Source organism: Micromonospora sp. NPDC050200 (genome assembly GCF_040656135.1).
In the GTDB taxonomy this organism is placed as follows: Bacteria; Actinomycetota; Actinomycetes; order Mycobacteriales; family Micromonosporaceae; genus Micromonospora.
Genome location: NZ_JBFALG010000003.1, coordinates 165,669 through 222,154, shown reverse-complemented (window position 1 = coordinate 222,154; position 56,486 = coordinate 165,669). Strand labels below are relative to the sequence as shown.

51 protein-coding genes, 1 tRNA gene and 2 pseudogenes (2 of these 54 cut by a window edge) are annotated in these 56,486 nt (G+C 72.6%); 28 read left to right on the top strand and 26 right to left on the bottom strand.

Features of this window, described 5'->3' with window-relative positions; all coding sequences use genetic code 11:
- Positions 1-98: the 5' end (the start) of a peptide deformylase gene (locus tag AB0I41_RS04075; RefSeq protein ID WP_357101578.1), read on the bottom strand. 1,408 nt of this gene lie to the left of the window's left edge; only the first 98 of its 1,506 coding nucleotides appear in the window; it begins with the start codon at positions 96-98; its stop codon lies off the left edge, out of view.
- A gap of 281 nt (positions 99-379) precedes the next feature.
- Here AB0I41_RS04075 and AB0I41_RS04070 point away from each other — a divergent pair, with 281 nt between their 5' ends.
- The gene (locus AB0I41_RS04070) at positions 380-1,159 is read left to right on the top strand and encodes an IucA/IucC family C-terminal-domain containing protein (protein WP_357101576.1); all 780 of its coding nucleotides are present in this window, start codon (positions 380-382) and stop codon (positions 1,157-1,159) included.
- Between the two features lie 10 nt (positions 1,160-1,169).
- Here the strand turns inward: AB0I41_RS04070 and AB0I41_RS04065 are convergent, their stop codons facing one another.
- Positions 1,170-2,996: a hypothetical protein gene (locus tag AB0I41_RS04065; RefSeq protein ID WP_357101574.1), complete on the bottom strand. Its 1,827-nt coding sequence runs from the start codon at positions 2,994-2,996 to the stop codon at positions 1,170-1,172.
- A 209-nt stretch (positions 2,997-3,205) separates the two neighbouring features.
- On the opposite strand from AB0I41_RS04065, the gene AB0I41_RS04060 reads away from it, so the two are divergent.
- Positions 3,206-3,916: a class I SAM-dependent methyltransferase gene (locus AB0I41_RS04060; protein ID WP_357101572.1), complete on the top strand. Its 711-nt coding sequence runs from the start codon at positions 3,206-3,208 to the stop codon at positions 3,914-3,916.
- 113 nt (positions 3,917-4,029) lie between these two features.
- Here AB0I41_RS04060 and AB0I41_RS04055 read toward each other — a convergent pair whose 3' ends face one another.
- Positions 4,030-4,563 carry a YbhB/YbcL family Raf kinase inhibitor-like protein gene (locus AB0I41_RS04055; RefSeq protein ID WP_357101570.1) on the bottom strand — a complete coding sequence of 178 codons (534 nt, stop codon included), beginning with the start codon at positions 4,561-4,563 and terminating at the stop codon, positions 4,030-4,032.
- A 110-nt stretch (positions 4,564-4,673) separates the two neighbouring features.
- Between AB0I41_RS04055 and AB0I41_RS04050 the strand changes: the two genes are divergently transcribed.
- The gene (locus AB0I41_RS04050) at positions 4,674-4,805 is read left to right on the top strand and encodes a hypothetical protein (protein WP_357101568.1); all 132 of its coding nucleotides are present in this window, start codon (positions 4,674-4,676) and stop codon (positions 4,803-4,805) included.
- 42 nt (positions 4,806-4,847) lie between these two features.
- Here AB0I41_RS04050 and AB0I41_RS04045 read toward each other — a convergent pair whose 3' ends face one another.
- Positions 4,848-5,243, bottom strand: a complete 396-nt coding sequence (locus AB0I41_RS04045; RefSeq protein WP_357101566.1) for a VOC family protein — start codon at positions 5,241-5,243, stop codon at positions 4,848-4,850.
- 203 nt (positions 5,244-5,446) lie between these two features.
- Here AB0I41_RS04045 and AB0I41_RS04040 point away from each other — a divergent pair, with 203 nt between their 5' ends.
- Positions 5,447-5,575, top strand: coding sequence for a hypothetical protein (locus tag AB0I41_RS04040; protein ID WP_357101564.1), 129 nt, complete (start codon positions 5,447-5,449; stop codon positions 5,573-5,575).
- A 44-nt stretch (positions 5,576-5,619) separates the two neighbouring features.
- Here AB0I41_RS04040 and AB0I41_RS04035 read toward each other — a convergent pair.
- Positions 5,620-5,708 (bottom strand) — tRNA-Ser (locus AB0I41_RS04035).
- A 281-nt stretch (positions 5,709-5,989) separates the two neighbouring features.
- Here AB0I41_RS04035 and AB0I41_RS04030 point away from each other — a divergent pair.
- Positions 5,990-6,967 (top strand): NAD(P)H-quinone oxidoreductase, encoded by a 978-nt coding sequence (locus AB0I41_RS04030; protein ID WP_357101562.1) that lies wholly within the window; start codon positions 5,990-5,992, stop codon positions 6,965-6,967.
- On the opposite strand, the gene soxR is transcribed toward AB0I41_RS04030, so the two are convergent.
- Positions 6,954-7,424, bottom strand: a complete 471-nt coding sequence (gene soxR / locus AB0I41_RS04025; RefSeq protein WP_357101560.1) for a redox-sensitive transcriptional activator SoxR — start codon at positions 7,422-7,424, stop codon at positions 6,954-6,956. The genes AB0I41_RS04030 and soxR overlap by 14 nt on opposite strands.
- 45 nt (positions 7,425-7,469) lie before the next feature.
- On the opposite strand from soxR, the gene AB0I41_RS04020 reads away from it, so the two are divergent.
- Both AB0I41_RS04020 and AB0I41_RS04015 read left to right on the top strand, forming a co-directional pair.
- Positions 7,470-8,171 (top strand): transketolase, encoded by a 702-nt coding sequence (locus AB0I41_RS04020; protein WP_357101558.1) that lies wholly within the window; start codon positions 7,470-7,472, stop codon positions 8,169-8,171.
- A gap of 4 nt (positions 8,172-8,175) precedes the next feature.
- A complete protein-coding gene (locus tag AB0I41_RS04015; RefSeq protein WP_357101556.1) occupies positions 8,176-9,069 on the top strand; it encodes a transketolase in 894 nt (297 codons plus the stop codon).
- On the opposite strand, the gene AB0I41_RS04010 is transcribed toward AB0I41_RS04015, so the two are convergent.
- Positions 9,055-9,762, bottom strand: a complete 708-nt coding sequence (locus tag AB0I41_RS04010) for a glycosyltransferase family 2 protein (RefSeq protein ID WP_357101647.1) — start codon at positions 9,760-9,762, stop codon at positions 9,055-9,057. The two genes, AB0I41_RS04015 and AB0I41_RS04010, sit on opposite strands and share 15 nt — an antisense overlap.
- 123 nt (positions 9,763-9,885) lie before the next feature.
- On the opposite strand from AB0I41_RS04010, the gene AB0I41_RS04005 reads away from it, so the two are divergent.
- Positions 9,886-12,090 (top strand): hypothetical protein, encoded by a 2,205-nt coding sequence (locus AB0I41_RS04005; protein WP_357101554.1) that lies wholly within the window; start codon positions 9,886-9,888, stop codon positions 12,088-12,090.
- Positions 12,091-12,095: 5 nt separating this feature from the next.
- Here the strand turns inward: AB0I41_RS04005 and AB0I41_RS04000 are convergent, their stop codons facing one another.
- From AB0I41_RS04000 to AB0I41_RS03970, 7 genes are all read right to left on the bottom strand, one after another.
- Complete coding sequence (locus AB0I41_RS04000) at positions 12,096-12,695, bottom strand: hypothetical protein (RefSeq protein ID WP_357101552.1); 600 nt, start codon at positions 12,693-12,695, stop codon at positions 12,096-12,098.
- Positions 12,696-12,751: 56 nt separating this feature from the next.
- On the bottom strand, positions 12,752-14,230 hold the full coding sequence (locus tag AB0I41_RS03995) for a HAMP domain-containing sensor histidine kinase (RefSeq protein ID WP_357101550.1): 1,479 nt from the start codon (positions 14,228-14,230) through the stop codon (positions 12,752-12,754).
- Complete coding sequence (locus AB0I41_RS03990) at positions 14,223-14,915, bottom strand: response regulator transcription factor (RefSeq protein WP_357101548.1); 693 nt, start codon at positions 14,913-14,915, stop codon at positions 14,223-14,225. The genes AB0I41_RS03995 and AB0I41_RS03990 overlap by 8 nt, the downstream gene beginning before the upstream one ends.
- A 69-nt stretch (positions 14,916-14,984) precedes the next feature.
- Positions 14,985-15,497, bottom strand: a complete 513-nt coding sequence (locus tag AB0I41_RS03985; protein ID WP_357101546.1) for a hypothetical protein — start codon at positions 15,495-15,497, stop codon at positions 14,985-14,987.
- 122 nt (positions 15,498-15,619) lie between these two features.
- Complete coding sequence (locus AB0I41_RS03980; RefSeq protein ID WP_357101544.1) at positions 15,620-16,543, bottom strand: DUF1906 domain-containing protein; 924 nt, start codon at positions 16,541-16,543, stop codon at positions 15,620-15,622.
- A gap of 244 nt (positions 16,544-16,787) precedes the next feature.
- Positions 16,788-17,786 carry a phosphotransferase gene (locus AB0I41_RS03975; protein ID WP_357101541.1) on the bottom strand — a complete coding sequence of 333 codons (999 nt, stop codon included), beginning with the start codon at positions 17,784-17,786 and terminating at the stop codon, positions 16,788-16,790.
- Between the two features lie 117 nt (positions 17,787-17,903).
- Positions 17,904-19,076 carry an acetyl-CoA C-acyltransferase gene (locus AB0I41_RS03970; protein ID WP_357101539.1) on the bottom strand — a complete coding sequence of 391 codons (1,173 nt, stop codon included), beginning with the start codon at positions 19,074-19,076 and terminating at the stop codon, positions 17,904-17,906.
- Between the two features lie 102 nt (positions 19,077-19,178).
- On the opposite strand from AB0I41_RS03970, the gene AB0I41_RS03965 reads away from it, so the two are divergent.
- Positions 19,179-19,610, top strand: a complete 432-nt coding sequence (locus tag AB0I41_RS03965; protein ID WP_357101537.1) for a PH domain-containing protein — start codon at positions 19,179-19,181, stop codon at positions 19,608-19,610.
- An 8-nt stretch (positions 19,611-19,618) separates the two neighbouring features.
- Here the strand turns inward: AB0I41_RS03965 and AB0I41_RS03960 are convergent, their stop codons facing one another.
- Together AB0I41_RS03960 and AB0I41_RS03955 are read right to left on the bottom strand one after the other, a co-directional pair.
- Complete coding sequence (locus AB0I41_RS03960; protein ID WP_357101535.1) at positions 19,619-20,560, bottom strand: rhomboid family intramembrane serine protease; 942 nt, start codon at positions 20,558-20,560, stop codon at positions 19,619-19,621.
- Positions 20,561-20,587: 27 nt separating this feature from the next.
- Positions 20,588-21,118: a peptidylprolyl isomerase gene (locus tag AB0I41_RS03955; protein WP_357101533.1), complete on the bottom strand. Its 531-nt coding sequence runs from the start codon at positions 21,116-21,118 to the stop codon at positions 20,588-20,590.
- Between the two features lie 84 nt (positions 21,119-21,202).
- Here AB0I41_RS03955 and AB0I41_RS03950 point away from each other — a divergent pair.
- Positions 21,203-22,034: pseudogene (locus AB0I41_RS03950) on the top strand (hypothetical protein).
- Between the two features lie 139 nt (positions 22,035-22,173).
- Here the strand turns inward: AB0I41_RS03950 and corA are convergent.
- The 3 genes from corA to AB0I41_RS03935 form a co-directional block, all read right to left on the bottom strand.
- Complete coding sequence (corA, locus tag AB0I41_RS03945) at positions 22,174-23,232, bottom strand: magnesium/cobalt transporter CorA (protein ID WP_357101645.1); 1,059 nt, start codon at positions 23,230-23,232, stop codon at positions 22,174-22,176.
- A gap of 476 nt (positions 23,233-23,708) precedes the next feature.
- Positions 23,709-24,803 (bottom strand): PLP-dependent aminotransferase family protein, encoded by a 1,095-nt coding sequence (locus AB0I41_RS03940; RefSeq protein ID WP_357101531.1) that lies wholly within the window; start codon positions 24,801-24,803, stop codon positions 23,709-23,711.
- A gap of 166 nt (positions 24,804-24,969) precedes the next feature.
- On the bottom strand, positions 24,970-25,359 hold the full coding sequence (locus tag AB0I41_RS03935; protein WP_357101529.1) for a CBS domain-containing protein: 390 nt from the start codon (positions 25,357-25,359) through the stop codon (positions 24,970-24,972).
- A gap of 306 nt (positions 25,360-25,665) precedes the next feature.
- On the opposite strand from AB0I41_RS03935, the gene AB0I41_RS03930 reads away from it, so the two are divergent.
- The 4 genes from AB0I41_RS03930 (at position 25,666) to AB0I41_RS03915 (ending at position 28,463) form a co-directional block, all read left to right on the top strand.
- Positions 25,666-25,896, top strand: coding sequence for a hypothetical protein (locus tag AB0I41_RS03930; RefSeq protein ID WP_357101527.1), 231 nt, complete (start codon positions 25,666-25,668; stop codon positions 25,894-25,896).
- An 80-nt stretch (positions 25,897-25,976) separates the two neighbouring features.
- Positions 25,977-26,708 (top strand): phosphocholine cytidylyltransferase family protein, encoded by a 732-nt coding sequence (locus AB0I41_RS03925; RefSeq protein ID WP_357101525.1) that lies wholly within the window; start codon positions 25,977-25,979, stop codon positions 26,706-26,708.
- Complete coding sequence (locus tag AB0I41_RS03920; RefSeq protein WP_357101523.1) at positions 26,696-27,763, top strand: iron-containing alcohol dehydrogenase family protein; 1,068 nt, start codon at positions 26,696-26,698, stop codon at positions 27,761-27,763. The genes AB0I41_RS03925 and AB0I41_RS03920 overlap by 13 nt, the downstream gene beginning before the upstream one ends.
- On the top strand, positions 27,738-28,463 hold the full coding sequence (locus AB0I41_RS03915; RefSeq protein WP_357101521.1) for a CDP-alcohol phosphatidyltransferase family protein: 726 nt from the start codon (positions 27,738-27,740) through the stop codon (positions 28,461-28,463). The genes AB0I41_RS03920 and AB0I41_RS03915 overlap by 26 nt, the downstream gene beginning before the upstream one ends.
- A 269-nt stretch (positions 28,464-28,732) precedes the next feature.
- On the opposite strand, the gene AB0I41_RS03910 is transcribed toward AB0I41_RS03915, so the two are convergent.
- Positions 28,733-29,989 carry a glycosyltransferase gene (locus AB0I41_RS03910; protein ID WP_357101519.1) on the bottom strand — a complete coding sequence of 419 codons (1,257 nt, stop codon included), beginning with the start codon at positions 29,987-29,989 and terminating at the stop codon, positions 28,733-28,735.
- 24 nt (positions 29,990-30,013) lie between these two features.
- Between AB0I41_RS03910 and AB0I41_RS03905 the strand changes: the two genes are divergently transcribed.
- The 6 genes from AB0I41_RS03905 to AB0I41_RS03880 all read left to right on the top strand — a co-directional run bounded on the left by AB0I41_RS03905 (position 30,014) and on the right by AB0I41_RS03880 (position 36,200).
- On the top strand, positions 30,014-30,874 hold the full coding sequence (locus tag AB0I41_RS03905; protein WP_357101517.1) for a DNA-formamidopyrimidine glycosylase family protein: 861 nt from the start codon (positions 30,014-30,016) through the stop codon (positions 30,872-30,874).
- Positions 30,875-31,142: 268 nt separating this feature from the next.
- Positions 31,143-32,714: a sugar transferase gene (locus tag AB0I41_RS03900; protein ID WP_357101643.1), complete on the top strand. Its 1,572-nt coding sequence runs from the start codon at positions 31,143-31,145 to the stop codon at positions 32,712-32,714.
- Positions 32,715-32,792: 78 nt separating this feature from the next.
- Positions 32,793-33,353, top strand: a complete 561-nt coding sequence (locus AB0I41_RS03895) for a cysteine hydrolase family protein (protein ID WP_357101515.1) — start codon at positions 32,793-32,795, stop codon at positions 33,351-33,353.
- A gap of 105 nt (positions 33,354-33,458) precedes the next feature.
- Positions 33,459-34,682, top strand: a complete 1,224-nt coding sequence (locus AB0I41_RS03890; protein WP_357101513.1) for a histidine kinase — start codon at positions 33,459-33,461, stop codon at positions 34,680-34,682.
- 35 nt (positions 34,683-34,717) lie between these two features.
- Entirely contained in the window at positions 34,718-35,479 is a 762-nt protein-coding gene (locus AB0I41_RS03885) for a LytTR family DNA-binding domain-containing protein (RefSeq protein ID WP_357101641.1), read from the top strand.
- Between the two features lie 64 nt (positions 35,480-35,543).
- Positions 35,544-36,200 carry a DUF5701 family protein gene (locus AB0I41_RS03880; RefSeq protein ID WP_357101511.1) on the top strand — a complete coding sequence of 219 codons (657 nt, stop codon included), beginning with the start codon at positions 35,544-35,546 and terminating at the stop codon, positions 36,198-36,200.
- Between the two features lie 121 nt (positions 36,201-36,321).
- On the opposite strand, the gene AB0I41_RS03875 is transcribed toward AB0I41_RS03880, so the two are convergent.
- From AB0I41_RS03875 to AB0I41_RS03850, 6 genes are all read right to left on the bottom strand, one after another.
- Positions 36,322-38,391, bottom strand: coding sequence for a choice-of-anchor D domain-containing protein (locus tag AB0I41_RS03875; RefSeq protein ID WP_357101509.1), 2,070 nt, complete (start codon positions 38,389-38,391; stop codon positions 36,322-36,324).
- Positions 38,392-38,581: 190 nt separating this feature from the next.
- Positions 38,582-40,666, bottom strand: a complete 2,085-nt coding sequence (locus AB0I41_RS03870) for a hypothetical protein (RefSeq protein ID WP_357101507.1) — start codon at positions 40,664-40,666, stop codon at positions 38,582-38,584.
- 166 nt (positions 40,667-40,832) lie between these two features.
- Complete coding sequence (locus AB0I41_RS03865) at positions 40,833-42,926, bottom strand: hypothetical protein (protein WP_357101505.1); 2,094 nt, start codon at positions 42,924-42,926, stop codon at positions 40,833-40,835.
- A 159-nt stretch (positions 42,927-43,085) separates the two neighbouring features.
- Entirely contained in the window at positions 43,086-45,161 is a 2,076-nt protein-coding gene (locus AB0I41_RS03860; protein ID WP_357101503.1) for a hypothetical protein, read from the bottom strand.
- Positions 45,162-45,357: 196 nt separating this feature from the next.
- Positions 45,358-47,472 carry a choice-of-anchor D domain-containing protein gene (locus AB0I41_RS03855; RefSeq protein WP_357101501.1) on the bottom strand — a complete coding sequence of 705 codons (2,115 nt, stop codon included), beginning with the start codon at positions 47,470-47,472 and terminating at the stop codon, positions 45,358-45,360.
- Positions 47,473-47,668: 196 nt separating this feature from the next.
- Positions 47,669-49,039 carry a hypothetical protein gene (locus tag AB0I41_RS03850; RefSeq protein ID WP_357101499.1) on the bottom strand — a complete coding sequence of 457 codons (1,371 nt, stop codon included), beginning with the start codon at positions 49,037-49,039 and terminating at the stop codon, positions 47,669-47,671.
- Between the two features lie 269 nt (positions 49,040-49,308).
- On the opposite strand from AB0I41_RS03850, the gene AB0I41_RS03845 reads away from it, so the two are divergent.
- The 8 genes and pseudogenes from AB0I41_RS03845 to AB0I41_RS03810 form a co-directional block, all read left to right on the top strand.
- Complete coding sequence (locus AB0I41_RS03845; protein WP_357101497.1) at positions 49,309-49,695, top strand: hypothetical protein; 387 nt, start codon at positions 49,309-49,311, stop codon at positions 49,693-49,695.
- 1 nt (position 49,696) lies between these two features.
- On the top strand, positions 49,697-51,337 hold the full coding sequence (locus tag AB0I41_RS03840; RefSeq protein WP_357101495.1) for a cation acetate symporter: 1,641 nt from the start codon (positions 49,697-49,699) through the stop codon (positions 51,335-51,337).
- Positions 51,338-51,465: 128 nt separating this feature from the next.
- Positions 51,466-52,230 (top strand): ABC transporter ATP-binding protein, encoded by a 765-nt coding sequence (locus AB0I41_RS03835; protein WP_357101493.1) that lies wholly within the window; start codon positions 51,466-51,468, stop codon positions 52,228-52,230.
- Positions 52,215-53,903 carry an ABC transporter permease gene (locus tag AB0I41_RS03830; protein WP_357101491.1) on the top strand — a complete coding sequence of 563 codons (1,689 nt, stop codon included), beginning with the start codon at positions 52,215-52,217 and terminating at the stop codon, positions 53,901-53,903. Before AB0I41_RS03835 ends, AB0I41_RS03830 begins: the two co-directional genes overlap by 16 nt.
- Positions 53,903-54,397, top strand: a complete 495-nt coding sequence (locus tag AB0I41_RS03825) for an SRPBCC family protein (RefSeq protein WP_357101489.1) — start codon at positions 53,903-53,905, stop codon at positions 54,395-54,397. Before AB0I41_RS03830 ends, AB0I41_RS03825 begins: the two co-directional genes overlap by 1 nt.
- A gap of 251 nt (positions 54,398-54,648) precedes the next feature.
- Positions 54,649-55,218, top strand: a pseudogene (locus AB0I41_RS03820) (flavin reductase family protein); the annotation flags it as partial.
- A 177-nt stretch (positions 55,219-55,395) separates the two neighbouring features.
- Entirely contained in the window at positions 55,396-55,767 is a 372-nt protein-coding gene (locus AB0I41_RS03815) for a DUF485 domain-containing protein (RefSeq protein WP_357101487.1), read from the top strand.
- On the top strand, positions 55,745-56,486 hold the 5' portion of the coding sequence (locus AB0I41_RS03810) for a cation acetate symporter (RefSeq protein WP_357101485.1). 932 nt of this gene lie beyond the right edge of the window; the window shows 742 of its 1,674 coding nt (coding positions 1-742); its start codon is at positions 55,745-55,747; the stop codon falls past the right edge of the window. The genes AB0I41_RS03815 and AB0I41_RS03810 overlap by 23 nt, the downstream gene beginning before the upstream one ends.

Here is a 56,486-nt window from a genome sequence, read left to right as displayed (position 1 = left end):
GTGGCGAGTTGCTTCTTGGAGAGTCCTCGCCCCGTCCGGTGCCGGGCGAGCTCCGCGGCGAAGGACTCGGCAGCCCGCTCCAGGGGGGAGGTCGTCATCAGCTTCCTCACGGCCGGGACGACAAGTCTTCACGTTCGACCACCCGGCCGCACCTGAACTGGCGCTTTGCCGACATTTGGCTTGACACCGCTCGCGTTTCCACCCCCACCCACCGGGTAGTACGCGGAGCCCGGGCCGGTCCGCCGCCAACGCCGTCGGCGGAGTGACCCGGGCCTCTCGATCCTGGTGAGCCTCCCCTCAGGCCAAGGGCTGTGGTTAGGCTAGCCTTAGCTAGGCGAACAACGCTTCGGACAAGGGGACGGACCAGGTGACAGCGGTGATGCCAAGGCGGGAGCTCGCCCCGCCGCTCGCCCCGGTGACCGCCACTCTCCGGGCCATGTTCGGCACCGACGACCTGCCCGGCGTCGCGCCGGGCCTGCTGGTCGCCGACGAGGCCGGCTGGAGCCCGGCGACCAGCCTGATCGACGGCAGCCGCCTCCCCGAGTTCCTCGCCGCCGCGTCCCGCCGCTGGGGTGGCACCCCGCACGCCTGCGCAGCGCTGGCCTGGAAGTCCTACAGCTACTGGGCGGCGCTGCCGGTGGTGCTCGGCTGGGCCTCGGCCCGCCGGGTGCCGCTGCTCGACCCGGCCGACGTGCTGGTCCACTTCGAGGACCAGCACCAACTGCTCACCATGGGCCTGCGCGGCTCGACCGCGGTCGCGGTGCTCCCGAACGACCCACTGGCGCTCGCCGGCCTTTCCGAGGTGCGGGTGGTCGCCGACGAGGCGGAACTGCTCCGCGTGCTGCGCGCGTCGCTGCTCGACGCCCACCTCGCCCCGATGATCGCCGCGATCCAGACGGAGGTCCGGGTCGGCACCCGTACGCTGCTCGGTTCCGTCGCCTCCGGCCTCGCGCACGGCATCCTGCGCGCGGCGGACGCCCTCCCGGGCTCGTCGGTGCGCAGCATCTCCACCCTGCTCGACGCGCTCGACCTGGCCGACCTGGTCGAGCTGGTGCCCGGTCCGACCGGCGAACCGACGGTGCAGCGGCGGACCTGCTGCCTGGCCTTCACGCTGCCGAAGCCCAAGATCTGCCAGGGCTGCTGCGTCCGCCCGTCCTGACTCCTCGGGCCTACCCGGTCAGCGGCCGGACGTCCCAGAGCCACACCCCGCCGGTCCAGGTGGGGGTGATCCCGGTCAGCTCGGTCATCGCCTGGCGCAACGCGTCGGCGTTGCGGTGCGGGCCGAGGACCACCGCCCCGGCCCGCCAGTAGCGCAGGTCGTCCACCGCCGCGACCCGGTCCTGGTCGGTGATCGGCGGGATCCCACCGGTCTTGGCGACGTCGGCGAAGAAGTTGCTGGTCCGGCGGAACGGCGCGGTGAAGAGGGCGACGTTCGGCTCCGGCGCGCCCGGCCGGGTGTCCGGCGCGAGGAAGTAGCCGCGCGCCAGCGGCATCTCCAGCCGGGTCCGGGACGACCAGCGCAGCGGGTCGGCGTACGTGGTGTCGGGCAGCGGCAGGGTGACCACGCTGCGCCCCCCGGCGACGTACGGGCGCCAGGCGCCGGAGGTGACGAACGCCGGGGTCGGGTCGAGCGGGGTGACGGGCAGCGGGGTCGGCAGGTTCGGCAGCAGCGCCATCACCAGGACGGTGACCGTGGCGAACCGGATCTGCCGCCGCGCGCCCGGGTGCCGGCGGGCCAACTGACGGGCGTGCTCCGCGCCGAGCGCGAGCAGCACCCCGATGACCGGTACGATCGCCAGCGACCAGCGGGTGGGCACCACCGAGTGCAGCAGGGGCAGGTCCTCCAGCAGCGCCCAGGGGGCGGGCACGCCGGTGTCCCGGCCGTCGAGCTGGACCTTCCGGCCGAGCGAGAGCACCGCGAAGAGCAGGGCGAGGACGGCCAGGCCGAGCACCAGCGCGCTGCGCCGCAGCCACCAGACCAGGGCGACCGCGAGGACCGCCAGCGGCCACCCGAAGAAGGCGTTCTCCTCGGTCGCGTTCTTGACCAGCGGCGCGGCGGAGCGGGCGTCACCGGCCAGCGACTCGCGGGAGTACCCGACGAAGGCGGCGAGGTCGGTGCGGTAGCCGCGGATCAGCCGGGACAGCCCCTGGTACGAGCCGGGGCCGAAGAGCTGCACGTGGAGCGGGTACGCCAGCAGCACCGCGGAGAGGGCGGCGGCGACACCGAGCCCGGCGAGGAAGGTCCGCGCGCCCCGACGCAGCTCGGGCCGGCCGATGGCGAGCGCGCCGACCACCACCCCGACCCCGATCGCGGCCATCAGCAGGATCTCGAGGTTGAGGAAGGCCTGCCAGACGATCAGCAGGCCGAGCAGGAGACCGTTGCGCAACCACCGGCCGGGCTCGGCGAGCCGCAGCGTCCGCCAGGCGATCAGCGGGACGACGAACTGGGACACGATGTTCGGATGGGCGTTGGCGTGCGACACCATCGCCGGGGCGAACGCGCAGAACGCGGCGCCGAGCCAGGCCGGGACCCGGGACCGGGTCACCACCCGGGAGAGAAAGAAGTACCAGGCGGTGCCGGTGGCGGCCATTCCGAGGGTGAGAAAGAGCAGAAACGACCATTGTGGCCCGAAAAGCACGGTGACGGGCGTCATTGGTATTGAAATGGACAATACGGAAGTGTTCGCCATCAGGTTCACACCATCGGGCACGTTCATCCGGTCCGAGGTGAATGGATAGGCGAATTCGGTCACGACCCGGGCACCGTGTGCCATCATCCACTCGAACTGCGACTGGTCGGAAGGGTTGTCGCGCAGGCCGCCGCCGGGGTGCAGCCAGAGGCGCGCGGTCACCCAGAACGCCAGCAGCACGAAGCTGAGCACGGCGGCGGCGTCCCACCGCCACCCCTCCCGCCGGCGTACGCCGCGGTCGTCGCCGACCCCGGCGTCCCCGACGCCGGATCGCTCGACCTCAGGGTCCGATTCGGGAGTAGTCATAACAATTCAGAGCGTAGTTGCCGTATGGCGCTGACGTGACATGTTTCGGCGGACTGCGTACTATGTGCCGGGTTCGCCGACCGCCGATCACGTGCCCACCCCCGACCGCATTTCGGCCACCACGGTGCCCCGTTTCCTCCGCCGCTGAAGCGGATGATTCACTCTGTCGGTCCAGGCGCGGGTCGAGTCATATCGTGAGGAATCGACGCATGGCAGAAATCACTGGGGATCAGCGCGTCCAGTCGGAGGTCCTGGAGGGCCTCGCGACAGCGGTCAATCACCGGAGATGGTTCGTCGAACTGGCCGTGCCCCACCTCGGTGACAACCCCATCGAGATCGGCAGCGGCCTCGGCGACTACGCGCTGGAGTGGTCGCGGCACGTCCCCCGGTTCACCGCCACCGAGGCCGACCCGGACCGGCTGGTCCAGCTCAAGGAGCGGCTGGCCGACGAGCCCACCATCGAGGTACGGCAGATGCTGCTGCCGCACCCCGAGCGCGGCGACTACAGCGCCGCCGTCTCGTACAACGTGCTGGAGCACATCGACGACCACGTCGGCGCGCTGCGCAGCATGCGCGACCTGGTCCGGCCCGGCGGCGCGGTGATCATCATCGTGCCGGCCTTCCAGTTCGCGATGAGCCCGGCCGACATCGCCACCGGGCACATGCGCCGCTACACGAAGCAGACCCTGGCGGCGGCGATGACCGAGGCGGGGCTGACCGTCGAGACCATGCACTACGCCAACGCGCTCGGCCTGATCGGGTACTTCATGGCCACCAAGGTCTTCCGGCTGATGCCGAAGGAGGGCCCGATGGTCAAGGTCTACGACACCCTGGTGCTGCCGGCGACCAAGGCCGCCGAGCAGCGGTTCCGCCCGCCGTTCGGCCAGTCGGTCTTCGCCGTCGCCCGCGTCCCGGCCTGACCCCCCACCCCCACCCCCACCCCCACCCTCGCGATCTTGCACTTTCGGCCCCTGTTTCACGACTTTCTTCCGTGATGTCCGGGCAGCAAGTGCAAGATCGCGGAGTGTGAGGGCTACTCCTTGATCTGGTACGTCGGGCGGATGACCGCCCGGGCCAGGGTGTGGAAGGCCAGGTTGAAGCCGACGTAGGCGGGGCTGGCGGCGGGAGCGACGTCGAGGCGCTCGACGTCCAGCGCGTGCACCGCGAAGACGTACCGGTGCGGGCGGTCCCCGGGTGGCGGGGCGGCGCCACCGTAGCCGGTGTCGCCGTAGTCGTTGCGGACGCTGAACGCCCCGCCGAGGTCGGCCTCCTCCGCCCCGGTGGGCAGCTCGGTCACCGAGGCCGGCACGTCGACCAACACCCAGTGCCAGAAGCCGCTGCCCGTCGGGGCGTCCGGGTCGAAGCAGGTAACCACGAAGCTCTTCGTCCCGGCCGGGAAGTCCGACCAGGCCAGGTGCGGGGAGACGTTCCCGCCACCGGCGCTGCCGTGCGCGTACCGCGCGTCCATCGGCTCGCCGTTGTGCACGTCGTCACTGGTCAGGTTGAACGACGAAACGGTCGGCAGCAGCTCGTACGGGTCCGGGGCGATCGGTCGTTCCAGCGTCATCAGGGGTCCTTCCGGTGCGCGTGATGTCCTGCGCCCATCTTCTTACCCCGCCACCGGGCCCCGTTGAACCGGAAGCGCCGGGACACTCCGGGAAGATCGACACTCGTACGATGACGCTCCCCGACGTGAAACGGACGGTCGAGGCGGCGCTGCCGGGCGCCGAGCTGATGTCCCATGCGCACGACGACACCAGCGACACCCGCTACGTCCGGGACGGCAGGTGTCGCCGGCTGCCCACGTGACGGTTGCGGTGTGTGACGGGATGTGGGCAGCCGGCTCGCGGCCTAGTTCTGCGGTGCCAGGGTGCGTAGGACGCAGAACTCGTTGCCCTCGGGGTCTGCCATGACCACCCAGTTTCGGTCTGAGCCTTGGCCCACATCCGTCTTGGTGGCGCCGAGGCCGAGCAATCTGTTCACCTCGTCCTCCGTGCTGCCGTCGATCGGGCTGACGTCGAGGTGAAGCCGGTTCTTCACGGTCCTGCCCTCGGGCACCTGGACGAACAGCAGGGTGGGCGGCATCTGGCGGGCCCGAACATCCTCAACGGTCGGCACCCAGGAGCCGATCTCGACCTTGCCCTCGCTCCGGTCGATCACCTTGAAGTCCACGACCTCGCACCAGAAGGCCGCGAGCCTCTCCGGATCGTGGCAGTCAACGACCAACTCGGTGAACCTACTTGTCATGACTCTCCCAGCTAATGCGGACGGGGCTCAGAGTATCGCCCGTCCGACAGATCCGGGATCTTGCTGACCTGGGACATCAGTCGGGCTCGATCCGACATCAAATACGCGTCAAGCCCCTGGTTAGGAACAGGTCTGCGAAGAACAGGTTCCAGGCACCGAGAGGCTTCACGCGGTGACCGGTATCACCTACACCGGCGTGCTCGATGTCGGCCACGGCCACCGCCGAGACCCTCGCGAAGCTGCTGACCGAACACCGTGAACGGCTCGGCACCCGCAAGGCCACCCGTGCTCTCGACCCCTTCAAACAGGGTGTGTTGGTCCTGCACCCCTGACCAGCACTTTTGCTGGTCAGGGGGCGTTTCTACTGCCCAAGGGGCGGAGGGTGTGGGATTCGAACCCACGAAGGACATCGCTGCCCTTACCGGTTTTCAAGACCAGCGCCATCGGCCACTAGGCGAACCCTCCCGGACCGTCACCCTCGGGTGCCCGGCCGGTGCCTAGTCTGCCACGGACGCCGCACGGGGGAACCGACCTCCCACCCCTGTTGGGAGGATTCCCTGATGTGGGAGACACCGACGATCGTGCTGATCACCGGGATCATGGCGGGCCGGCAAGTCCACAGTGGCTGGTGACCTGGACCGGCGGCTGCCCCGCTCGGTGCACCTGCGCGGTGACCTCAGGCGCAGACGGTGGACCAGATCGTGGCCTGGGCGTGGACCGAAGGGCGGATCGGGTAAGACTGGGCCATGCGCGCGATCACGATCCCGGAACCCGGCGGACCCGAGGCACTCGTCTGGGCGGAGGTGCCCGACCCGGAGCCCGGCCCGGGCGAGGTGGTCGTCGACGTGCGGGCCAGCGCGGTGAACCGGGCCGACCTGCTGCAACGGCAGGGGCACTACCCGCCGCCGCCGGGCGCGCCCGCGTACCCGGGTCTGGAGTGCTCCGGGGTGATCAGCGCGACCGGCCGCGACGTGACCGAATGGGCGGTGGGCCAGCAGGTCTGCGCGCTGCTGGCCGGCGGCGGGTACGCGGAGCGGGTGGCGGTGCCGGCCGGGCAGCTGCTGCCGGTGCCGGCCGGCGTCGACCTGGTCGACGCGGCGGCGCTGCCGGAGGTGGCCTGCACGGTCTGGTCGAACGTGGTGCGGCTGGCCCGGCTCGGCCGGGGCGAGACGCTGCTGGTGCACGGCGGCGGCAGCGGGATCGGCACCTTCGCCATCCAGCTCGGGGTGGCGCTCGGCGCGACCGTGGTGGTGACCGCCCGCTCGGCGAAGCACGACCGGCTGCGGGAGTTGGGTGCCGCGCACACCGTCGACTACCGGGAGCAGGACTTCGTCGAGGAGGTTCGCCGGGTCACCGACGGCCACGGCGCGGACGTCGTCCTCGACATCATGGGCGCCTCCTACCTGGGCCGGAACGTGGCGGCGCTGGCCGACGGCGGTCGGCTGGTGGTGATCGGCATGCAGGGTGGCCGCAAGGCCGAGCTGGACCTCGGGGCGCTGCTGGCCAAGCGGGCCTCGGTGGCCGCCACCGCGCTGCGCTCCCGCCCGCTGGACGACAAGGCGGAGATCGTGCGGGGCGTCCGGGAGCAGGTCTGGCCGCTGGTGTCCTCCGGTGCGGTCCGGCCGGTCGTGGACCGGCGGCTGCCGATGACCGAGGCGGCCGAGGCGCACCGGCTGGTGGAGTCGAACGACCACGTGGGCAAGGTGCTGCTCACGACGTCGTGACGGCGCCGTCCCGGTTCGCGGGACGGGGCAGCACCAGGCGGGCGCCGGGCCCCTCGCCGGCGAGCGAGTCGCCCGGGTTGTAGAGGTTGCAGCGCTGCAACGACAGGCAGCCGCAGCCGATGCAGCCGTCCAGGTCGTCGCGGAGCTTGCCGAGCAGCCGGATCTTCTCGTCCAACCGCTCCCGCCACACCCGGGACAGGGCGGCCCAGTCGTCGGGGGTGGGGGTGCGGGAGGCGGGCAGCGAGTCCAGTGCCTCGCGGATCTCCTCCAGCGGGATGCCGACCTGCTGGGAGATCCGGACGAACGCCACCCGGCGCAGCTCGGAGCGGGCGTACCGGCGCTGGTTGCCGCCGGTGCGTTCGGCGCGGATCAGGCCAAGCCGCTCGTAGTAGCGCAGCGCGGACTGGGCCACGCCGCTGCGGGTGGAGAGCTGCCCGATGGTGAGTGATTCGTGCATCAGTCGCCTTGAGTTGAAGTTGACTTGAACTTGCAGGCTAGCCGCATGACCACCACCATCGCCACCGCCCCACCCGTGCCGGGGCCGGTCGCCGCGCCGCTGAACCGGCTGCGCGCCGGCCGCGAGTTCGGCCCCAACGTGTACTCGACCGTCGACGTGCTCTGGGTGCTGTACGACCGCATCCTGCGGATCGCCCCCGACACCGTCGACGACCCCGAGCGGGACCGCTTCCTGCTCTCCAAGGGCCACGCCGTCGCCGGCTACTACGCGGTGCTCGCCGCGAAGGGCTTCCTACCGGTCGACTGGCTCGACGACCAGGGCGGCCCCGACAGCCGCCTCGGCGACCACCCGGACCGGCTGCTGGTCCCCGGCGTGGAGATCGGCTCCGGCTCGCTCGGCCACGGCCTCGGGCTGGGCGTGGGCACCGCGCTCGGGCTGCGCGCCCAGGGCCTCACCGACCCCCGGGTGTACGTGCTGCTCGGCGACGCCGAACTGGACGAGGGCTCCAACCACGAGGCGATCGCGTACGCCGGGGCGACCGGGCTGGCCGCCCTGACCGCGATCGTGCTCGACAACCGGTCCGCCAGCCACGGCTGGCCGGGCGGGGTGGCCAGCCGGTTCACCGTCAACGGGTGGACCGCCGCCACTGTCGACGGGCGCGACCACGACGCCCTGCACGCCGCCCTCACCGGGCACGACCAGCACCGGCCACACGTCGTCGTCGCGGTCGTCGAGAACGGGGAGTGAGAGCATGCGGGACACCTTCGTCGCCAGCGCGACCGAACTGCTGGACGATCCGCGTACCACCATCGTGCTGGCGGACATCTCGGCCGCCTCGTTCGCCCCGGCCGCGCGCCGGTATCCCGACCGGGTGGTGAACGTCGGCATCCGGGAGCAGTTGATGGTGGGTGTGGCCGGTGGACTCGCGCTGACCGGGCAGCGCCCGATCGTGCACAGCTACGCCCCGTTCCTCGTCGAGCGGGCGTACGAGCAGATCAAGCTGGACCTCGACCACCAGGGGGTCGGCGCGGTGCTGGTCAGCGTCGGGGCGTCGTACGACCGGGCGGCGGCGGGCCGGACGCACCTCAGCCCGGCGGACGTCAGCCTGCTCGACACGCTGCACGGCTGGACCGTGCACGTGCCCGGTCACCCGGACGAGGTGCCCGGGCTGCTGCGCGGCGTGGTGTGCGGGCGGGACTCGGCGTACCTGCGGCTGTCGACGCAGCAGAACACCCGCCCGTACGCCGGCGACGGTGAGTTGCGGGTGGTACGGGACGCCGGACCGGGCGCGGCGCTGCTGGTGGCGGTCGGGCCGGTGCTGGACGCGGCGCTCGCGGCGGTGGCCGACCTGCCGGTGACGGTGGCCTACACCCACCGGCCGCGACCGTTCGACGTGGCCGGGCTGCGGGCGCTGACCGGCACGGAGGTGATCCTGGTCGAGCCCTACCTGGCCGGCACCTCGGCCCGGGTGGTGTCGGAGGCGCTGGCCGACCGCCCGCACCGGCTGCTCAGCCTCGGCGTGGGCCGGTCGGAGCTGCGGCGCTACGGCACGGCGGAGGACCACACCCGCTGGCACGGGCTGGACGCCGACGGCCTGCGCCGGTCGGTCGGCGGCTTCCTCCGGATGCCGTCAGCGCTGGGCTGAGCCGAGGGGACGGCGGCGGGTGCGCTCCCGGCCGAGGATCCAGAGCGCCTCGACGCCGTCCTTCCAGGTGATCTTCTTGCCCTCCTCGCGACCGCGCGCCCGGTAGCTGATCGGCACCTCGTACGGGCGGATGCGGCGGCGCAGCAGCTTGCCGGTCACCTCCGCCTCCATGCCGAAGCCGCGGGAGCGGACGTCGAGGGAGCGGTAGAGCTCGACCGGCATCAGCTTGAAGCAGGTCTCCAGGTCGCCGATGTAGGAGTTGAACAGCACGTTCGCGGCCATCGTGACGCCCTTGTTGCCCATCACGTACCAGAAGCTGTAGGCACTGTGGCTGCCGAAGGTGCGATTGCCGTAGACCACCGTGGCGCGGCCGTCGAGGACCGGGTCGAGCAGGCGCGGGATGTCCTGCGGGTCGTACTCCAGGTCGGCGTCGAGGATGACCATGTATTCACCCTCGGCGTTGTCGACCGCCGTCTTGATGGCCGCGCCCTTGCCCGCGTTGCGCTGGTGGGTGATGACCCGCAGCCGCGCGTCGTCGGCCCGGCCGAGGATCTCACCGGTGCCGTCCCGGCTGCCGTCGTCGACCACGACCAGCTCGATCTCGCACGGGTAATCGACCGCCAATGCCTGCTTGACGGCATCCGCGATGCGTTCTTCCTCGTTGTAGACCGGCATGAGGATCGAGAGCTTCACGGGGATCTCCACGGTGGCGACAGTAAGTCGGCCCTAGCGTAGCGTGGCAGCTCAGCCGTAGGGAGGCCGCCACCGGGGGCGTCGGGCACCCAGCCCTCAGGAACATGGTGTTAACTTCCGCCCATGTCGGCAGCCGGCTCCCTGGTCGTGGTGGCGCCCGTCGCCGCGTTCGTCGTGCTCACGTCGGTGCTGTGGCCCCGCCGCCCGGACGCGGTCGCGCCGCTGCGGCTGGCCGTGGTCCGCGCCGCGCTGGTGACCGGCGTCTTCGCCGTACTCACCGTGGAGCTGCTCGGCGCGCTGCGCGCGCTCACCCTGCCGGCCGTCGCCGGGGCCTGGCTGCTCTTCCTCGCCGCCACCGTGGCCGCGGCCCGCTGGCGACAGCGTCGCGACCTGGTCGCGTCCGCCGCGCCCGCCGCCCGGGCCGGCACGCTCGTCGGGGCCACGACCGGCACTCCGGCGTCCGGCGCCGGCCCGACCACCACGCCGGCCTCCCCCGCCGGGCCGTCCGGCGCTGCGGAGCCGGGGGCGGCGTCCGCGCTGGGCAGCCTCGCGTCGGCCCTGGCCGGCTGGCGGGCCCGGTTGGTCGCCTTCCGGCGTACGGCGAGCCGGGGCGAGCGGCTGCTGGCCGGCACGGTCGGCGGGCTGGTGCTGGTGGAGCTGCTCGTCGCGCTGCTCGCCGAGCCCAACAACTTCGACTCGCAGACCTACCACCTGCCCAAGGTGGAGCACTGGGTCGCCCAGGGCAGCCTCGACTTCTGGCCCACCGCGATCCACCGGCAGGTGACGATCCCGCCCGGCGCGGAGTACCTGCTGCTGCACCTGCGCCTGCTCACCGGCGGCGACGCGCTGCACAACCTGGTGCAGTGGGCCGCCGCGCTGGGGTGCCTGGTGGCGGCCACCCGGGTCGTCGCCCAGCTCGGCGGCGGGCGGCGGGCCCAGCTGCTCACCGCGTTCCTGCTCGCCACCACGCCGATGGTGGCCCTCCAGGCGACCAGCACCCAGACCGACCTGGTGGCCGCCGCCTGGGCCGGGTGCGCCGGGACGCTGGCGCTGGACGGGCTGCGCCGGCGCACGGACGTCGGGAGCCTGCTGGCGCTCGGCGCGGCCACCGGCCTGACCGCGCTGACCAAGACCAGCGGGCTGCTCGCGGTCGGGCCGCTGCTGGTTCTCTGGGGGGTCGCCCAGCTCCGGCTGGCGTTCCGCCCGGCGCCGGCCGACCCGGCGGGGCCCGCCGGGGAGAGCCGTAACCGGCCGGGTGCCGGGGTGGCGCGGACGGCCGCCGGGTCGCTGCTGGTGCTGCTGGTCGCGGGGGTGGTGGTGGGCCCGTTCCTGGCCCGGGTGACCGTCGAGTTCGGCCACCCGCTCGGCCCGCCCCGGCTGCGCGAGTCCATCCCGATGGAACGGCACGACCCGGCCTCGATCCTGGTCAACGCGCTGCGGATCGGCCACACCGCGTTCGACACCCCGCTCGCGCCGCTGCGGTCCGGCACCGCCGCGGCGATCACGGACGGCGCGCAGGCGATCGGGGTCGACCCGCAGGACCGGGCGATCACCTTCGGCCGGGAGGTGTTCCCGGTTCCCGCCTGGTACCCGGACGAGGACCGGGTGGCCTTCCCGCTGGCCGGCTCGCTGGCGCTGCTGGGCGCGGTGTTCGCGCTGGCCCGGCCGACCCGGATCAGCCCGGCCGGGCCGGCGGCGCTGCGGGCGTACGCGGTCGCGGTGGTGGTGGCCGTCGGGCTGCACACCGCGACGATCAAGTGGCAGCCCTGGGGGAACCGGCTGCTGCTCTACGCGCTGGTGGCCGCCGTACCGCTGGCCGGGCTCTGGCTGGACGCGCTGTTGCGGCGGCGGCTCGTGCCCGGACGCCGGTCGGTGGCCGCCGGGCTGGCGGTGACCGTGCTGGCCACGTCCGCGCTGGCCGGCGTGCTGGCCCTGTCGTACGGCTTCCCGCGCCGGCTGGTCGGCGCCGGCTCGGTCTTCACCACCTCGGACTGGGACACCCGGTTCGTGCGCCGGCCGCAGTGGGCCGAAGAGTTCCGCTGGGCCGCCGCGGCGGTACGGGCGAGCGACGCCCGCCGGATCGGCCTGGTGCAGCAGAACGACAACTGGGAGTACCCGTGGTGGCTGCTGCTGCGTGACGAGCAGGGCCGCTCGCCGGAGCTGGTGGCGTTGCAGTCGGTGCTGCCCGACCGGCCGCCGGCCGACCCGGCGTCGGTGGACGCGATCGTCTGCACCGGCAGCCGGCCGGCGTGCACGAAACTGGTGCCGGCCGGCTGGACGGTGGAGTTCCGCGGGTACGTCGGCTACGCCCTGCCGCCGTCCCGCTGAGCCCGCTATTGCTTGAACGGCACGACGATCAACCGGGCGACCGCCTTGTCGCCGTCCTTGGCGCCCGCGATGCCGATCTTCGTGCCGACCTTGATGTCGTTCGACCGGATCGTCGTGCGCCGCTCGATCACCCGGAGCTGGTCGCCGAGGCTCCAGGTCAGGGTGAAGCCGTCGGTGGACTTCACGGTCACCGAGTCGCCGTCGATCGCGGTGACCTCCCCGCGCTGCACGACGACGGTCTTCGTGCCGCCGTCCTTGGTCTGCACGACGGCCTCGCCGTGCAGGGTGTTCCTCCGCAGCAGCACCCGGGCCTGGCGGCGCTTGCGCCACTCCTCGGCCCGCTCGCCGCGCTTGCCCTTCGGGCCGGCCTCGGGCTCGGCCGATCCGGAGACGGCGGGCGCGGGGGCGGCCACCGGCTCCAATTCGGCGGGGTCGAACCCCATGGCGGCGAGCGCCTGACCCTCCACGCCCATCGCCGCGGCGACGTCGACCGCGGCCTGCTGCGCCGTACCCTCAACGACCTGGGCCGGGCCGCAACCGGCGACGCCCAGCGCGACCGCCGCGAGCAGCGACGTGGTGGCGATGGCGAATCCCTGACGTGCCATGACACTCCCTCTCGTCCGTGGTGCCGTCAGCGTCGCAGGGCCGGGTGGGCGCCGCGTCAGGCCGATGTTCGGGTCAGGTAAGGATGGGCGGGCAACCGGACGGTGAACGCCGCCCCGCCCTCCGCGGCGTGCCCGGCGACGATCTCCCCGCCGAGCCGGCGGACCAGGCCGGCGGCGAGCGCCAACCCCAGGCCGCTGCCCACCTTGCGCACGCCCCGGTAGCGCTGGTGCAGCGCCCCGCGCTCGAAGGCCACCGCCAGGTCGTCGTCGGTGAAGCCGGGCCCGCCGTCGCGGACCTCCACCACCCCGCCGGCCGCCGGGTCCGCACCGGCCGGCCGGACCGCGAGCACCACCGGCGCCCCCGGGGGTACGACCCGCAGCGCGTTCTCCAGCAGCCCGTCCAGCACCTGACGGATCCGCCCCGGATCGGTGTACGCCGGCACCGGGGTCTCCGGCGCCTCCAGCCGGAACGGCACCCCGACCGCCGCGCACCGCTCCGACCAGGTGCGTTCGGCGTCGACGGCCAGCCGGGTGAGGTCGACCGGGACCGGTTCCAGCGGGAAGTCCGCCGCCTCCAGCCGGGCCAGCGCCAGCAGGTCGCTGACCAGCCGGTCCAGGTGCTCCGCCTCGGCGACCATGGTCCGCCCGGTGCCGGGCGCCTCGTCCGCGCCGATCACCCCGTCGGCCAGCGCCTCGGCCCAGCCCCGGATCGCGGTCAGCGGGGTGCGCAGCTCGTGCGAGACGGAGAGCAGGAACTCCCGTTGCCGCCCCTCGCTGGTGGCCAGCGCGGCGGCCAGCCCGTTCAGCGCGTACGCCAGGTCGGCGACCTCGTCCGGCGGCTCCACCGGGACGCGTACCGCCCGGTCGCCGGCGCGCAGCCGGGCGGCGGCGTCGGCGGCGTGCCGGATCGGCCGGGCCAGCCGGCGGGCGAGGAGCAGCCCGGCGGCGACCCCGGCGGCCAGCCCGGCGAGCAGCGGCAGCCAGAGACTGCCCAGCACTCCCCGCCAGGGGCCGCTGGTGGTGGCCCGGGTCAGCACCACGCCGTCCCCGCCGGGCAGGGCCCGCCCCTCGACCAGGGCCCGCCGGCCGTCGACCAGCCGGCGGCCGGAGACGTCCTTGCCGGCGGAGATCCGGTTCACCACCTGCCGGGGCAGCCCGGGCCGGTCGACCGTGCCGGCGCGGACCACGTACACCTCGATCTCCTGCTGGCGGAGCTGACGGATGACCCGGTCGCCGGCGGCGTCCCGCTGCCGCGCCGGGCGTACCCGCAGCACGTCGGCGGCGAGGCGGGCCTGGGCGGCGAGCGCCTCCTGGTCGCGGCGTTCCGCGCCGCGTACCGCCAGGGGGACCGCGACCAGGGCGGTGACCAGCACGGAGACCAGCGCCACCGCGCAGGTGACCAGGACCGCGCGGGCGGTGAGGGTGCCGGTGAACCAGCGGCGCGGGGGTGCGGGGGCCGGTCGGGGCCCGAGTACCGGCAGCGCGACGGTGGGCTCGTGCGGCCGGGCGGGGCGCTGCGGGTCGGGGTCAGTCATCGGCCGCGTACCCGACGCCGCGGTGGGTGCGGATCACGCCGGCCGCGCCGAGCTTGGCCCGGACCTGCGCCACGTGCACGTCGACGGTGCGGGTGCCGGCGTGCGCCGCGTACCCCCAGACCCCGGCCAGCAGCTCCTCCCGGGTGAAGACCCGGCCCGGCCGGGCCATCAGGTGGGCGAGCAGGTCGAACTCGGTGGAGGTGAGCTGGACCGGGGCGCCACCCGCGGTGACCGTGCGGCGGGCCGGGTCGAGGGTGACCGCGCCGACCGTCCGGGGGCGCTCCACCCCCTCGGGCGCGCCGGCCGTGCGGCGCAGCACCGCGCGGACCCGGGCGACGAGTTCGCGGGGGCTGAACGGCTTGGTGACGTAGTCGTCCGCGCCGAGTTCCAGCCCGACGATCCGGTCGACCTCGTCGTCGCGGGCGGTGAGGAAGATGACCGGCGTCCAGTCGCCCGCCTCCCGCAGCCGGCGGCAGATCTCGGTGCCGGCCAGGCCGGGCAGCGCGATGTCCAGCACGCAGGCCACCGGGCGCAGCCGGCGGGCGGCGGCCAGGCCGGCCGGGCCGTCCCGTTCCAGGTGTACGCCGAAGCCTTCCCGGCCCAGGTAGAGCCGGACCAGGTCGGCGATGGCCGGCTCGTCCTCCACCACGAGGACGAGTCCGCGCTGCGGGGCGTCGACGGTCACCGGCCCATGATGACCGACCGGCGGTCACCGGCGCCGTGCGGCCGTGTTCGGGTCAGGTAAGGATGCGCCTCAGCGGGCCGGTACGGGGCGGAGCACCGGGCCACCGGCGGTGGCGGACGTCTCGCCGATGGTGGCGACGATCCGCTCCTTCGGCGTGCGCAGCCGGGTGCGGAACGCGTGGTTGAGCAGCGTGTCGAGCTGCCACACCTGCTTCGGGTGCTGGGTGTGGACGACGAACCGCTCGCGGACGCCGTCGATCGCGGTGGCGGCCAGCTCGACCGACTGCGAGCGCGGGTCGGGGCTCCAGGTGACGTTGCTCAGCTCGCGCAGCTCGGTGTTGAGGTGCAGGCGGAGCCGGTGCAGCACCCGGGTCTGCTGGGTGACCACCATCCGGCGGTGGGTCAGCAGGAGGAGGTATTCGCCGGCCACCGACCGGTCGGGACGGCCGCACCGGGCGACCAGGATGGTGGCGTCGCCGGAGCCGACGCACTGCCGGAAGATCGGCATGTGCCGACTCACGGTCTGGGCCGCCAGGCCGGTCTCGGCGGCGGCGGGGAGGAACGTTCGGGAGAAGACGTCCATGACCTGCCCAACGAGCCGTGACCTGGGGTGACGTGGGCCACTGGGACCTTTTGGAAGTTCCACGCCCTCCCGTCGCACCGCCTGTGCGACGTCGGTGGCCCGCGTTGCGAGGGCGACTCGCGTCAGCGGGTCGAGCGGAACGGGCCGAACCCGGCCGCGCGCGAACTGGGCCGGGTCGGCGTCACGGTCGTCGACCGGTACCGGGTCGTCGGCGGTTCGAGGTCGAGGTAGTTGCTGTCGATGTTGATCTTCACGCCGCCCCAGGTCTCGTGGTGGTCGCCCTGGTACTGCTTCATCCGCCGCTTCGGCACCCAGTACGTCGACGGGATGGTCGGGTCCGTCGTCGTCTGCGCGCCGTCCCAGTTGGCGAAGTCCAGGACGTCCGGCCGGACGTGGCCCGGCTGCGAGTAGGCGGCGACGTGGTCCGCGAGGCCGGCGGAGGCGATGTTGGTGTAGAGGCCGGAGAAATAGCCGTGGTCGTGTAGGCGGGCGGTCCACGCGCTGGTGAACGAGAGCACGGCGGTGGAGCAGGCGGCGTTGCCCGAGGGGTAGCGCTCGATGTCCAGGATGATCGTGCTGTGCGGCGCGAGGCCAAGGTTGCGGGCGGCCGTCACCGCATCGTCGGCCGCCGCCCGGCCCTGGCTCGCGGCCTGCGCCGGGTCGATCCGCCGCTGGTAGGACGTGCACGGCGCCTGGAGGCCGACGTAGAGCGGGAAGAGCCGCCAGCCCTTGGCCTGCTGGCTCGCCACCCACTCGCGGGTCAGGTTGGCCTGCGCGCAGCCCCGGTTGACCCCGCCGATGTAGATACCCACCGCCCGGTACGGCGACTGGAGCCAGGCCGTCATCGCGGCGTCCGAGGGGGCGGCGCAGGTGTCGAAGCCCAGCCCGGTGAAGGTGCCCGGGTGCGGCCCGGTGTAGCCGGCGGCCCCCGCCGGCCGCCCGGCGGGGGCCGCCGAGGCGGTGGCGAGGAGCATCCCGGCCACGGCGGCGGTGAGCATCCGACGGGCGGCCCGACGCAGGCCCGCCGGAGCGGAGGTGATCGTCACGGGTTCCCCGTTCTGGTGAAGAGTCGTCGGACGGCGGAGCGCGGATGGGCACGCGCTCAACACCGACCCGGGGAATCCTGCCCGGCCGGGGCCGGGCTGTCCACCCCGCCAGGTCCATTTCGAATCGCCCGGGTCAGACCCGCGCGCCGGACCACCGGCGCAGCGCCTGGGCGTGCGACGGCGGCCAGGCGAGCGGCCGGCCGGGCACCGCCCCCGGCGCCATGACGGCCGCCACAGCGGACGGTCAGACCGGCAGGGGCGCGAACAGCTCCCCGAGCCAGCCGGGCACCGCCTCGGCGTACTCGGCCGGGGCCGGGTCGGACGTGACCAGGGCGCGCTGCCAGGACAGCGCCCGGCTGACCGTGGCCACCCGCATGGCCAGCTCGGCGGCCTCGCGCAGCGCGGCACGGTCGTACCGGTCGGTCCACGCCTCCAGGTACGCGTCCCGCAGCCGCCGCAGCGCCGCGTCGTCAGAGCCCGGCCCGGCGGTGTACGCCACGGAGCGGAGCGTCACCAGCAGCGTGCCGAAGGGATGGGCGACGGAGGCGTCCCCCCAGTCGAAGAAGCGGTATCCGTCGGCGGCGACGAAGACGTTGCCGTCGTGCAGGTCGTCGTGCTGGATGCTCGGCGGCACCCCGAAGTCGGCCAGCCGCCGGCAGAGCGCGTCGAACTCCCCCCGGTACGCCCGCAGCCGGCCGTGCAGTTCCGGGCTCAGCCCGTTCGCCGCGCCGAGCAGCAGCGCCTCCTCGTCGTCCAGCAGCACCTCGAGCCGCTCCGGCATCGCCTCCGGCCGGTGGTCGGGCACCCCGAGGGACAGCAGCCGCCCGGCGTGCGGCGCGACGGCGAGCTGCAGCGCGGCGTACCCGGGCAGCAGCCGCTCCCAGCGGGCCGGGTCCGGCTCGGCGGCGAGCGTGTCCCGCAGGCTCGGGCCGCCGTCCGGCAGCAGGGACCAGCCGCGCCCGGCGTCCACCGCGATCGGGTCGAGGACCCGGCCCGGGGCGAGCCGGGCCAGCTCGGCCAGCAGCGCCGCCTCGTGCCGGGTGCCCGGGTTGTTGGCCTTGAACCAGACGTCCCCGGTGTCGGTGGGCACCCGCCAGACCAGCGACCAGGGACGGACCCGGGGGTCCACCGGGCGGGACACCCGACGGCCCTGCCGGCCGAGCCGGTCGGCCACCCACTCCAGGGCGGTCGCCTGCCAGTGCGGGTCGGCCCAGTCGGCCCGCGGCGTCGTGGTCTCGGTCACGCCGCGAAATCTAGGCCTCGCCGGTCACCGCGTCACGCGTTTTCCGCCCGCGCCGCCGCGGCCACCGGTCGGTCGGGCACCCGGGTCGGGGCCGCGCGGTCGGTGTGGCGGACGCCGTCAGAGCAGCTCGACGATGGTGGCGTTGGCCATGCCGCCGCCCTCGCACATCGTCTGCAGGCCGTACCGGATGCCGTTGTCGCGCATGTGCTGGAGCATGGTGGTCATGATCCGCGCGCCGCTGGCGCCGAGCGGGTGGCCGAGGGCGATCGCGCCGCCGCGCGGGTTGAGCCGCTCCGGGTCCGCCTCGGTCTCCGCCAGCCAGGCCAGCGACACCGGGGCGAACGCCTCGTTCACCTCGTACACCCCGATCTCCTCGATGCCCAGCCCGGCGCGGCGCAGCGCCTTCGCGGTGGCCGGGATCGGCGCGGTGAGCATGGTGACCGGGTCGTCGGCGGCGACCACGGCGGTGTGGATGCGGGCCAGCGGCCGCAGGCCGTGCCGGCTGGCCCACTCGCTGGTGGTGACGGCGAGCGCGGCCGCGCCGTCGGAGATCTGCGACGCGGACCCGGCGGTGACCACGCCGTCGGCGCGGAACGGGGTCTTCAGCTCGCCGAGCTTCTCCAGCGAGGTGTCCCGGCGGATGCCCTCGTCGGCGGCGAACTTGCCGCCGTCGGCGAGCGGCACCGGGGCCAGCTCGGGGTCGAACGCGCCGGCGTCCTGCGCGGCGGCCGCCTTCTCGTGGCTGGCCAGGGCGAACTCGTCGAGCTGGGTACGGGAGAAGCGCCAGCGCGCGGCGATCAGCTCGGCGCCCACGCCCTGGTTGAACGGCAGCGGTTCGTCGTCGGCGAAGCCCTCCACCCCCCGGTAGCGGTCCCGGAGCTGGTCGCTGAACGGCATCCCGCCGGCCACGCTGGAGCCCATCGGCACCCGGGTCATCGACTCGACGCCGCCGGCGACCACCAGGTCGGCCTGGCCGGAGGCGACCGTCGCGGCGGCGAAGTGCAGCGCCTGCTGGCTCGAGCCGCACTGCCGGTCCAGGGTGGTGCCGGGGACCGACTCGGGCCAACCGGCGGCGAGCACGCCGTTGCGGGCGATGTTCCAGGACTGCTCGCCGACCTGGGAGACGCAGCCCCAGACCACGTCGTCGACCTGGCCGGGCTCGATGCCGGTGCGCTCGGCGAGGGCGCGCAGCACGTGCGCCGAGAGGTCGACCGGGTGCACGGTGGCCAGGCTGCCCTTGCGCCGCCCGACCGGGGTGCGTACCGCGCCGACGATGACTGCGTCACTCATGTCTACTCCCCGGTAACCTGGCTGCCGTCGATACTACGTCCTTCGCGGGCCGGTGTCGTCCGCCCCAGGTAGCGGGCCGCGGCCGACTGGCATGCTGGACCCGTGCAGCCCTCATCGTCTCCGGCCCACCAGTGGCGGGTGCCGCCGGCCCTCCCGGTGGCGAAGCTGGTCGGCGCGGTCCTGCTGGTCGCGCTCGGCCTGCTGCTCTCCGACGGCGACCGGGTCCAGTTGGCGCTGACCGTGGCGGCCGCCGCCAGCCTGCTCGGCTGGGCGCTGCGCGACCTGCTCGCCCCGGTCCGCCTCGCCGTCGACCCGACGGGCGTCACCGTGATCCACGGGTACGCCGGTCGGCGGCACCTGCCCTGGCCGGCGGTCGAGGCGATCACGGTGGACCGGCGGGCCCGGCTCGGGCTCTCCACCGAGACGCTGGAGATCGACGCCGGGGATTCGCTGCACCTCTTCGGCCGGTACGACCTGGGCGCCCCGCCCGGCGAGGTGGCCGAGACGCTGCGGGCGGTCCGGGCCGCCCACTGAGCGACAGCTCAGCCGGTCAGCGCCGCGGTGCGGACCAGCACCAGGCCGATCAGCGCCACCAGGATGACCGCCGTCCCGACGGTCTGGAAGACCGAGCGGCGCATCCGCGGCGCGTACGCCAGCACCCAGGCCATCGCCGCGCCGGTGAGCAGACCGCCGATGTGACCCGGGATGGAGATGCCCGGCACGGTGAAGGTGAAGATCAGGTTGATCACCAGGATCGGCACGATCGACGAGGTGTCCCGGCCGAGCCGGCGCATCAGCACGAAGACGGCGGCGAAGAGCCCGAAGATCGCGGTGGACGCGCCGGCCGACGCCGCGTTCGGGTTGCTGAACAGGTAGGCCGCGACGTTGCCGCCGAGCCCGGCGACCAGGTAGAGCGCGAGGAAGCGCAGCGGCCCGAGCAGTGCCTCCAGGTCGCGCCCGAGCACCCAGAGCGCCCACATGTTCAACAGCAGGTGCACCAGCCCGTAGTGCAGGAACATCGCGGTGACCAGGCGGTACCACTCGCCGGTCGCCACGCCCTCGACCGGGAACTGCGGCGGCCACTGGGCCAGCACCGAGCCCCACTGGGTCAGCGGGGTGCCCCCGCCGAGCAGCCCGCCGAGGCCGGAGCCGCCGATCATCGAGTCGCCGCCCCGGTCGCTGAGCACCGACAGCACCATGACCAGCAGGTTCATCGCGATCAGGGTGCGGGTGACGATGCCGCGGCGGCCGGCGGCACCGCCACCGAAGGCGGTACGCGCCGGCCGCACGCTGCGGCGTCCCTCGTTCACGCACTCCGGGCACTGGTGGCCGACGGAGGCCTCCCGCATGCAGTCCGGGCAGATCGGCCGGTCGCAGCGGGTGCACCGGACATACGTCTCCCGGTCGGGGTGGCGGTAGCAGACCGGAGTGGTCGGCACCGGCCCACCGGTGGCGTCGCCGGCCGTCCCGGGGCGTTCAGTCATGCGTGCAAAGGTACCTCGCCCGGTCGATCAGGCCGGGGTGCGCTCGATCTCGACCCGCTCGATCACCACGTCCTGCAGCGGCCGGTCGCTCGGGCCGGTCGGGGTGTTCGCGATCGCGTCCACGACCTTCACCGACTGCTCGTCCGAGACCTGGCCGAAGATGGTGTGCCGGTTGTTCAGGTGCGGGGTCGGCGACACCGTGATGAAGAACTGGGAGCCGTTGGTGCCCGGCCCGGCGTTCGCCATCGCCAGCAGGTACGGCCGGTCGAAGCGCAGCTCCGGGTGGAACTCGTCGCCGAACTTGTAACCCGGGCCACCACGGCCGGTGCCGGTCGGGTCGCCCATCTGGACCATGAAGCCGCTGATCACCCGGTGCGAGATGGTGCCGTCGTAGTACGGCCCGCTGCCCGGCTGACCCGTCCGCGGGTCGGTGTATTCCTTGTTGCCCTCCGCCAGGTCGACGAAGTTGCGGACCGTCTTCGGAGCGTGGTTGGGGAAGAGCTCCAGCCGGATCGGGCCAGCGTTGGTGTGCAAGGTGGCGTAGACAGCCTCGGCCACGGGTACTCCTCACTCGTTGGTCAGTTCCATGCGGATCCTCCCATGTGCCCGATCTGGCAGTGCGGAGGCATCCGAAGGTGGAGGATGACGAAGGAACAACTCCCAGGAGGTGGGGACCGTGTTTGGAATCTGGCGGCGCAAGACCCAGGGGCAGCTCGCGAAGGCTGAGCTGAACCAGGGCATCGGTCACCTGAAGCAGGCCGCCACGTACGCGGTGAAGGGTGCCGGCGCCACGGTCGGGCCGCGGGTCCAGGCAGCCCGTGGCGCCGTCGGGCCGACCGCCGTCATCGTGCGGGACCGGGCGTCCAGCGGACTCGCGTCGACGGTCGCGGCGCTCGCGCCGCTGGCCCTGGCCGTCCGCAACGCCCAGGCGCAGACGGCGGGCAAGGCCGTGGCCGGCCGCAAGGCCGCCGCCAAGCAGGCCGCGGTGGGCCGGAAGGTCAAGGCGAAGAACCTGAAGGCCGCGAAGAAGAAGCAGAAGAAGGGCGGGCCGATGATGACCGGCCTGCTGGCCGCCGGCGTGGTCGCCGGCGTGGCCGGCGCGATGGCCATGCGCCGCCGCCGCGAGCAGCAGGAGTGGGCCGAGTACGACCCGACCCGCGGTGTCGAGCCGGTCCGCGACGAGGTGGACACGCTGGTGGTGGAGACCCCCTCGGCCAACGGTGGCAAGGCGACCGGCTCCGCTGCCAGGTCCGGCGGTGCCGGCACGGCCGGTGGCCCCACCGGCACGGGCAGCTCGGCGGTGGCCGGCGGCACCAGGGCCTCGACCGCCAGCCCCGAGACCCAGCCGGTGATCGCCGGCGGCGACAAGGTCCCCTCGGTCGCCGAAGGCGCCAAGGACGTCTCCGGGCGCCCCGCGGACGACCTCGGCAAGGCGCTCGGCAAGAACAGCGCCAAGTCCAACAGTCGTCGCTGACCGGGCAGATCGCCGGGCGGCGCGGGAGGCGACTCCCGCGCCGCCGACGTGTCCGGGGTCGGTCGGGGTGCCGCCGGCGGGTCCGGGTCGGCCGCGGCACCGGCGGGTCCGAGGTACCGCCGGCGGACGCGGGTCGGGGTCAGAGCCAGCCGTTGCGGCGGAACCAGCGGTACAGCGCGAGCGAGATGGCGAGCATCAGGGCGAGCACGACCGGATAGCCGTAGGTCATCCGCAGCTCCGGCATGTTCTCGAAGTTCATCCCGTAGATGCCGGCGATCGCCGTCCAGACCGCGGCGATGGCGGCCCAGGCGGCGATCTTGCGCATGTCGTTGTTCTGGTCGACGGTGACCTGCGCCAGTCGCGCCTGGAGGATCGAGTTGAGCAGGTCGTCGTAGGAGTTGACCTGCTCGACGGTGCGGCTGAGGTGGTCCAGCACGTCCCGGAAGTAGCGCTGCACCTCCTGCGGCACCTCCCGGTTGACCTGCGCGGTGAGGGTCAGCAGCGGCCGTTGCAGCGGCATCACCGCCCGCTTGAACTCCACCAGCTCCCGCTTCATCTGGTAGATCCGCTGGATCCGGCCGCTGCCCTGCCGATCGAAGACGTCGGCCTCCAGCACGTCCAGGTCGTCCTCCAGCTGGTCGGCCACCTCCAGGTAGAGGTCCACCACCCGGTCGGTGACCGCGTACGCGACGGCCCACGGGCCGTGCTCCAGCAGTTCCCGCCTGGCCTCCAGGTCGGCCCGGACCGGGGCGAGCCGGCAGGCGTCGCCGTGCCGGACGCTGATCAGGAAGTTCGGCCCGATGAAGAGCATCACCTGACCGGTCTCGACCACCTCGGAGTTCTCGGTCAGCTCCGCGTGTTCGCAGTAGCGGGCCGTGCGCAGCACCAGGAAGCTGACGTCGCCGAAGCGCTCCAGCTTGGGGCGCTGCTGGGCCTTGACCGCATCCTCCACCGCCAGCTCGTGCAGGCCGTACGTCTCGGCGATGGCGGTCATCTCGGCCAGCTCCGGCTCGTGCAGGCCGAGCCAGACGAAGGCGTTGCGCTCCCGGCGGGCGGCCGACAGGGCGTCGGCGTAGTGCCACTGGCCGGGCTGACGCTTCCCGTCGACGTAGAGGCCGCAGTCGACCACGCCGCTGCGCTCCGGCCCGGCGGGGGCCGGGATGCGGGGGGAGCCGTCGGCGTTGAGGATGCGGGACATCGCCCGGACCGGTGCCGCCCAGGCCCGTGGGCGGAGCACCCGCCCGGCGTGCTGGCTGGCCGGCTGCTCCGGCTGGATCCGGTCCGTCATGGCGTCCCCCTCCCCACGCTGCTGCGGCTTGCAGGCTACGCCCCCACCGGCAGCCCTGCCCGTCGCCGACCGGCCGCCGTCCACCTCTCACGGTCGGGCCGGCGTGGTTGCCGGTTCGACCCGTTCCGCCCCTACCGCAAGATCGTGGGGGGTGGCGCCGGGGGGCCGTGCCGCGTTCAGGGGGGTGAGGGGCGACACGGCCCACCCGGCGCCGGTGGGGCGGGGGGTGATGCTGGGCGGCGTCGCGCGCGTACGGGCGGCGCGACCGGTGGTCGGGCCGCCCGTGGGCAGGTGAGCGACGCTCGGAGCATTGTGGGCCGCCGGCCGGCCCGAGGGGTGCCCCGAGCCGGCCGGCATCCCCAGATTGTCGGAAACCCGACAGAAATTCAGCCGCGGACGGCGGCAACGGCCTCCGCGAGCCGGCGCACGCCCTCGTCGATCCGGTCCGCCTTGACGGCGGAGAAGGCCAGCCGGAGCGCGTGCTGCCCGCCGTCGATCATGAAGTCGCTGCCCTTGACCACGGAGACGCCCCGCTCGGCGGCAGCCGGGGCGAGCCGGGCCACGTCCACGTCCGCCGGGAACTCCACCCAGAGGAAGTAGCCGCCGTCCGGCTCGACGAAGCTGGCCTCGGGAAGGTGCCGGCGCAGCGACTCGGCGAGCACCCGGGCCCGCTCGCCGAGGGCGGTCGACACGGTCTCGATCGACCGCTCGATGTCCCCGGAGACGCAGAACTGGTGCACGATCGCCTCGGAGACCATGCCGGGCGAAATGTAGAGGCTGGTCGCCTTCTTGGCGATGTCGGCGATCAGGTCCACCGGCCCGACCAGGTAGCCGACCCGGACGCCCGGGCAGACCGTCTTGGTGAAGCTGGAGGCGTGCACCACCACGTTGCGGGTGTCCAGCGAGAGCATCGACGGCAGCGCCTCGCCCCGGAACCGGATGTCGGCGTACGGGTCGTCCTCGAAGATCGTGAACTCGTACTCGGCGGCCAGGTCGAGCAGCTCGCGGCGCTTCTCCAGGGAGAGCGTCACGCCGGCCGGGTTCTGGTAGTTCGGGATGACGTGCGCCAGCCGGGGCCGCACCCCGGACTCCAGCAGCTTGCGCAGCTCGGCGGTGTCCAGGCCGTCCGGCTGGATCGAGACGCCGTGGATCTCGCCGCCCATCCGCTGGAGGTTGAGCAGGGTCCGGTCGTACGTGGGGCGCTCCACCACCACCGCGTCGCCCCGGCGGACCAGGTGGTCGAAGAGGAACGCGTCCGCCTGGAGCGAGCCGTTGGTGAGCAGCACCTGATCCGCCTCGACACCGTGCTTCTGGGCGATCCAATTCCGCAGGGGCGGGTACCCGACGGAGGTGCCGTACGCCGTGATCCCGGCGGGATCGGCGTCGAAGGCGCGGACGGCGGCTGCCTTGAGACCCTCGACATCCACGATGTCCAGCGAGGGAGCTCCACGGGCGAACGAGATCAACTGCTCGGCGGTCATGCGCACGAGCCTAGGGCCTGCCCCGGCCGGTCCGACCGGCATACACGCCAAGTTCAACATGCGGGCAGACGATCCATCGTCGGACGTGAGTCGGGCTCTCGTCGACGGGTCGTTCCGGCCGGTCGGGGGCCACCCGGACAGGTGCGGGCGACCCCCCGGCCGGGACTCAGCCCACCGTGAGCCGCTGCTGCGACCAGACCCGCATCAGGTCACGCACGGAGATCACCCCGGCCACCTCCCGACCGTCGAGCACCACCAGGTGGCGGAAGCCGCCCCGGGCCATCGCCGCGGCGGCCTCCTCCACCGTCCATTCCGGACCGGCGTAGACGACGTCCCAGCTCACGTGCGCCCTGGTCCGTTCCACGTCGCAGTCCAGCCCGGCCCCGATCGCGTTGAGCACGTCACGTTCGGTCATGATCCCGACCCCTTCGGAGTCCGGGTCGATCACCACCGCCGAGCCGACCCGGCGGGCCGACATCATCTGGGCGGCCTGACGGAGCGTGTGCTCCGGGCCGACAATGAGCACCTGGCTGGACATAGCTTCCCGAACCTGCATCACGCATCACCTCTTTGGGACGGCGGCACCCGGTACCCACATGGTGGGCCCACGCGGCAGATCAGGACAAGACCGGGCATCGGCGCGGGCGGTTCCCGCTCGCTACTGTCGAGACGTGCCCACCGAGCCTCTCCGCTGCGCCGATGACGGCCGCCTCTGCTCCCGGCGCCGGTCCCCCGAGCATGCCCGCCGGCCGCGACGGCGGCGGCGGCCGAACTGAGCCAGCGGTACGGCGGGCCGGCCGCCACCGGCTTCCTGGTCGAGTTCCGCACCCGGCTCGCCACGCCGGACGGCACGCCGCCCGGGGTGCTCCTGCTGAACCGGCTCGGCCCGCTGCGTTACCACCGGGCCGACGCGCACGCCGCCGCGTGGACCGCCGCCGGGCACCCCGCGTCGAGCGTCAGCGAGCTGCCGGAGGGGCCGGAACGCCGGGCGATCGAGCTGGAGACCGACCGCCGCGCGGCCAGCCCGTACGCGGCGCTCACCGCCGAGGAGCGGCTGGCGGTGCTGGCCGACCTGGCCGCCCTGCCCGGCTGAAGCCACGGTTGGCGGCAGCCCCACCGTCACGCGGCGCTATCCTCCACGGTGACCTGGAGTCGTACGAGGGAGGACCCGGCATGATCGGGATGGTGCTCGCGGCCGGTGCGGGGCGCCGACTGCGCCCGTACACCGACACCCTGCCCAAGGCGCTGGTGCCGGTGGACGGTGAGACCACCATCCTTGACATCGCGCTGCGCAACCTCGCCGAGGTCGGGCTCACCGAGGTCGTGATCGTGGTCGGGTACGCCGCCGAGGCGGTGGTCGCGCGCCAGGCGGCGCTGGAGCAGCGCTACGGCGTGAAGCTCACCCTCGTACACAACGACAAGGCCGAGGAGTGGAACAACGCGTACTCGCTCTGGCTGGCCCGGGAGCACTTCGCCCGGGGTGTGCTGCTGGTCAACGGCGACACCGTGCACCCGGTGAGCGTGGAGAAGACCCTGCTCGCCGAGCGCGGCCCGGGCATCCTCCTGGCTATCGACAACATCAAGCCGCTGGCCGAGGAGGAGATGAAGACCACCTTCGACGCCGCCGGCCAGCTGACCCGGATCACCAAGGTGATGGACCCGGGCGAGGCGTACGGGGAGTACATCGGCGCGACGCTGATCGAGCCGCAGGTGGCCGACGCGCTCGCCGACGCCCTGGAGGCGACCTGGCGGCGCGACCCGAACCTCTACTACGAGGACGGCTACCAGGAGTTCTCCGACCGGGGCGGCGAAGTGCGGGCGGCGCCGATCGGCGACGTCTCCTGGGTCGAGGTCGACAACCACGCCGACCTGGCCCGGGCGTGGGAGATCGCGTGCCGCTACTAGCCCGTAGCGTGCTGACCCCGCTGCACATCGACGTGCGGCGGGGCGCGGTGGCGGACCTCGGAACGATCCTCGCCGACGGGCGGATCTCCGCCGGCGGCGATGTGGCCGTGGTGGTGGGGCCCGGGCAGGGCGAGCAGATCGCCGAGCTGATCCGGCCGTCGCTCGGCGCGGCCGACGTGTTCACCGTCGCCGGCGGCACCATCGACGCGGCGAACGAACTCGGTGACCGGCTCCGGTCCCGCTCCTACGACGCGGTGGTCGGCATCGGTGGTGGCAAGACCATCGACACCGCCAAGTACGCCGCCACCCGCTTCGGCATCCCGATGGTGACGGTGGCGACCAGTCTGGCCAACGACGGCATCGCCTCGCCGACCGCCTCGCTCGACCACGAGGGCGGCAAGGGCTCCTATGGGGTGCACATCCCGATCGCGGTGATCGTGGACCTGGACTTCGTGGAGAGCGGCCCGGACCGGCAGACCCAGGCCGGCATCGGCGACGCGGTCAGCAACCTCAACTCCTGCGCCGACTGGGAACTGGGCCACGAGGTCCGCGGCGAGCCGATCGACGGGCTGGCGGTGACCCTCGCCCGAACCGGCGCCGAGGCGTTGATCAACCACCCTGGCAAGATCACCGACGACGGTTTCCTCACCACGCTTGCCGAGGCACTGATCCTCGGTGGAATCGCGAGTTCAGTAACCGGGTCGACCCGCCCCGTCAGTGGTGGCGACCACGAGATCTCGCACGCCATCGACCGGCTCTACCCCGGCACCGGCTCGCACGGCGAGCAGGTCGGGCTCGGCGCGCTGTTCTGCACCTTCCTTCGCGACGACCCGGAGCGGTTCCGGCAACTCGCCCGCTGCCTGCACCGGCACGGTCTCGCCACCACCCCGGCCGACCTGGGGCTCACCGACGACCAGTTCGTGGAGGCGGTGCAGTTCGCGCCGCGCACCCGCCCGGACCGGTACACCATCCTCGAACACCTGGCGATGTCACCTACCGAGACGCGGGAGCGGCTGGCAGACTACGCCGATGCACTCCGCGACCACCTTGGCTGAGCCGTCCCGCCCCACCGTCGCCGACTTCCACCGGGTCAACCGGGGTGGGGGCCTGTTCAGCGAGTCGGTCAGCCAGTGGCTCGGCGCGGTCTTCGCGCTGGTCGCCCAGCGCCTCGGCCTGCGCCCGACCGCGCTGAGCATCACCAACCTGGTGCTCGGGCTGGCCACCTCGGTGACCGTGGTGGCGCTCGCCGGTCGGGTCGCCGCCGGCGACGTGCCGGCCTGGGTGGTCGGGCTGGCCGCGCTGGTCGGCTGGCAGGTCGCGTACGCGCTGGACTGCGCCGACGGGCAGCTGGCCCGGGTGGCCGGGCAGGGCAGCGCGGCGGGCGCCCGGGTGGACGTGCTCTGCGACGTGGCCGCCCAGATCGCGCTGGTGGCCGCCCTGGCGGCGACCGTCGTGGCGCAGCGGCCGGCGACGCCGACCTGGCTGGTCGCGGTCTTCGCCGGCACCTGGATGGTCAACCTGGTGACCTCGGTGATGCAGTCCGGCCCGAACGCCGCCAGCATGGTCACCTCGACGTCGCTGCCGGTACGCCTGGTGAAGCTGGTCCGCGACTACGGCGCGGTGATCTTCGTGGCCGCGCTGGTGCTGATGGTCGCCCCCGCCCTCACCTTCTGGTTGGTGGTCGCCTTCACCATCGTCAACGGCGGCTTCCTGCTGGCCAGCATCGCCTTTTCCGCCCGCGCCTCCCTCCGCTGACCCACGCCGGGCGCCCGACGGTCGGCCCCGGCGCTCGGCGCTCGGCGCGGTGGGGGTCCGCGACGGACGGGACGGCGGCCGGAGCCTGGCAGGCATACCCGCTCCGCACGCTTTGGAGCTGATGACGTAGACGAATCATGGCTCGCCGGGCCGCCTGATTCGTTCACGTCATCAGGTCCAAAGCGTCTGCACGTGTCGTGCTGCCACCGTGGGCCGTGGGCCGTGGGCCGTGGGGCCGTGGGCCGTGGGGCCGTGGGCGGGGGTCAGGGTCAGCGGCGGGCGACGTCGGCGTAGATGTCGAGGAGGCGCTTGGTGACCACGTCGGGGTGGAAGGTCTGCTCGTAGCGGAGCCGGGCCGGGGCGGAGCGCGCGGCGGCGCCGGCCCTCGCGACCGGGAGGGCGGCGGCCATCGCGGCTGGCTCGGGGGGCACCACCCAACCGGCGGTGCCGGTGACCACGCCGGCCGGCAGCGGCGCCAGACCCTGCCCGGCGACGGAGGACGTGACGGCGGCCGGCCCGGTGCCGGCGGGCTCGTGCGGGGCGTCCGCCCCGACCAGGTACGGGATGCCGCCGAGCGCGGTGCCGAGCACCGGCCGACCGCTGGCCAGCGCCTCGATGATCACGGTCGGCAGGACGTCGTGCCACATCGATGCGGCGATCACCACCGCGCTCTCCTCGACCGCGGCGCGTACCCCGGCCCGGTCGAGCTGGCCCAGGTAGACCACGTCGGCGCGCTCGGCGGCCGCCGCCTCGACCAACGGCCGCAGCTCGCCGTCCCCGGCGACGCGCAGCGTGCCCAACGTGCCCACCGGGTGCCGGCGCCACGCCTCCAGCAGCAGGTCGACGCCCTTCTCCGGGGTGAGCCGGGCCATGTAGAGGAATCCGTCCCCGAGCGGAGCCGGCCGGCCCGGGTCGGGCACGGAGTTGGGCTTGACCACGATCCGCTCGTCCGGGATGCCGTAGTCGCGCAGGTGGTCGGCGATCGCCGAGGTCAACGCGATGAACCGGTCGACCGAGCGCCAGGTCCCCCGGTGCACGGCCAGGGTGGTCGCCATCAGCGCGCTCTGCGCCCGGGAGTTGCGGTAGCAGCGGTGCACGACCGCCGGCACGCCGAGCGCCCGGCCCCTGCAGTCCTGGCAGATCATCCCGTCCCGGAAATAGATCCCGGAGGAGCAGACCTGCCGGTAGTTGTGCACCGTCTGCACCACCGGCACGCCGTGTCGGTGCGCGGTCCGCACCACCCAGGGCGAGAGCAGCGGGTACGGGTTGTGCAGGTGCAGCACGTCGGGGCGGTGCTCGGTGAGCAGCCGGGCCAGGTCGTCCTGGGCGCGCGGGGCGTAGATCGGGGAGATCGGCAGCAGCGCCTTGGCCGTCTTCGACATCGACGGGATCTCGTCCGAGCTGCGGATGAACGGCAGCACCTCGACGCCGGCGGCGGTGAGCTGGGCGATCTCCGAGTCGACGATCGTGTTCTCGCCGGAGGGCTGGGCTTCCCGGTATCGGTTGTGTGCCACCACGATTCTCACGGGAAAGAAGGCTACCGTTGGACCGTGCCCGAACTACCGGAGGTGGAGGCGCTCGCGGGTCACCTGCGTGAGCGCGCGGTGGGGCGGCGGGTCGACCGGGTCGAGGTCGCCGCGATCAGCGCCCTGAAGACGTACGACCCGGCGCCCTCGGCGCTGTCGGCCCGGGCGGTGGTGGACGCCCGCCGGCACGGAAAGTTCCTCGACGTGGTCGTCGACGGCGGCCTGCACCTGGTGGTGCACCTGGCCCGGGCGGGCTGGCTGCACTACCGGGAGGCGTTCGCATCGACCGCCCCGCTGCGGCCCGGCAAGGGCCCGATCGCCCTGCGGGTACGCCTCGACGACGGCTCCGGCTTCGACCTGACCGAGGCGGGCACCCAGAAGAAGCTGGCCGCGTACCTGGTGACCGATCCGGCGCAGGTGCCCGGGGTGGCGAAGCTGGGCCCCGACGCGCTCGGGGCCGACCGGGCGACCTTCGCCGAGCGGCTGCGCAGCCGGCGGGGACAGGTCAAGGGGGTGCTGACCGACCAGGCGGTGCTCGCCGGGGTCGGCAACGCGTACTCCGACGAGATCCTGCACGCCGCGAAGCTGTCGCCGTTCGCGATCACCGAGCGGCTCACCGACGACCAGATCGCCGCGCTGCACGTGGCGACCCGGGCGGTGCTCGGCGACGCGGTCCGCCGCTCCATGGGGCAGCGGGCGGCGGAACTGAAGGGCGAGAAGCGCTCCGGGCTGAAGGTGCACGCCCGGACCGGCCTGCCCTGTCCGGTCTGTGGCGACCTGGTGCGGGAGGTGTCCTTCGCCGATTCGAGCCTCCAGTACTGCCCGACCTGCCAGACCGGCGGCAGGCCCCTCGCTGACCGTCGGTTGTCCCGCCTCGTACGGTGAGTAACAACACTCGGTGGTTACGGAGAGGAATCGTCCCGGGCGGGTGGAAGCTCCCCGTCCGCGCCTCTACCGGGGCTGCCATCCATCGGTATAGTGGCTCGGTCCCCGGCTTCGAAAACTGACGTGGAGTCGGCCGGATCCCCGCTGGCAACACCAGACGCAATGTCCCTCGGGTCAGCGTCCGGCCCTCTGGCAGCGTGGGAGACTGGAACGGTGGGCGACCCGGGCCCCTCACGGCGAGTGAGCGGCGCGTGTCATGCGGGAGGACATGGGTGAGGTGACGACAAGCCTCCAGCGCCCGGTAACCAACACAGGCCGGAGCAAACTCGTGCGGCACGTCGACAGCTTCGAGATCCAGCCGCCGACACCGCCGTCGCACAACGGCGTACCCAGGTCGGCGTGGGCGAGGGCCCGTCGCCGGGTTTCGCGCTGGCATCGCCCGTACACCGTCGCCCTGCTGCTGCTCGACTTCGCCGCCGTGGTGCTGGCGGACTGGTTCGCCCAGGAGGCCTTCGGCCAGGCGCGGGCGGGTTTCTACAAGGCCCAGGAAGACCCCACCTGGTTCTACACGGTGGCGTTCCTGCTGCTGCCGCTCGGCTGGGTGGTCATCCTCTGGGGCAACCGGGCCTATGACCGGCGCTACCTGGGGCTCGGGCCGGACGAGTTCAAGCGGGCGATCCGGGGCGGCGTCTCGGTGGCCGCGACGGTCTCCTTCATCGCCTTCGCCACGAAGACCGACCTCTCCCGCTGGACGGTCGGTTTCGCCCTGCTCGGGGCGTTGGTACTGATCCTGCTCGGGCGGCTGACCGCCCGGTTCGTGCTGCACACCGTCCGCAGCCGCGCCGGCCACGCCGGGCACCGGATGGTGCTGGTCGGCACCCTGCCGGAGGCGCTGGAGGTCTACACCGCGGTCACCCGCAACCCGAGCGCCGGCCTGGTGCCGGTCGCCATCCACATCACCGACGGGTACGCCGCCGCCCGCGGCATCGAGACCCCGGTCCCGGTGTACGCCGGCCGGGACGTCCTCGCCCTGGTCCGCGAGGTCGGCGGCGACACCATCGCGGTCTGCGGGTCGGCCAGCGCCGAGCCGGGCGAGCTGCGCCGGCTGGCCTGGCAGCTGGAGGGCTCCGGCGTCGACCTGGTGGTCGCCCCGCAGCTGACCGACATCGCCGGTCCCCGGGTGCACATCCGCCCGATCGAGGGCCTGCCGCTGCTGCACGTCGAGGAGCCGACCCTGTCGGGCCCGGCGCTGCTGATCAAGAACCTGATGGACCGGGTCGCCGCCGGGCTGGGCCTGCTGGTGCTCGCGCCGGTCTTCGCGGCCATCGCCCTCGCGATCCGGATCTCCGACCCCGGGCCGGTCTTCTTCCGGCAACCCCGGGTGGGCCACGAGGGCCGTACCTTCCGGGTCTGGAAGTTCCGGACCATGTACGTCGACGCCGAGGAGCGGCTGGCCGGCCTGGTCGACCAGAACGAGACCGACGGCATGCTGTTCAAGATGAAGCAGGACCCGCGGGTCTTCCCGGTGGGCAACTTCCTGCGCGCCTCCTCGCTGGACGAACTGCCCCAGCTGATCAACGTGCTGTGGGGGGAGATGTCGCTGGTCGGGCCGCGTCCGCTGCCCGCCGACGACGGCGACTTCCTGGGCGACGTGCGGCGCCGGCTGCTGGTCCGGCCGGGCATGACCGGGCTGTGGCAGGTCTCCGGCCGCTCCGACCTCTCCTGGGACGAGGCGGTCCGGCTGGACCTCTACTACGTCGACAACTGGTCGCTGGCGTACGACCTGAGCATCCTGTGGCGAACGGTGGGCGTGGTGCTGGCCCGCAAGGGCGCGTACTGACTCTTTCCCCCCGGCCTTTCTGTCGGTGGGCGGGCCTACCGTGGGCGGACACAGCAGCCCACCGTGGGTGAGGGAGACATGACCACACTCGAAAACCGGCCGAACCGCGCACTCCTCGTCGTCGACGTCCAGAACGGCGTCGTCGCGGGGGCTCACCAACGAGACGCGGTCGTCGCGAACGTCGGCAGCCTCGTCGAGAAGGCGCGGCGGGACGGGGTCCCCGTCGTCTGGGTCCAGCACTCCGACAAGCAGCTCGCCCGGGGGAGCGACAACTGGCGGATCGTCCCCGAGCTGACTCCGGGCGACGCCGAGCCACTGGTCGAGAAGACCTACGGCGACTCTTTCGAGGAGACCACCCTGGAGGCCGTGCTGTCGGGCCTCGGGGTCGGGCGACTCGTCGTCGTCGGCGCACAGACCGACGCGTGCATCCGCTCGACCCTGCACGGCGCGCTCGTCCGGGGGTACGACGCGACCCTCGTCAGCGACGCCCACACCACCGAGGACCAGTCGGAATGGGGGGCGCCGCCGCCGGACCAGGTCATCGCGCACACGAACCTGTACTGGACGTACCAGACGGCGCCGGGGCGGACGGCCGGGACGGTGGCGACCAAGGAGGTCGATTTCGACAGCGCGTCCTGAAGCCCGCCCGGCGCGGGCCCGGCTGAGCCTCCCGCCAGCACCACCCTGTCGGCCGGGCACGACCAGGGGCTTGGCGTGGCGGCCCGCAGGGGCCAGGATCGCTGCGTGAGTGGCAACCTCTCCGCCGTCGTCGGCGTCGTCTCGCTGATCACGGCGCTGGCCGCCGCGCTCTGGGCGGTGCTGCGGCTGCGCGGCCGGCGGGGCATCGCCACCGCCACCCAGCGGGCCACCTACGAGGTGCTGCACACCGCCGGCCTCGCCGCCGAGCCGCTGCGCGCCGGCCTGAACCCGGCGGGTGCGGCGAAGGCCGTACGCCATCTGCGGACCCTGGTGGGGGCGGCCGGGCTGGCGCTCACTGACCGGGACGCGCTGCTCGCCCTGGACGGGCGCGGCGCGCACCACGGCGACCAGCTGCTCGCGGCGGCCCGGCGGACGGTGGAGGCGGGCCGGTCGACCGTGCTCGGCGAGTCGGAGCTGCACTGCGACCGGGTGGACTGCCCGGTACGCGGGGCGGTGCTCGCGCCGCTGAACGCGGAGGGTCGGGTGGTCGGGGCGCTGGTGGCGGTCGCCGACGCCCCACCCGCGCCCGGGCTGGTGCAGGCCACCCTGGAGACCGCGCACTGGGCCGGCAACCAGCTCGCTCTGGCCGAGCTGGACTCGTCCCGGGAGCGGCTGGCCCGGGCGGAGATCCGGGCCCTGCGCGCCCAGATCAGCCCGCACTTCATCTACAACGCGCTGACCGCGATCGGCTCGTTCGTCCGCACCGACCCGGAACGGGCCCGGGAGCTGATCCTGGAGTTCGCCGAGTTCACCCGGTACTCGTTCCGGGCGCACGGCGAGTTCACCACGCTGGCCGAGGAGCTGCGCTCCATCGACCGCTACCTGACCATCGAGCGGGCCCGGTTCGGCGACCGGTTGCAGGTGCGGTTGCAGATCGCCCCGGAGGTGCTGCCGGTGACGCTGCCGTTCCTCTGCCTGCAACCGCTGGTGGAGAACGCCGTACGGCACGGGTTGTCCCGCAAGCCCGGCACCGGCATGGTGAGCATCGAGGCCCGGGACGCGGGCGCGGAGTGTCACATCACCGTGGAGGACGACGGAGTGGGGATGGATCCGGCCACGCTGACCGCGGGGATCGCGGAGCTGGCCCGGGCCGGCAGCGACCCGACCGACGACGCAGGCCAGCACGTCGGCCTCTCCAACGTCGACGAGCGGCTCCGGTCGGTCTTCGGGGACCGGTTCGGCCTGGTCGTCGAGACCGGCCCCGGCTCGGGTACGAAGGTGAGCCTGCGGGTGCCGAAGTTCCACCCGGGCGTACGGGCGGGATCGTGAGCGAGCGCAGCGAGCGAACGGACCGGATCAGCGGAGTGAACGCATCCGGATTTCTCCGGGTGCTGGCGGTCGACGACGAGCCGCCGGCGCTGGACGAGTTGGCGTACCACCTGCGGGCCGATCCCCGGGTGGCCCGGCTGCACACGGCGGGCGACGCCACCGAGGCGCTGCGGGTGCTCCGCGACGCCGACGTGGACGTGGTCTTCCTGGACATCCGGATGCCCGGCCTGGACGGGATGGAGCTGGCCCGGGTGCTGCGCCGGTTCGCCCGGCCCCCGGCGATCGTCTTCGTCACCGCGTACGACGACGGCGCGGTGGACGCCTTCGACCTGGGCGCCACCGACTACGTCCGCAAGCCGGTACGCGCCGACCGGCTGGCCGAGTCGCTGCGTCGGGTGATCGGTTCCCGGGTGGTGCCGTCGCACCCGGCGGCCCTGGCGCGGGCGGAGGAGGACCCGACCATCCCGATCGAGCTGGCCGGGACGACCCGGATGCTGCCCCGTTCGGCGGTGCGCTGGGTGGAGGCGCAGGGCGACTACGCCCGGCTGCACACCGCCGACGGCTCGCATCTGGTCCGGGTGTCGCTGGCGACGCTCGCCGAACGCTGGGCGGACGCCGGGTTCGTCCGGATCCACCGCTCCTTCCTGGTGCAGTTGCGGCTCATCGCCGAGCTGCGGCTGGTCAACTCTGGCTACGTGGTGGTGATCGACGCGACCGAACTGCCGGTGAGCCGGCGGCACACCCGCGAGCTGAAGGACAAGCTGGTCCGGGCGGCGAAGCAGGACTGGAATCGCTGAGCGGGGAATAACTCGGCATTGTCGTACACTGTACGGTAGGCCCTACGACCCCCGGGAGGCCATCGTGACCGTGTTCGACCCCGCCGCCGACTTCGACCGCCAGCTCGACGGGCTGATCCGCCTGGGCTACCCGGCCCTCGCCGGGCGCTCCGAAGCCGCCTTCCGCGACCTGCTCGCCCCGCTGCGCGCCGCCGCCGTGACCGGGACGGCCGGACTGCCCGCCCCGACCGAGGCCCGGGTGCCGTTCCTGCTGGTGGCCACCCGCGAACTGGTCCCGGTGCCCGACCGGCTGGCGCTCACCACGCTGACCGGCAAGCGCAAGCCCGGCTTCCTCGACCGGAACTTCCCCCTCGACGACCTGCCGAAATTCGACCCGATCAAGGAGCTGGAGGCCCCGGCCGGGCCGGCCTACCTGCTCTTTGACGTCGACCGGGGCGAGGAGTTCCGCAACCTGGCGCCCGCCGCCGCGCTGGAGGGGATGGCCGCCCAGGAGCGGCTGCCGCTCACCATCGACGAGGGGATCGCCTTCATCACCCACTTCCCGGCCGCGCTGGCCAGCAACCGGTGCTTCTCGCTGGTCGGGTCGCGCTGCGGGGACAAGCGGGTGCCAGCGCTCTGGATCAGCCAGGGCGCGCCGAAGCTCGGCTGGTGCTGGAACGGCAACCCGCACACCTGGCTCGGCTCCGCCTCCGCCCGCCCGGAGCGGGTGGGCCTGGAGTGACGGCACGGGGTGGGGCCGGGTCACTTCTCCACCCACTCCACCCACGGCGGCCCGGAAAGGTTCTCGGGTACGCCGAAAGGCGCCCCGGACGGACCGGGACGCCCTTCGGGAGGTGGCAGGGTCAGCGGGTCGGCCGGATCCCGGAGCCGAGTACGGCGAAGCGGGTGCCCCCCGTACCGCTCGCCGTACCCGGGTAGCGGTAGAAGGTGCCGACGACGTCGGTCACCAGGTGCGTGCTGCCGGAGAGGTTGTGCGCGTTGAACTGGTGGCCCGGAACGATCCCGGTGAGCACGGCGTTGGAGACCGTCTGCCCCGCAGCCGGGTTGAGGTTGCTCGACGTCGGCTTGAGCAGGGCCGCCGGCCACACCGTGATCACGGTGTTGTTCGTCGGGGCGACCGCGGTCACGTTCGTCACCAGCGCCGCGGTGTCCGAGGGGATCTCCTCCCGGTACGTGCTGACCGATCGGGTCGTGTTCGGGCCGAGGGCGCCGGTGATGCCGAGCCCGACGCGGCTGTCCACGATCCGGGTCGGCCTCAGTGGCCGGAACCGCAGGCCGTCAGGGACCTGCCCGTCGTCCATGACACCGACCAGGTCCACCACGATGTTCGACGTCTGTGCGGTGTGGACGCCGAACGACGGGACGGCGTGCCCGGTGCCGCAGTCGGTGCAGGAGCTGGTCTTGACGATGGTCAGGTTCGGCACCACCTTTCCGGCGCCGTAGTTCACGGTCGACGAGGTCGGCAGGGCCCCCTCGCCGGACCAGACGGTGAGGAAGCCGTCCCTGACCGGGTTGACCGCCGTGACGTTCAGGACCAACCCCCGGACGTGGCCGCTCAACTCCGGGCCGAAGTCGGTCCAGAGCTGCACGGCGCGTCCCGCCTGGACGGCGCCTCCCGTCAGCCGGGAGTCGAACAGCCGGGTCGGGTCGAGCGCGCCGTACTGGCCGCCGACGCCGACCTTGGCGAGGTCCAGGTGGTCACCGGCGTAGAAACCGACCACGTCGACCACCACGTCGGTGGCGCCGTTGCGGTTGTAGATCGAGACCTTGCCGGCGGCGCCGACCTTCACCGTGACGTTGTTGGAGCCGAGCCACCCCGCCGGGAAGTTGATCGAGGAGGCGTCGGGGCGGATCTCGCCCGCCGGGTAGACGTTGAGGAAGCTGGCGGTCGTCGGATTGGTCACCGTCACGTTCAGCACCACCGAGCCGACCCCGACCGACGGTACGCCGCCGCGGCCCTCCACCACGAGGTCGACCGTCTGCCCGGCGCCGATCTTCGCCTTGGGGGCGCCCAGCCCCGACCGGGTGTCCATCAGGCGCTGGGGCGGCAGGGGGTAGTACATGCCGGTGACGCCATAGGCGGCGCGGTAGGTCAGCGGCACCACTCGCCGCCCGTGGCTGCTGTTGTCGGGCAGGGCGAGGTTGGCGGTGTGGGTGCCGGTCAGGGTCGCCCGGCTGGCGACGGTCACCGTGCAACCGGCCCCCGGGGCGACCGTACGGCCGGAGCAGGTGTCGCCGGTGACGGCGAACTGGCCCGGCGCGGACCCGGTCAGGCGCGCCGCGCCGAACACCTCGGGCACGCTGCCCCGGGACGCGAAGCTCACCGTACGGGTGGCGCCCGCGCCGCCGACCTCCAGACTGCCGAGGTCGACCTGACCCGGGCTGGGCACGGCCGCGACGTAGTCCACCTTCGAGTTCCAGCGGAGTTCCCCGCTTAGCGTGCCCGGGTCACCGTCGCAGCGGTACTCGTACGACGCCGCGAAGGAGTTGATCAACTGGGTGTCGGGATCCCGGGCGACGTCGGCCACGGCGACGGAAGCGGCGACGATGTTGCAGCCCTGGCCCGGCGTGGTGATGTCGATCCTGGCGTTTCCGGAACCCGCGAAACGCGCGGCCGGGTAGGTCTGGCCGGCGACCCACACCGACCCGGTCGGCGGGGCCAGGACGACGTCGACGTACTGCTCGCCCCGGGCGGCCCTGAGCCGGAGCGCGTCGCCCTGCGACGGGTAGCCGCTGACCACGGCGTTGTCCGGGGTCCAGACGTCGGAGGCCGGGACGGGGGTGTAACCGTGGTCGCCACGGTCGGCGGTGATGGCGGTGAAGGGGGCGGTCGGGGCGGCGGAGGCCACCTCCGGCAGCCCGGCGACCACACCCGCGAGCGCGACGGAGACGCCGAGCAGTGTCCGGAACACGTGCATGAACACCTCGGTGGAGAAAGGGGGAGAGGAGGATCGACCCAGACTAGAAGCCGTTCCCGAGCGGCGGCAAGAAGCCGTTCCGGCAGGTCATCCCCATCTCACCAGCTTCGAAGGCGGAGGAACCGTTCCCGGTACGCCGAAGGGCGCCCCGGACGGACCGGGACGCCCTCCGACGGTGGCGGGGTCAGCGGGTCCGGTGCCCCGCCGCCAGGACCGTGAAGGGCGAGGTGGCGGAGGATCCCGGCTGGCTCGCCGTGGCCGGGTAGAGCCAGTACGAGCCGACCACGTCGGTCACCAGGTGGGTGCTGCCGGACAGGTTGTGGACGTTGAACCGGTCCTTCGGCCCGATGCCGGTCAGGACGGCGTTCGACACGATCTCCCCCACGCCCGGGTTCAGGTTGCTCGCGCCGGGCTTGCCGGCGCCGGTGTCCGCCGGCCAGACGGTGACCACCGTGTTCCTCGTCGGCGACACCGCCGTCACGTTCGTCGCCAGAGCTCGGGTGGCGCTGGTGACCAGGGCCGGCGGCGTGGTGACCGCGCGGGTCACGTTGGCGCCGAGAGCGCCGGGCAGGCCCAGCCCGGTGCGGCTGTCGACGATCCGGGTGGGGCTGACCGGGGTGAACCGCAACCCGTCGGTGACGGTGCCGTCGTCGAACACGCCGACCAGGTCGACCACCACGTTCGCGGCCTGCGAGGTGTAGACAGCGAACGACGGCACCGCGTACGCCCGTCCGCAGTCGACGCAGGCCCGGGTCTTCACGACCACCAGGTTCGGCACCACCTTGCCGGCCCCGTAGTTCACCGTCGACGCGGCGGGCACCGCGCCCTCACCGGACCAGACGGTGAGGAAACCCGCCTTCGCCGGCGCCACCGCGGTGACGTTGAGGACGAGGGAGCGCACCTTCGGGCTGAGCGCAGCGCCGAAGTCGACCCACCCCTGCTGCGAGCCCCGGGCCGGGATCGCCCCGCCGTCGGTACGGGTGTCGAAAAGCCTGCGGGGCGTCAGCGGGTGGTATTGGGCGCCCAGCGGCGGCGTCGGCTGGAACCAGTTGCTGCCGGCGTAGAAGCCGGAGACGTCGACGACGGCGTGCGTGTAGCCGGCGCGGTTGTACACCTTGACCTTGCCGTCCGCGCTGAGCTTGACGGTCACGTTGTTCGAGCCGAGCCAGCCGGCCGGAAAGTTGATCGAGGAGGCGTTGGGGCGTGCCTCGTCCGCCGGGTACACGGTCAGGAAGCTGCTCGCGGTCGGACCGGTCACCGTCACGTTCAACACCACCGCGCTGAGGCCGCCCGTCGGCAGCCCGCCCCGGCCGGCGACCTGGAGTTCGACCGCCTCACCGGGGGCGATGGGACGGCCGATCACCCCGGTGCCGTTCCGGGTGTCCATCAGCCGGAACGGCGTCGTGAGCGGGTAGTAGGTGCCGATCACCCCCTCCCAGCCCTCGACCGTGAGCGACTCGGTCCGCTGCCCGTACCCGGTGTTGTCCGGCATGACCAGGGTGGCCGTCTGCACCCGCCCCCTGGTGGGGGCGCCGGAGATCGTCACGGCGCAGACCTCGCCGGTCGGGAGGACCCGGCCCGAGCAGGTGTCGCCGCTGATCGTGAACGCCGCCGGGTCGGCGCCCTCGATGCGCGCCGTGCCGAACGCGGCGTCGCCGCTCCCCTTCGAGGCGAAGGTCTCGGTACGGGTCACCGGCGCGCGCCCCACCTCGACCCGGCCGAAGTCGAGCGGACCGCTCGGCAGCACCGCGGAGTACCCCTCGTCGGAGTTCCAGCGGATCTCCCCGTCGACCACCTCGGTGCGGTTCGCGCAGTGGAGGTCGTAGGCCGCCGCGAAGGCGGTGAGCTCTCCCATCGCGTCCCGGCGAACCTGCCGCACCGTGACGCTGCCGACCCCGTCCGAGACGCACTGCAGCGCGTCCACGTACAGCCGCGCCTGGCCGGGGCCCGGCCAGGTGGACGCCGGGTAGGTGCGCCCCTCCTGGAGGGTCTCACCGTACGGCGGCCAGACGTCGACCCTGGTCGACTTCGGGCCGGACGGCTCCGACCAGCGCGCCTCCAGCGCGAACTGGTCACCGGGGTTGAGCATCGGAACCATCGTGGCGTTGCCGCCGTTCCAAGAACCGGTGTCGTCACCGCCGACCTGGGTGTCGTCGATGACCAGCGCGGTGTACGGCGCGGTGGGCGCGGCCTGGGCGACCGTCGGCGCCACCGCCGTCGCGCAGGCCCCGGCGGCGAGCACGCCGAGGAGAGTGCGGATGCTGCGCATGAAGACCCCGGGTGGGAAGAGAACGGGAACGAAACTGGCCCAGCGTAGGGGCGGCAATCGACAGGCGGCAAGGTGGTGCGCCACATCGAGTCGATCACCGACTGTTCGGCGGATACGCGCAAGGGCGCCCCGGCCACCGCCGGGACGCCCTTGCCGTGGACGAGCATCAGTCCGGTGCGCCGGTACCGCGCACGGTCAGCGGCTGCCCGCCGGCCAGCGCGGTCGTGCTCGCGGTGCCCGAGTAGAGGTAGAACCGTCCGACCACGTCGGCGACGAGGTCGAGGCTGCCGGTGAGGTTGTGGACGTTGAACGCGTCCTGCGGGCCGATCCCGCCCATCACCGCGTTCGACACGATCTGCCCGGCGGCCGGGTTCAGGTTGCTCGCGCCCGGCTTGGCCATGTCGGCGTCCGCCGGCCAGACGGTGATCACGGTGTCCTTCGTCGGCGCCACCGCGGTCACGTTCATCGCCAGCGCCTCGGTGGTCGCGGCGACCACCGTGGACGGCGCGGTGATCTTCCGGGTCTCGCCGGCGCCGAGCGCGCCGCTGGTGCCCAGACCGCTGCGGCTGTCCGCGATCCGGGTCGGGCTCAGCGGGGTGAACCGCAGCCCGTCCGGCAGGGAGCCGTCGTCGATGACCCCGACGAGGTCCACCACCATGTTGGTCGCCTCGGACGTGTAGATGGAGAAGGTCGGCACCGCGTACGGGAGGTTGTTGCAGTTGGTGCACTTGCCGGTCCGCACGAAGGCCAGGTTGGGCACCACCTTGCCGGCCCCGTAGTTGACCGTAGAGGTCGTCAGCGCCGGGCCGTCACCGGACGAGGCGCTGAGGAAGCCCGACTTCACCGGCTTGACCGCGGTGATGTTGAGGACGAGCGCCTTGACGTGCGGGCTGGACGGGCCGAAGTCGACGTAACTGTCGATGCTCGATTTCGCCACCAGGCCCGTGGGACGGGTGTCGATGAGTCGCGTCGGCTCCACGGACTGGTACTGGCCACCCCAGCCGAGGCTGCTCTTCACCGTGTCGCTGGCAGCGTAGAAGCCGACCACGTCGACGACCACGTGGGTGGTGCCGCTGCGGTTGTAGATCGACACCTTGCCCTCGGCGCCGACCTTCACGGTGACGTTGTTGGAGCCGAGCCACCCCGCCGGGAAGTTGATCGACGAGGCCGTCGGCGTGGCTTCCGGGTACGGGTAGAGCGTCAGAAAGCTGTTGGCCGTCGGGCCGGTCACCGTCACGTTCAGCACGACGGAGCCGACGCCACTGGCCGGCACGCCGCCGCGTCCCGCCACCTGGAGGTTGACCGATCCGGTGCCGAGCGGCCCCGGCTCGACCACCCCCAGGCCGGTGCGGGTGTCCATCAGCCGCTGCGGCGCCAGCGGGTAGTACATGCCGATCACCGTGTCGTACGCGGTGAACTTCAGCGGCACCACCCGCTTGCCGTAGGCGCTGTTGTCCACCAGTTCGAGGTTGGCGGTGTAGTCGCCCCAGCGCAGCGCCTTCGGCGCCAGCGTGACCCGGCAGAAGTTGCCCGGCGTGAACGTCCTGCCGGAGCAGCCGTTGCTGACGATGGAGAACGACGACGGGTTGGCCCCGGAGATGCGGGCCACGTCGAAGGTGCTGGGCAGGGTCCCCTTGACGGTGAAGGTGACCGTGGCGGTGGGCACGGTGCCGTCGATCGCCACGCGGCCGAAATCGACGACCGGCGTGGGGAAGGAGGTCACCCCGACGTAGGCGAGGTTGGAGTTCCACCGCAGCTCACCCGTGACCGCGCCGGCGTTCGGCGAGCAGTGGAACTCGTACGCGGCCGCGAAGGCGGTCGCCGCCCCGGTGCCCGCGTCGTAGGCGATCTCGCGGACGGTGAGGCTGCCGTACGAGTAGGCGCCGTTGCAGGCGGTCGAATCCGAGGACATGTCCAGGCCGGCGTGGGTGGAGTTGCCGGACCCGGAGGTCTGGTAGGTCTGGCCGGCGGTGAACGACTGGCCGACCGGGGGCGTGATCCACATGGCGATGGTGGAGCCGCCCGGCAGGCCGCTCACCCCCATGCTCACGCCGCCGGTGCCGTACGCGCGCCCGGTCACGGTGGAGTTGGTGCCGTCGTGGACGCCGGACTGCTTGACGGGCTTGCCGTAGGCGTCACCCACGTCGACGGTGAGGACCGTGTACGGCGCGGTGGGCGCGGCGAGCGCCACCCCCGGCAGCACGGTCAGCGCACAGGCCCCGGCGACGAACGCGCCGAGGAGGGTGCGGATTTTCCGCATGGATACCCCGTGGAAGAAGGAAGTGAGGGATTGGCGAAGACAGCCTAAAAGCGTCGATGGCTCGCGGCAACCCCGTCACCAGCGCATTCGATCTCCGTACATCGAGAAAGGGCGTCCCGGACGGACCGGGACGCCCTTTCTCGGGCCGGAGCCACCCGGCTACACCGCCGGGCCCGAACGGACCACGGTGAAGGTCCCGCCGCTGCCCGCCGTGTACGGGTAGAGGTCGAACCGGCCCACCACGTCGGCGACCAGGTGGGTGGTGCCGGCGAGGTTGTGCGCGTGGAACGCGTCGGCCGGGCCGATCCCGCTGATCACCGCGTTGGACACGGTCTGACCCGCCGCCGGATTGAGGTTGCTGGCGGTCGGCTTGGTCAGACCGGCGTCGGCCGGCCACACCGTGATCACCGTGGCGTTCGTCGGTGCCACCGCGGTGACGTTCATGGCCAGCGCCTGCGTGGCGCCGGTGACCAGGGCCGGCGGCGTGGTCACCTTGCGGGTCACGTTCGGACCGAGGGCGCCGGTGGTGCCCAGGTTGCTGCGGCTGTCCACGATCCGGGTCGGGCTCGTGGGCGTGAAGCGCAGGCCGTTGGGGGTGAGCGTACCGTCCATCACGCCCACCAGGTCGACCACCACGTGCGCCTTCTGGGAGCTGTACAGGGAGAACGTGTTCACGGCGTAGGTGGCGCCACAGTCGCACTGGTAGTTCGACTGCACCACCGCCAGGTTCGGCACCACCTTGCCCGCGCCGTAGTTGACCGTCGACGCCGACGGCACGTCACCCAGCCCGGACCACGCGGTGAGGAAGCCGCCTTTCTCCGGGGCCACCGCCGTGATGTTCAGGACCAGGGCGCTGGCCCGCCCGCTCAATTTGGACCCGAAGTCCACGAAGAACCGGCGCTTGCCACCCGCGGGGATGGCCGCTCCGGTGGTGCGGGTGTCGACGAGCCGGGTGGGCTTGACCGGGTGGAACTGCGCACCGAGCCCGTTGTCGCGCCGGACGGCGTCGCTGCCGGCGTAATAGCCGACCACGTCCACGACCACGTGGGTGGAGCCGTTGCGGTTGTAGAGCTTGACCCTGCCGTTCGCGCCCAACTTGACGGTGACGTTGTTCGAGCCCAGCCAGCCCTTGGCGAAGTTGAGCGAGGACGCGGTGGGGCGGGCCTCTCCCGAGGGGTAGACGGTCACGAAGCCGTCGGCGGTCGGCCCGGTCACGGTCACGTTGAGGACGACCGCGCCGACACCCTCCGCCGGTACGTCCGCCCGGCCGGCGACCTGAAGGTCCACCTCACCGCCCGGACCGATCGGGGCCTGCGGCAGGTTCGGGAAGCCCTGACGGGTGTCCATGATCCGGCCCGGCTTCACCGGGTAGTAGGTGCCGACGGCGCTGTGGTAGCCCTGAACGGTCACCGGCACCCTGCGCTTGCCGTAGCTGCTGCCGTCGGCCAGGAAGAGGATCGCCTCCTGGGTGCCGGCCCGGGTCGGCACCGCCCTGACCCGGACGTCACAGATGCCGCCGACGGCGATGGTGCGGCCCGAGCAGGTGTTCTCGACGATCTCGAAGGCGGCGGCGTCGGTTCCACCGAGGGAAGCGGCACCGAAGGTGACCGGCACGGTGCCCTGCGGGGTGAAGGAGGCCGTCATCCTCGGCGTGCCCCCGACCACCACCTCGGAGAAGTCGAGGCGGGACGTGTGGTCCAGCGCCGAGTAGCCGAGGTCGGAGTTCCAGCGGATCTCGCCGTCGATGACGCCCCGGTCGTCGTCGCAGTGGAACGCGTACGCGGCGGCGAACGCGGTCATCCGCTGGGTCGCGGCGTCCCGCTCCACCCGCTTGACGGTGACCTCTCCGGAACCGGCGCAGGTCTGCCCGCTGCCGTCCAGGCTCAGCGTGGCGCCGGCCCCGCCGGCACTGGTCGCGGCGTACGTGCGCCCCACCTGCCAGCTCTCGCCGGCCGGCGGTGCGGTGCGGACCGCGTTCCACAGGTGTTGGTCCTCGTAACGCCAGTGGGCCCCGAGAGTGAGCGCGTCCCCGTCGCCGAACTGCGTCTCCATCTCGGAGTTGTCGCCGGCCCAGACCCCGGTAAAGAGGTCGGTGCTGAGCCGCTGGTGGTCGTTCAGGTCAATGACGAGAACGGTGTACGGCGCGGCCGGGGCGGCGAGCGCCACTCCCGGCAGGCCGGCCAACGCACATGCCGCGGCGACGGTCACGCCGAGCAGAGCGCGGATTTTGCGCATGAAGACCCCGTGGATGGAGGAAGAGGATTGGCCGACCCAGAGTAGGAGCGTCGATGGATGGCGGCAACCCGGTAACGCCGCCGGCTCTTGATCGCGTACGAGGAAGGGGCGCCCCGGTCGGACCGGGACGCCCCCGAAGGAGGAAAAGCGGGTGAGGGCGTCCCGGCCCGTCGGCCGGGACGCCCTCAGGTCGGCGTCAGCCGCGCCGCGTGACCCGGTCGCCCGAGTCGACCACCTTCAGCCGCTCGGCATTCGCCGCCGTCGCCTGGGCGACCGTCGCGGAACTCGCCGTACCGGAGTAGAGGTAGAGCGTGCCGACCACGTCGGCGACCAGGTGGGTGTTGCCGGAGAGGTTGTGGACGTTGAACGCGTCCTGCGGGCCGATGACCCCCATCACCGCGTTCGACACGATCTGCCCGGCGGCCGGGTTGAGGTTGCTCGCCGACGGCTTCGACATGCCGTAGTCGGCCGGCCAGACGGTGATCACCGTGTTTTTGGTCGGCGACACGGCGGTCACGTTCATCGCCAGCACCTCGGTCGCATCGGTGACCATGCTCGACGGCGCGGTGACCTTGCGAATCGAGCCGGGCCCGAACGCCCCCGGGATGCCCTGGTTGATCCGGCTGTCGGCGATCCGGGTCGGGGTCAGCGGCGTGAAGCGGAGCCCGTCGGCGACCTCGCCGTCGTCCATCACGCCGACGATGTCGATCACGATGTTCGACGTCGCGTGGGTGTAGACCGCGAACGCCGGCATGTAGTAGCCGTTGCTGTTCCACACCTGGCGGGTCTTGACAATCGCAAGGTTCGGCACGATCTTGCCGGCGGCGTAGTTGACCGTCGAGGACGAAGGCACCTCACCCTCGCCCGACCAGGCGGTGAGGAAGCCCGCCTTCTTCGGCGACACGGCGGTGATGTTCAGGACCAGCGCGCGGACGTGCGGGCTGAAGTCGGGGCCGAAGTTGACCGGCCCGTCGGTGTAGTAGCCCGCCGGGAGCGCGCCACCGTCGGTCCGGCTGTCCCAGAGGCGGGACGGCTTGAACCACTGGTACTGGCTGCCCTTGATGCCGCGGCTGGCCAGCGTGTTGTCGCTGGCGTAAAAGCCGACCACGTCTACCACCACGTCGACGTACCCGGCGCGGTTGTAGACCGACACCTTGCCGCCGGAGCCCACCTTCACGGTGACGTTGTTGGAGCCCAGCCACCACTTCGGGAAGTTGATCGACGACGCGGTCGGCCGGGCCACACCCGCCGGGTACAGGGTCAGGAAACTGCTCGACGTCGGGCCGGTGACGGTCACGTTGAGCACCACCGAGCCGACACCGCTGCTCGGCACGCCACCACGACCGGTCACCTGGAGGTCGACCTTGCGGTCCGGCGCGATCTTGGCCTTCGGTGCGCCCAGGCCGATGCGGGTGTCCATCAGCCGCTTCGGCGGAAGCGGCCAGTACGTGCCCCGCACCCCGTCGACACCGTTGGCGACCAGCCCGACGACCGTCCGGCCGTAGGTGCTGCCGTCGGCCAGTTCGAGCCCGGCGAACCGGCCACCGGGGCGGGTCGGCTTCGCCACCACCGTCACGGTGCAGGTGGCGCCGGGCGCCAGGGTCTGCCCGGTGCAGGTGTTGGCGCTCACCGAGAACTCGGCGGCGTCCCGGCCCGCGAAGCTGGCCCCGCCGAAGGTGACGGGCACGCTGCCCTGGGAGCGGACCGTCACTGTGCGGGAGACGCTGCCCGCGGAGACCTCGACGCTGCCGAAGTTCAGCGGCACCGGGGTGGTGACCGCCGCGGTGTAGTCGACATCGGAGTTCCAGCGGACCTCGCCGTGGATACCGTTCGGGTTGGTCTCGCAGTGGAAGTCGTACGCGGCGGCGAAGCCGGAGATGACGTGCGTCTGCGGGTCCTCCACGACCTGCTTGACGGTGAGCGAACCGAAGGCCTGGTTGCAGCCCGTCCCGCCACCGGACAGGTCCAGCCCGGCGTGGGTGGAGTCCCAACTGCGCCGGGTCTCGTAGGTCTGACCCTCGACGAAACGCTGCCCGGCGGGCGGCACCGCGTCGATGACGAAGTAGTCACCGGTGGCGTTGGCCCGGGCGGTCAGCCGGACACCGGCGTCGCCGAAGGCGTACGCGTACATGGTGGCGTTGCTGGCGTCGTACACGCCCGGATTGGTGACGGTCGACCCCCAGGCCTGACCGACGTCGATGGTGAGAGCCGTGTACGGCGCGGTGGGCGCCGCGAGCGCCACTCCCGGCAGTACGGCCAACGCACATGCCCCGGCGATACCAATGCCGAGGAGGGCGCGGAATTTGCGCATGAACACCCCGTGAAGAAGGAGGAAGGGATTGTCGGCCCAGACTAGGGGCCGCGATCAATGGACAGCAACCATGTTATGCGAATCCCAAGAAAGGGCATTGCACGCGTATCCGGATCAAGGCCCATCATCGCCTGACGAACAAGGGAAGGGCGCCCCGGCCGTCGGCCGGGGCGCCCTCGATGGTGCGTTGCGTTGCTCAGCGGTGGGAGGAGCCCACGATCTGAGGCTGGCTCTTGCCGGCGTCACCGGCGAGCGTCGCAGCCGGTGCCAGGTAGTAGAACGTGCCGACCATGTCGGCCACCAGGTGCGTGCTGCCGGTGAGGTTGTGCACGTTGAACGCGTTGTTCGGCTCGATGATCCCGAGCACCGCGTTGGACACGATCTGGTTGGCGTACGGGTTCAGGTTGCTGGTGCTCGGCTTCGGGATCTCCGGGATGTCGGCCGGCCACACGGTGATGACCGTGTTGTTGGTCGGCCTCACCGCGGTCACATTCATGACCGCCACGCCGGTCTCGGGGGTGACCAGCGCGCCCGGGACGGTCACGCGACGGACGCTACCGGCGCCCATGGCACCGGCGATGCCCAGGTTGGTGCGGCTGTCCACGATCCGGGTCGGGCTCATCGGCTTGAAGCGCATGCCCCACTCCGAGTAGCCGTCGTCGACCCCGCCGACCACGTCGACCAGGACGTGCGCGGAGGCCGAGGTGAAGATCTTGAACTTCCGCGAGCCCGGGGTGCACCACTGGCCCACCTCGGTACCGGTGCACGGCGTGGTCTGCACGAACGCCATGTTCGGCACGTTCTTGCCGGCACCGTAGTTCACGGTGGACGCGGTCGGCTTGGCGGTGGCGCCCGACCACGCGGTGAGGAAGCCGGCACTCGCCGGCGCCACCGCGGTGAGGTTGAAGACCAGGGTCCGCATGTGCGGGTTGAGCTCCGGCCCGAAGTCGAGCGAGTACTCGAGCGTGGTGCCGGCCGCGGGCTTGGGCTCCGGGTCGTTGCGGGTATCGAAGGCCCGCTCGGGCGAGTACCACTCGTACTGACCACCGTTGCGGTTGGTCATCGAGTTGTCCTTGGCGTAGTAGCCGACCACGTCGACCACCACGTCGGTGTAGCCGTTGCGGTTGTAGACGGAGACCTTGCCGCCCGCACCGAGCTTCACGGTGACGTTGTTGGAGCCCAGCCAGCCCTTGGCGAAGTTGACCGACGAGGCGTCGGGCCGGGCCTCGCCCGCCGGGTAGGCGGTGACGAAGCTGTCCATCGTCGGGCCGGTGATGGTGACGTTCAGCACCACCGCGCCGACGCCGCTGGTCGGCACGCCACCCCGGCCGGTGACCTGGAGGTCGACCTTGCCCAGCGGGCCGATCTTCGCCTTCGGCGCGCCCAGGCCCGCGCGGGTGTCCATCAGCCGGGCCGGGGAGACCTCGTAGTAGGCCCCGGTCGTGTCGGCGAGAGCCGCCATCGTCTGCGGCGCGGCGGAGGGAGCGGCGGACGCCGTACCCGGCACCACGGCCAGGGCACAGGCCCCGGCGAGGGTCGCGCCGAGCAGAGTGTGCAATTTGCGCATAGAAACCCCGTAGAAGAAGAGGAAACAGGGGATTGCCGCCTCAGCGTAGGGGGCGGGGTCAATACCGGCAAGCTCATACCCGGCACGACACAACGGGAAACCGCGCCGGGACTTAATGGGGCCTTAATGTTCCGCCCGGAGGCTTGTCCACAGGGGTGACGGGTTCTCCACAGGTTGTCCACAACCCCGGTGGACACCCTTGACATCCACGCCGAGCAGGCGAGACTGCCCAGGTGACCCCTGCCGACGATCCGGTACCGGCCCCCCGCGTGCCACAGCCGTCCGGGCGGGCGCGGATCGTGCTGGCAGAGGTGTCCCGCAGGGACACCCGGGACAGCCGGGCCGAACGGACGCGCGCGGAGATCGCCCAGCAGACCCGGGTCGGCGAGGCGCTCGTGCGGGGCCTGGTCCGGGCGCAGATGGCGCTCGCGCTACGGATGAGCCTGGTCGTGCTGATCGGGCTCGGTGGCCTGCCCTGGCTGTTCGCGATCGCGCCGGCCGTCGGCCGGGTCACCGTGTTCGGCGTCAACCTGCCCTGGCTGCTGCTCGGGCTGGCCTCCTTCCCCTTCCTGATCGCGGTGGGTTGGGCGTACGTGCGGCTGGCCGAACGCAACGAGCAGGACTTCACCGACCTGGTCCAGCGGCCGGAGCGCTGAGATGGGCAACGGCTACGTCGTCCCGGCCATCGTGGCGGTCACGCTGGTCACCCTCGGTATCGGCTTCTACGGGCTGCGGCTGGCCCGCACCACCTCCGACTTCCTGGTCGCCTCCCGCGCGGTGAGTCCGACCTGGAACGCCGCCGCGATCGGCGGGGAGTACCTGTCGGCGGCGAGCTTCCTCGGCGTGGCCGGGCTGATCCTCAAGTACGGCGTGGACGTGCTCTGGTACCCGGTCGGCTTCGCCGCCGGCTACCTCGCCCTGCTGCTCTTCGTGGCCGCGCCGCTGCGCCGCTCCGGCGCGTTCACCCTGCCCGACTTCTGCGAGCTGCGGCTCGGCTCGCGCCGGCTGCGCACCCTGGCCACCGTCTTCGTGATCTTCATCGGCTGGCTCTACCTGGTGCCGCAGTTGCAGGGCGCCGGGTTGACCCTGGCCACGGTGGCCGGCTCGCCGTACCCGGTGGGGGCGCTGCTGGTCGCCGCCGTGGTGACCGCGAACGTGGCGCTCGGCGGGATGCGGGCGATCACCTTCGTCCAGGCCTTTCAATACTGGTTGAAGCTGACCGCGCTCGCCGTACCCGCGATCTTCCTGGCGTTGCAGTGGCAGGCCGACGCCCGCCCGGCGGTGACCCCGCCCGACGGGCCGGCGTTCCCGACCGCGACCACCGTCGTGGTCGAGCACCACGCGGCCCTCACCTTCACCGACGGCACGAGCCGGGAGGTACGCCCCGGCGACCGCCTCGACTTCGCCGCCGGCGACCCGGTGCCCGAGGTGTCCGGGGTGGCCACCGACGCGGCGGACTGGCTGCTGCCCAGCACCGCCGGGGACGACGACCGAGGGCTCTTCGCCACGTACTCGCTGATCCTGGCCACGTTCCTCGGCACCATGGGACTGCCGCACGTGCTGGTCCGCTTCTACACCAACCCCGACGGCGCGGCGGCCCGCCGCACGACGCTGGTGGTGCTCGCCCTGGTCGGCGTCTTCTACCTGCTGCCCACCCTCTACGGCGTGCTCGGCCGGATCTACACCCCGCAACTGCTGGTCACCGGGCAGACCGACGCGGTGGTGGTGCTGCTGCCCGAGGCGGCGCTCGGCAACGGGACCACCGGGCGGCTGCTGGCCGCGCTGGTCGCGGCCGGCGCGTTCGCGGCCTTCCTCTCCACCTCGTCGGGGCTGCTCACCAGCGTCGCCGGGGTGATCTCCACCGACGTGCTGGGGCGCGGCTCGGTACGCGGCTTCCAGCTGGCCACGGTGATCGCCGGCGGGGTGCCGGCGGTGCTCGCGCTCAACCTCTCCGGGCTGGACGTCTCCCAGGTGGTGGGGCTGGCCTTCGCGGTGGCCGCGTCCAGCTTCTGCCCGCTGCTGGTGCTCGGCATCTGGTGGCGCGGGCTGACCGACCTGGGCGCGGCGGCCGGGATCCTGGTCGGCGGCGGCGCCGCGGTCGGGGCGGTCCTGGTCACCGTGCTCGGGCCGCCGCTGTCCGGCTGGCCGGCCACGCTCATCGCGCAGCCGGCCGCCTGGACGGTGCCGCTCGCCTTCACCGTGATGGTCGCCGTCTCGATAACGACCCGCCGCCGGGCACCGGCCGACGTCGGGGCCACCATGGTCCGGCTGCACGCCCCCGAGGCGCTGCGCTCGTGACGCCCCGACGAGATCCGGAAGCCGTCAGGCCGGCTGGACCAGGCCGATGACGGATACGTCCCGGGGATGACCGGGGATCATCCTGCGGCCGGAGGGTGGGCTGGTCCAGCCCGGATACGGTCGTACGCATGACTGGTGGGCACCCCGCGCTCGCGCTGCGCGGCCTGGCGAAGCGGTTCGACGGCAAGGTCGCGGTGGCGGGCGTCGACCTGACCGTCCCGGCCGGCTCCTTCTACGGGCTGCTCGGCCCGAACGGGGCCGGCAAGACCACCACGCTGTCCATGGCGGTGGGGCTGCTGCGACCCGACCAGGGCCGCGCCTGGGTGCTAGGGCACGACGTCTGGGCCGACCCGGTCGGCGCGAAGCGGCTGCTCGGCGTCATGCCGGACGGCGTACGGCTCTTCGACCGGCTCAGCGGGGCGGAGCTGCTGGCGTACCACGGTCTGCTGCGCGGGATGGACCCGGCGGTGGTCGACCAGCGTGCCGCGGAGCTGCTGGACGTGCTGGCGCTCACCGACGCCGGCCGGACCCTGGTGGTCGACTACTCGGCGGGCATGAAGAAGAAGATCGGCCTGGCCTGCGCGCTGCTGCACGGCCCGCGGCTGCTGGTGCTGGACGAGCCGTTCGAGGCGGTCGATCCGGTCTCCGCCGCGCTGATCCGCGACATCCTCCAGCGGTACGTCGTCGGCGGCGGCACGGTGGTCTTCTCCAGCCACGTGATGGAGGTCGTCGAGCGGCTCTGCTCGCACGTGGCGATCCTCGCCGACGGCATTATCAAGCAGGTCGGCACCCTGGACGAGGTGCGCGGGGACCGGTCGCTGGAGGAGGTCTTCGTCGAGGTGGTCGGTGGCCGCACCGCGACCGGTGAGGAGCTGGCGTGGCTGTCGCGGTGACCGTCCCGGCCGAACCGGTCCGGCGGGTGTCCGCCCGGCACTTCGTCCGGCTCAAGCTGCGGGTGATGGGCAACAACTTCCGGGGCCAGGGCTGGCGGATCGCGATGTTCGTGGTCAGCCTCGTGGGCGGCCTCTGGTTCGCCGCCGGCGGTTTCCTGGCGCTGGCCGCGCCGGGCTTAGCCGGCGAGCCGCGGTACGCGCTGATGACCGCCGCGTTCGGCGGCGGCCTGCTGGTGTTCGGCTGGCTGCTGCTGCCGCTGGTGTTCTTCGGTGTGGACGAGACCCTCGACCCGGCCCGGTTCGCGCTGCTGCCGCTGCCCCGCCGCACCCTGGTCGCCGGGCTGTTCGCGGCGGCGCTGGTCAGCGTCCCGGTCCTCGCGGTGCTGCTCGCCGTCTCCGGGCTGGTGGTCACCGCCGCCGCGCTGGGCGGCTGGCCGGCCGGGCTGGTCGCGGCCGTCGGGGTGGTCGCGGGGCTGCTGCTCTGCGTCGCCGTCAGCCGTGCGGTGACCAGCGCGTTCGCCACCATGCTGCGGTCCCGCCGGGTGCGCGACCTCGCCGCCGTACTGCTCGCGGTGGTCGCCGCCCTGCTCGGGCCGTTGCAGATCGGGGTGCTGGCGGCGGTACGGGAGGCCGACTGGGACCGGCTGACCGGAGTGGCCGAGGTGGTGGGCTGGACTCCGTTCGGCGCGCCCTGGACGGTCGGCGTGGACGTGGCCGAGGGGCGGGCCTGGGCCGTACCGGTGAAGCTGCTGATCACGGCGGTGACCATCGGTGTGCTGCTGCTCTGGTGGTCGCGGTCGCTGGAGTCGGCGATGGTCGGCGCGGCCAGCGCCGCCCCCGCGAAGGGCCGGCGCGGGCCGGCGGGTGGGGCCGTCGCGCAGCTCTTCCCCCGCGCACTCGGCTGGACGCGCCGGGACCGGTTCGGCGCGCTGGTCGCCCGGGAGGCCCGCTACTGGTGGCGGGACGCCCGGCGCCGGGCCAACCTGATCACCATCGCGGTGGTGGGGCTCTTCGTGCCGATCATGGTCAACCTGGGCGGTTCGGGCTTCGCCGCCAACGAGGAGGGCTTCGAGTTCTCGGGCAACTCGTCCCCGGTGCTGCTCAGCCTGTCGATGCTCTTCGTCGGGGTGCTCGCCTCGGTCACTTCGGCGAACCAGTTCGGCTTCGACGGCAGCGCGTACGCGGCGAACGTGGTGGCCGGGGTGCCCGGCCGGCTGGAGCTGCGCGCCCGGATGACGGCCTTCTCGGTGTACGTGGTGCCGATGCTGGGCGTGGTGTCGGTGGTGATCGCGCTGGTGGTGGGCGAGCCCGGCTGGATCGGCGTCGCCGCAGGCGCGCTGCTCGCCGCGTACGGGGCCGGGTTGGCGATCAACGGGTTCGTGTCGGTGCTGGGGGCGTACTCGCTGCCGGAGACGAGCAACCCGTTCGCGATGAACACCGGGGCGGGGATGGCGAAGAGCCTCCTCACCCTGCTGTCCATGGTCGGCTCGGCGGCCGCCGCGATGCCGATGGTGGTCGCCGCGGCGCTGCTCGGGGACGCCTGGCTCTGGCTGGCCCTGCCGCTCGGCGCGGCGTACGGGCTGGGGGCGGCGCTGCTCGGGTCGTACCTGGCCGGGGACGTGCTGGACCGGCGGATGCCGGAGCTGCTCGCCACCGTCACCCCGCGCCGCTGATGCCGGTCGTCGAGGCGGTGGCGACCGTCCCGGTCCCGCCCGAGCTGGCCTTCGCGGTCTCGCAGACCACCGCGCCGGTGCGCTACCGGTGGGACCCGTTCGTCCGGGAGCAGCACTTCACCGACGGGGCCAGCCGGCCCGGCAAGGGTGTGCGGACCTTCACCCGGTCCCGCCACGGCCTGGTCATGGTGAGCGAATACGTCTCGTTCGCGCCGCCGACGAACGTCGGCATGAAGATGGTGCGCGGGCCGTGGTTCTTCGAAATGTTCGCCGGCGGCTGGCGGTTCGCGCCCGCCCCGGAACCCGGCCACACCCTCGCCACCTGGCGGTACAGCTTCCGCTGCCGGCCGGCGTTCCTGCGGCCGGTCGCCGACCGGGTCGGGGTCTGGCTGCTCACCCGGGACATCCGCCGCCGCATCGCCGGCTACGCCGCCGGCTGCGCGGACCCGGAGGTGCTGGCCGCCGCCCGCCGCTCACTCAGCGGCGGCGCATGAAGGCGAGGAGGAAGCGGCTGCGAGGGGCGGGCCGGAGCGGGCCATGCGCCGGCTGGCTGAACCCGCCCCGGACCTGCGGGCGAACGGGGGGCGGTTTTGACCGCCGCTCGGGCGTGTCGCGCCGAGGACGGGGACATGACCGTGAGCGTGATACCTCTCAGGCATATTTATGCCTGAGAGGTATCACGCTCATCGGGACATGAGCCTCCGGCGCCCGACACACCCGGTACGTCGCCACTGCGGACCGGCACGAGCGCTTCGTCGGCTGGGCGCAGGCCGGGGGCGGCACAATGTTTCACGTGAATCATGAGCCGGGTGCCGAGATCCACCACACCGATCCGTTCGCGGTGCCTGCCGGGCAGCGCTCGCCCGTACGCCGGTTGCGGGGTCGGCTGGCGGCGCCGGTGACCCTCTGGACGACGCCGGGGCCGGCGGGGCTGACCGTCTCGTCCACCCTGGTCGCCGAGGGCGAGCCGGACCGGCTGCTTGGGCTGGTCGACCCGGAGTCGGACCTGTGGGCGGCGGTGGAGGAGGCGGGGCGGTTCGCGGTGGCGCCGCTGGGGCCGCCGCACCGACAGCTCGCCGACCGGTTCGCCGGGCTCTTCCCCTCCCCGGGCGGGCTCTTCGCCACCGGATCGTGGACCGACACTCCCTACGGCCCGGTCCCCACCGACGCGGGCGGGTGGGCCGGCTGCCGGCTCGACACCGCCCGGGAGTACGGCTGGGCGCTGCTGGTCGAGGCCACCATCGAGGCGGTCGACCTGGCCGCGGAGAGCATGCCGCTGCTCCACTACCGGGGCCGGTACCACGAACTCACCTGACGGCCCGGCGACGACCGCCCGACCGACCGCTCGTCGGGGTGACCTGGGTCACTCGGCGCAGCCGGCAGACCGTTCGGCGCAGCCGCCGACCCGCCCCGATCTCGGCCTTCCCCGGATGGGAGCGCGCTCTCTACGGTGCGCGAAACTCCCCACGCCTGTGAAGGTGGTGATCCACAGATGTCCACGGACACACCCGCGTCCGCCCCCGCCGAGTCGGCGGCGGAGCGCTACCTCGCCGTACAACGGTCGGACGAGTTCGCCGGGTTGCGTCGCGCGTTGCGCAGTTTCGTCTTCCCCATGACCGTCGCGTTCTTCCTGTGGTACGCGCTCTACGTCCTCCTCTCCGCGTACGCGCGGGGCTTCATGGGCACGAAGCTCTTCGGCAGCCACATCAACGTCGCGCTCGTCTTCGGCCTGCTCCAGTTCGTCTCCACGTTCCTGATCGCCTGGCTGTACTCCCGGCACGCCGACCGCAAGCTGGACCCGATCGCCGACCGGATCCGCGCCGAGATCGGGGAGGTGACCCATGAACACGGTCCTCGCGGCTGAGGCGGGCGGCAGCACCGCCCGCAACCTCACCATCACGCTCTTCCTGGTCTTTGTCGCGATCACGCTGGCCATCACCATCTGGGCCAGCCGGCAGACCAAGACGGCCACCGACTTCTACGCGGGTGGCCGCTCCTTCTCCGGCTTCCAGAACGGCATGGCCATCGGCGGGGACTACATGTCGGCCGCCTCCTTCCTCGGCATCGCCGGCATCATCGCCCTCTACGGCTACGACGGCTTCCTCTACTCGATCGGCTTCCTGGTCGCCTGGCTGGTGGCGCTGCTGCTCGTCGCCGAACTGCTACGCAACTCCGGCCGGTACACGATGGCCGACGTGCTGGCGTTCCGGATGCGTCAGCGCCCGGTGCGTACCGCCGCCGCGGTCTCCACCATCACCGTGTCGATCTTCTACCTGCTGGCCCAGATGGTCGGCGCGGGCGCGCTGGTCGCGCTGCTGCTCGGCATCAAGCCGGGCACCACCTTCCTCGGCATGGACGCCGACACCGCGAAGGTCGCCACCATCATCATGGTCGGCGCCCTGATGATCATCTACGTCACCGTGGGCGGGATGAAGGGCACCACGTACGTCCAGATCGTCAAGGCGTTCCTGCTGATGGCCGGTGCGATCGTGATGACCCTGCTGGTGCTGGCGCACTACAAGTTCAACCTCTCCACCCTGCTCGGCGACGCGGCGGCGGCATCGGGCAAGGGAGAGAACTTCC

Bases quoted from the DNA above. Each gene is read 5' to 3' on its own strand.
- AB0I41_RS03855 (WP_357101501.1), bottom strand. From the start codon at position 47,472: ATGCGCAAATTCCGCGCCCTCCTCGGCATTGGTATCGCCGGGGCATGT.
- AB0I41_RS03940 (WP_357101531.1), bottom strand. From the start codon at position 24,803: ATGACCGCCGAGCAGTTGATCTCGTTCGCCCGTGGAGCTCCCTCGCTG.
- AB0I41_RS03840 (WP_357101495.1), top strand. From the start codon at position 49,697: ATGGGCAACGGCTACGTCGTCCCGGCCATCGTGGCGGTCACGCTGGTC.
- AB0I41_RS03995 (WP_357101550.1), bottom strand. From the start codon at position 14,230: ATGACTGACCCCGACCCGCAGCGCCCCGCCCGGCCGCACGAGCCCACC.
- AB0I41_RS03825 (WP_357101489.1), top strand. From the start codon at position 53,903: ATGCCGGTCGTCGAGGCGGTGGCGACCGTCCCGGTCCCGCCCGAGCTG.
- AB0I41_RS03970 (WP_357101539.1), bottom strand. From the start codon at position 19,076: ATGAGTGACGCAGTCATCGTCGGCGCGGTACGCACCCCGGTCGGGCGG.
- AB0I41_RS03895 (WP_357101515.1), top strand. From the start codon at position 32,793: ATGACCACACTCGAAAACCGGCCGAACCGCGCACTCCTCGTCGTCGAC.
- AB0I41_RS04005 (WP_357101554.1), top strand. From the start codon at position 9,886: ATGTCGGCAGCCGGCTCCCTGGTCGTGGTGGCGCCCGTCGCCGCGTTC.
- AB0I41_RS03860 (WP_357101503.1), bottom strand. From the start codon at position 45,161: ATGCGCAAAATCCGCGCTCTGCTCGGCGTGACCGTCGCCGCGGCATGT.
- AB0I41_RS04030 (WP_357101562.1), top strand. From the start codon at position 5,990: ATGCGCGCGATCACGATCCCGGAACCCGGCGGACCCGAGGCACTCGTC.
- AB0I41_RS04045 (WP_357101566.1), bottom strand. From the start codon at position 5,243: ATGACAAGTAGGTTCACCGAGTTGGTCGTTGACTGCCACGATCCGGAG.
- AB0I41_RS04055 (WP_357101570.1), bottom strand. From the start codon at position 4,563: ATGACGCTGGAACGACCGATCGCCCCGGACCCGTACGAGCTGCTGCCG.
- AB0I41_RS03850 (WP_357101499.1), bottom strand. From the start codon at position 49,039: ATGCGCAAATTGCACACTCTGCTCGGCGCGACCCTCGCCGGGGCCTGT.
- AB0I41_RS04000 (WP_357101552.1), bottom strand. From the start codon at position 12,695: ATGGCACGTCAGGGATTCGCCATCGCCACCACGTCGCTGCTCGCGGCG.
- AB0I41_RS03985 (WP_357101546.1), bottom strand. From the start codon at position 15,497: ATGGACGTCTTCTCCCGAACGTTCCTCCCCGCCGCCGCCGAGACCGGC.
- AB0I41_RS03835 (WP_357101493.1), top strand. From the start codon at position 51,466: ATGACTGGTGGGCACCCCGCGCTCGCGCTGCGCGGCCTGGCGAAGCGG.
- AB0I41_RS04020 (WP_357101558.1), top strand. From the start codon at position 7,470: ATGACCACCACCATCGCCACCGCCCCACCCGTGCCGGGGCCGGTCGCC.
- AB0I41_RS03925 (WP_357101525.1), top strand. From the start codon at position 25,977: ATGATCGGGATGGTGCTCGCGGCCGGTGCGGGGCGCCGACTGCGCCCG.
- AB0I41_RS04070 (WP_357101576.1), top strand. From the start codon at position 380: ATGCCAAGGCGGGAGCTCGCCCCGCCGCTCGCCCCGGTGACCGCCACT.
- AB0I41_RS04040 (WP_357101564.1), top strand. From the start codon at position 5,447: ATGTCGGCCACGGCCACCGCCGAGACCCTCGCGAAGCTGCTGACCGAA.
- corA (WP_357101645.1), bottom strand. From the start codon at position 23,232: ATGTCCCGCATCCTCAACGCCGACGGCTCCCCCCGCATCCCGGCCCCC.
- AB0I41_RS04015 (WP_357101556.1), top strand. From the start codon at position 8,176: ATGCGGGACACCTTCGTCGCCAGCGCGACCGAACTGCTGGACGATCCG.
- AB0I41_RS04060 (WP_357101572.1), top strand. From the start codon at position 3,206: ATGGCAGAAATCACTGGGGATCAGCGCGTCCAGTCGGAGGTCCTGGAG.
- AB0I41_RS03935 (WP_357101529.1), bottom strand. From the start codon at position 25,359: ATGCAGGTTCGGGAAGCTATGTCCAGCCAGGTGCTCATTGTCGGCCCG.
- AB0I41_RS03915 (WP_357101521.1), top strand. From the start codon at position 27,738: ATGCACTCCGCGACCACCTTGGCTGAGCCGTCCCGCCCCACCGTCGCC.
- soxR (WP_357101560.1), bottom strand. From the start codon at position 7,424: ATGCACGAATCACTCACCATCGGGCAGCTCTCCACCCGCAGCGGCGTG.
- AB0I41_RS03865 (WP_357101505.1), bottom strand. From the start codon at position 42,926: ATGCGGAAAATCCGCACCCTCCTCGGCGCGTTCGTCGCCGGGGCCTGT.
- AB0I41_RS04065 (WP_357101574.1), bottom strand. From the start codon at position 2,996: ATGACTACTCCCGAATCGGACCCTGAGGTCGAGCGATCCGGCGTCGGG.
- AB0I41_RS03870 (WP_357101507.1), bottom strand. From the start codon at position 40,666: ATGCGCAGCATCCGCACTCTCCTCGGCGTGCTCGCCGCCGGGGCCTGC.
- AB0I41_RS03900 (WP_357101643.1), top strand. From the start codon at position 31,143: ATGGGTGAGGTGACGACAAGCCTCCAGCGCCCGGTAACCAACACAGGC.
- AB0I41_RS04050 (WP_357101568.1), top strand. From the start codon at position 4,674: ATGACGCTCCCCGACGTGAAACGGACGGTCGAGGCGGCGCTGCCGGGC.
- AB0I41_RS03815 (WP_357101487.1), top strand. From the start codon at position 55,396: ATGTCCACGGACACACCCGCGTCCGCCCCCGCCGAGTCGGCGGCGGAG.
- AB0I41_RS03960 (WP_357101535.1), bottom strand. From the start codon at position 20,560: ATGACTGAACGCCCCGGGACGGCCGGCGACGCCACCGGTGGGCCGGTG.